57 protein-coding genes (2 of these 57 running past the window's edge) are annotated in these 57,671 nt (G+C 32.5%); 35 read left to right on the forward strand and 22 right to left on the reverse strand.

Going from position 1 to position 57,671, the window contains the following annotated elements; genetic code table 11:
- Window positions 1-292, reverse strand: the 5' portion of a protein-coding gene (locus JM658_RS05625; protein WP_236958266.1) for an ABC transporter ATP-binding protein. 371 nt of this gene lie to the left of the window's left edge; the window shows 292 of its 663 coding nt (coding positions 1-292); the start codon lies at window positions 290-292; its stop codon lies beyond the left edge, outside the window.
- Window positions 293-462: 170 nt separating this feature from the next.
- On the opposite strand from JM658_RS05625, the gene folE reads away from it, so the two are divergent.
- Both folE and JM658_RS05635 read left to right on the forward strand, forming a co-directional pair.
- A complete protein-coding gene (folE, locus tag JM658_RS05630; protein ID WP_236958267.1) occupies window positions 463-1,059 on the forward strand; it encodes a GTP cyclohydrolase I FolE in 597 nt (198 codons plus the stop codon).
- A gap of 44 nt (window positions 1,060-1,103) precedes the next feature.
- Entirely contained in the window at window positions 1,104-1,406 is a 303-nt protein-coding gene (locus tag JM658_RS05635; RefSeq protein ID WP_236958268.1) for a hypothetical protein, read from the forward strand.
- A 109-nt stretch (window positions 1,407-1,515) separates the two neighbouring features.
- Here the strand turns inward: JM658_RS05635 and JM658_RS05640 are convergent, their stop codons facing one another.
- Window positions 1,516-3,825, reverse strand: coding sequence for a TonB-dependent receptor (locus JM658_RS05640; RefSeq protein WP_236958269.1), 2,310 nt, complete (start codon window positions 3,823-3,825; stop codon window positions 1,516-1,518).
- Window positions 3,826-4,330: 505 nt separating this feature from the next.
- Complete coding sequence (locus JM658_RS05645; protein WP_236958270.1) at window positions 4,331-4,627, reverse strand: DUF6787 family protein; 297 nt, start codon at window positions 4,625-4,627, stop codon at window positions 4,331-4,333.
- Window positions 4,628-4,773: 146 nt separating this feature from the next.
- On the opposite strand from JM658_RS05645, the gene JM658_RS05650 reads away from it, so the two are divergent.
- On the forward strand, window positions 4,774-5,994 hold the full coding sequence (locus JM658_RS05650; protein WP_236958271.1) for a sulfite oxidase: 1,221 nt from the start codon (window positions 4,774-4,776) through the stop codon (window positions 5,992-5,994).
- Between the two features lies 1 nt (window position 5,995).
- Entirely contained in the window at window positions 5,996-6,493 is a 498-nt protein-coding gene (locus tag JM658_RS05655; protein ID WP_236958272.1) for a monoheme cytochrome C, read from the forward strand.
- Window positions 6,494-6,503: 10 nt separating this feature from the next.
- Here JM658_RS05655 and JM658_RS05660 read toward each other — a convergent pair whose 3' ends face one another.
- The 5 genes from JM658_RS05660 to JM658_RS05680 all read right to left on the reverse strand — a co-directional run bounded on the left by JM658_RS05660 (window position 6,504) and on the right by JM658_RS05680 (window position 11,275).
- Window positions 6,504-6,980: a DUF6146 family protein gene (locus JM658_RS05660; protein ID WP_236958273.1), complete on the reverse strand. Its 477-nt coding sequence runs from the start codon at window positions 6,978-6,980 to the stop codon at window positions 6,504-6,506.
- A gap of 156 nt (window positions 6,981-7,136) precedes the next feature.
- Window positions 7,137-7,769: a DUF937 domain-containing protein gene (locus JM658_RS05665; RefSeq protein WP_236958274.1), complete on the reverse strand. Its 633-nt coding sequence runs from the start codon at window positions 7,767-7,769 to the stop codon at window positions 7,137-7,139.
- Window positions 7,770-7,868: 99 nt separating this feature from the next.
- Window positions 7,869-8,819 (reverse strand): D-2-hydroxyacid dehydrogenase, encoded by a 951-nt coding sequence (locus JM658_RS05670; protein WP_236958275.1) that lies wholly within the window; start codon window positions 8,817-8,819, stop codon window positions 7,869-7,871.
- Window positions 8,820-8,883: 64 nt separating this feature from the next.
- On the reverse strand, window positions 8,884-9,948 hold the full coding sequence (gene serC / locus JM658_RS05675; RefSeq protein ID WP_236958276.1) for a 3-phosphoserine/phosphohydroxythreonine transaminase: 1,065 nt from the start codon (window positions 9,946-9,948) through the stop codon (window positions 8,884-8,886).
- A gap of 265 nt (window positions 9,949-10,213) precedes the next feature.
- On the reverse strand, window positions 10,214-11,275 hold the full coding sequence (locus JM658_RS05680) for an acyl-CoA reductase (RefSeq protein WP_236958277.1): 1,062 nt from the start codon (window positions 11,273-11,275) through the stop codon (window positions 10,214-10,216).
- A gap of 183 nt (window positions 11,276-11,458) precedes the next feature.
- Here JM658_RS05680 and JM658_RS05685 point away from each other — a divergent pair, with 183 nt between their 5' ends.
- Window positions 11,459-11,812, forward strand: a complete 354-nt coding sequence (locus JM658_RS05685) for a 4Fe-4S dicluster domain-containing protein (protein ID WP_236958278.1) — start codon at window positions 11,459-11,461, stop codon at window positions 11,810-11,812.
- Between the two features lie 77 nt (window positions 11,813-11,889).
- Here JM658_RS05685 and JM658_RS05690 read toward each other — a convergent pair whose 3' ends face one another.
- A complete protein-coding gene (locus JM658_RS05690; protein ID WP_236958279.1) occupies window positions 11,890-12,408 on the reverse strand; it encodes a hypothetical protein in 519 nt (172 codons plus the stop codon).
- Window positions 12,409-12,617: 209 nt separating this feature from the next.
- Between JM658_RS05690 and dnaK the strand changes: the two genes are divergently transcribed.
- On the forward strand, window positions 12,618-14,534 hold the full coding sequence (dnaK, locus tag JM658_RS05695; protein WP_236958280.1) for a molecular chaperone DnaK: 1,917 nt from the start codon (window positions 12,618-12,620) through the stop codon (window positions 14,532-14,534).
- A 477-nt stretch (window positions 14,535-15,011) separates the two neighbouring features.
- Here the strand turns inward: dnaK and recQ are convergent, their stop codons facing one another.
- Both recQ and JM658_RS05705 read right to left on the reverse strand, forming a co-directional pair.
- Window positions 15,012-17,123 (reverse strand): DNA helicase RecQ, encoded by a 2,112-nt coding sequence (gene recQ / locus JM658_RS05700; RefSeq protein WP_236958281.1) that lies wholly within the window; start codon window positions 17,121-17,123, stop codon window positions 15,012-15,014.
- A gap of 51 nt (window positions 17,124-17,174) precedes the next feature.
- On the reverse strand, window positions 17,175-17,729 hold the full coding sequence (locus JM658_RS05705) for a GNAT family N-acetyltransferase (RefSeq protein WP_236958282.1): 555 nt from the start codon (window positions 17,727-17,729) through the stop codon (window positions 17,175-17,177).
- Between the two features lie 37 nt (window positions 17,730-17,766).
- Here JM658_RS05705 and JM658_RS05710 point away from each other — a divergent pair, with 37 nt between their 5' ends.
- The 14 genes from JM658_RS05710 to JM658_RS05775 all read left to right on the forward strand — a co-directional run bounded on the left by JM658_RS05710 (window position 17,767) and on the right by JM658_RS05775 (window position 32,396).
- Window positions 17,767-18,192 (forward strand): PaaI family thioesterase, encoded by a 426-nt coding sequence (locus JM658_RS05710; protein WP_317207855.1) that lies wholly within the window; start codon window positions 17,767-17,769, stop codon window positions 18,190-18,192.
- A gap of 4 nt (window positions 18,193-18,196) precedes the next feature.
- Window positions 18,197-19,270 carry a chorismate-binding protein gene (locus JM658_RS05715; protein ID WP_236958283.1) on the forward strand — a complete coding sequence of 358 codons (1,074 nt, stop codon included), beginning with the start codon at window positions 18,197-18,199 and terminating at the stop codon, window positions 19,268-19,270.
- Between the two features lie 171 nt (window positions 19,271-19,441).
- A complete protein-coding gene (gene menD / locus JM658_RS05720) occupies window positions 19,442-21,214 on the forward strand; it encodes a 2-succinyl-5-enolpyruvyl-6-hydroxy-3-cyclohexene-1-carboxylate synthase (protein WP_236958284.1) in 1,773 nt (590 codons plus the stop codon).
- A gap of 37 nt (window positions 21,215-21,251) precedes the next feature.
- Window positions 21,252-21,590: a DUF2853 family protein gene (locus tag JM658_RS05725; RefSeq protein ID WP_236958285.1), complete on the forward strand. Its 339-nt coding sequence runs from the start codon at window positions 21,252-21,254 to the stop codon at window positions 21,588-21,590.
- Between the two features lie 224 nt (window positions 21,591-21,814).
- The gene (locus JM658_RS05730; RefSeq protein ID WP_236958286.1) at window positions 21,815-22,645 is read left to right on the forward strand and encodes a CvfB family protein; all 831 of its coding nucleotides are present in this window, start codon (window positions 21,815-21,817) and stop codon (window positions 22,643-22,645) included.
- A 132-nt stretch (window positions 22,646-22,777) separates the two neighbouring features.
- On the forward strand, window positions 22,778-23,620 hold the full coding sequence (locus JM658_RS05735) for a 1,4-dihydroxy-2-naphthoyl-CoA synthase (RefSeq protein ID WP_236958287.1): 843 nt from the start codon (window positions 22,778-22,780) through the stop codon (window positions 23,618-23,620).
- A gap of 35 nt (window positions 23,621-23,655) precedes the next feature.
- Window positions 23,656-24,267, forward strand: coding sequence for an SPOR domain-containing protein (locus JM658_RS05740; protein WP_236958288.1), 612 nt, complete (start codon window positions 23,656-23,658; stop codon window positions 24,265-24,267).
- A 9-nt stretch (window positions 24,268-24,276) separates the two neighbouring features.
- Window positions 24,277-25,185 (forward strand): 1,4-dihydroxy-2-naphthoate polyprenyltransferase, encoded by a 909-nt coding sequence (locus JM658_RS05745; RefSeq protein ID WP_236958289.1) that lies wholly within the window; start codon window positions 24,277-24,279, stop codon window positions 25,183-25,185.
- A 30-nt stretch (window positions 25,186-25,215) separates the two neighbouring features.
- Window positions 25,216-25,977 carry a LytR/AlgR family response regulator transcription factor gene (locus tag JM658_RS05750; protein WP_236958290.1) on the forward strand — a complete coding sequence of 254 codons (762 nt, stop codon included), beginning with the start codon at window positions 25,216-25,218 and terminating at the stop codon, window positions 25,975-25,977.
- Between the two features lie 480 nt (window positions 25,978-26,457).
- Window positions 26,458-28,422, forward strand: a complete 1,965-nt coding sequence (locus tag JM658_RS05755) for a sensor histidine kinase (protein WP_236958291.1) — start codon at window positions 26,458-26,460, stop codon at window positions 28,420-28,422.
- A gap of 139 nt (window positions 28,423-28,561) precedes the next feature.
- Complete coding sequence (locus JM658_RS05760; protein ID WP_236958292.1) at window positions 28,562-29,239, forward strand: metal-dependent hydrolase; 678 nt, start codon at window positions 28,562-28,564, stop codon at window positions 29,237-29,239.
- A complete protein-coding gene (locus JM658_RS05765) occupies window positions 29,240-30,283 on the forward strand; it encodes an o-succinylbenzoate synthase (protein ID WP_236958293.1) in 1,044 nt (347 codons plus the stop codon).
- Window positions 30,284-30,287: 4 nt separating this feature from the next.
- The gene (locus JM658_RS05770) at window positions 30,288-31,199 is read left to right on the forward strand and encodes a CPBP family intramembrane glutamic endopeptidase (protein WP_236958294.1); all 912 of its coding nucleotides are present in this window, start codon (window positions 30,288-30,290) and stop codon (window positions 31,197-31,199) included.
- Between the two features lie 99 nt (window positions 31,200-31,298).
- Window positions 31,299-32,396 (forward strand): AMP-binding protein, encoded by a 1,098-nt coding sequence (locus tag JM658_RS05775; protein WP_236958295.1) that lies wholly within the window; start codon window positions 31,299-31,301, stop codon window positions 32,394-32,396.
- Window positions 32,397-32,435: 39 nt separating this feature from the next.
- Here the strand turns inward: JM658_RS05775 and JM658_RS05780 are convergent, their stop codons facing one another.
- Entirely contained in the window at window positions 32,436-33,452 is a 1,017-nt protein-coding gene (locus JM658_RS05780) for a 2-hydroxyacid dehydrogenase (protein WP_236958296.1), read from the reverse strand.
- 28 nt (window positions 33,453-33,480) lie between these two features.
- Window positions 33,481-35,109, reverse strand: coding sequence for an acyl-CoA carboxylase subunit beta (locus JM658_RS05785; protein ID WP_236958297.1), 1,629 nt, complete (start codon window positions 35,107-35,109; stop codon window positions 33,481-33,483).
- A 208-nt stretch (window positions 35,110-35,317) separates the two neighbouring features.
- Here JM658_RS05785 and JM658_RS05790 point away from each other — a divergent pair, with 208 nt between their 5' ends.
- The 9 genes from JM658_RS05790 to JM658_RS05830 all read left to right on the forward strand — a co-directional run bounded on the left by JM658_RS05790 (window position 35,318) and on the right by JM658_RS05830 (window position 45,168).
- Window positions 35,318-35,494 carry a CAL67264 family membrane protein gene (locus JM658_RS05790; protein WP_236958298.1) on the forward strand — a complete coding sequence of 59 codons (177 nt, stop codon included), beginning with the start codon at window positions 35,318-35,320 and terminating at the stop codon, window positions 35,492-35,494.
- A 77-nt stretch (window positions 35,495-35,571) separates the two neighbouring features.
- The gene (gene ettA, locus JM658_RS05795; RefSeq protein WP_236958299.1) at window positions 35,572-37,266 is read left to right on the forward strand and encodes an energy-dependent translational throttle protein EttA; all 1,695 of its coding nucleotides are present in this window, start codon (window positions 35,572-35,574) and stop codon (window positions 37,264-37,266) included.
- Between the two features lie 341 nt (window positions 37,267-37,607).
- Complete coding sequence (locus JM658_RS05800) at window positions 37,608-38,948, forward strand: DEAD/DEAH box helicase (protein ID WP_236958300.1); 1,341 nt, start codon at window positions 37,608-37,610, stop codon at window positions 38,946-38,948.
- Between the two features lie 95 nt (window positions 38,949-39,043).
- On the forward strand, window positions 39,044-40,354 hold the full coding sequence (locus JM658_RS05805; protein WP_236958301.1) for a DEAD/DEAH box helicase: 1,311 nt from the start codon (window positions 39,044-39,046) through the stop codon (window positions 40,352-40,354).
- 121 nt (window positions 40,355-40,475) lie between these two features.
- Complete coding sequence (locus JM658_RS05810) at window positions 40,476-41,837, forward strand: DEAD/DEAH box helicase (RefSeq protein WP_236958302.1); 1,362 nt, start codon at window positions 40,476-40,478, stop codon at window positions 41,835-41,837.
- A gap of 8 nt (window positions 41,838-41,845) precedes the next feature.
- Window positions 41,846-42,793 (forward strand): EamA family transporter, encoded by a 948-nt coding sequence (locus JM658_RS05815; protein WP_236958303.1) that lies wholly within the window; start codon window positions 41,846-41,848, stop codon window positions 42,791-42,793.
- A gap of 72 nt (window positions 42,794-42,865) precedes the next feature.
- On the forward strand, window positions 42,866-43,174 hold the full coding sequence (locus JM658_RS05820) for an EF-hand domain-containing protein (RefSeq protein ID WP_236958304.1): 309 nt from the start codon (window positions 42,866-42,868) through the stop codon (window positions 43,172-43,174).
- A 66-nt stretch (window positions 43,175-43,240) separates the two neighbouring features.
- Window positions 43,241-44,140, forward strand: a complete 900-nt coding sequence (locus JM658_RS05825) for a LysR family transcriptional regulator (RefSeq protein WP_262911744.1) — start codon at window positions 43,241-43,243, stop codon at window positions 44,138-44,140.
- 71 nt (window positions 44,141-44,211) lie between these two features.
- On the forward strand, window positions 44,212-45,168 hold the full coding sequence (locus JM658_RS05830; RefSeq protein WP_236958306.1) for a YeiH family protein: 957 nt from the start codon (window positions 44,212-44,214) through the stop codon (window positions 45,166-45,168).
- Between the two features lie 191 nt (window positions 45,169-45,359).
- Here JM658_RS05830 and JM658_RS05835 read toward each other — a convergent pair whose 3' ends face one another.
- The 3 genes from JM658_RS05835 to uvrA all read right to left on the reverse strand — a co-directional run bounded on the left by JM658_RS05835 (window position 45,360) and on the right by uvrA (window position 49,382).
- Window positions 45,360-46,007: a peroxiredoxin-like family protein gene (locus tag JM658_RS05835; protein ID WP_236958307.1), complete on the reverse strand. Its 648-nt coding sequence runs from the start codon at window positions 46,005-46,007 to the stop codon at window positions 45,360-45,362.
- A 72-nt stretch (window positions 46,008-46,079) separates the two neighbouring features.
- Window positions 46,080-46,541 (reverse strand): copper resistance protein NlpE, encoded by a 462-nt coding sequence (locus JM658_RS05840; RefSeq protein WP_236958308.1) that lies wholly within the window; start codon window positions 46,539-46,541, stop codon window positions 46,080-46,082.
- A 63-nt stretch (window positions 46,542-46,604) separates the two neighbouring features.
- Complete coding sequence (uvrA, locus tag JM658_RS05845) at window positions 46,605-49,382, reverse strand: excinuclease ABC subunit UvrA (RefSeq protein ID WP_236958309.1); 2,778 nt, start codon at window positions 49,380-49,382, stop codon at window positions 46,605-46,607.
- 411 nt (window positions 49,383-49,793) lie between these two features.
- Here uvrA and JM658_RS05850 point away from each other — a divergent pair, with 411 nt between their 5' ends.
- Together JM658_RS05850 and JM658_RS05855 are read left to right on the forward strand one after the other, a co-directional pair.
- Window positions 49,794-50,375 (forward strand): RNA polymerase sigma factor, encoded by a 582-nt coding sequence (locus JM658_RS05850; RefSeq protein WP_236958310.1) that lies wholly within the window; start codon window positions 49,794-49,796, stop codon window positions 50,373-50,375.
- Between the two features lie 55 nt (window positions 50,376-50,430).
- Window positions 50,431-50,574, forward strand: coding sequence for a hypothetical protein (locus JM658_RS05855; protein WP_236958311.1), 144 nt, complete (start codon window positions 50,431-50,433; stop codon window positions 50,572-50,574).
- Between the two features lie 61 nt (window positions 50,575-50,635).
- On the opposite strand, the gene JM658_RS05860 is transcribed toward JM658_RS05855, so the two are convergent.
- The gene (locus tag JM658_RS05860) at window positions 50,636-51,289 is read right to left on the reverse strand and encodes an endonuclease III domain-containing protein (protein ID WP_236958312.1); all 654 of its coding nucleotides are present in this window, start codon (window positions 51,287-51,289) and stop codon (window positions 50,636-50,638) included.
- Between the two features lie 56 nt (window positions 51,290-51,345).
- On the opposite strand from JM658_RS05860, the gene bcp reads away from it, so the two are divergent.
- On the forward strand, window positions 51,346-51,801 hold the full coding sequence (gene bcp / locus JM658_RS05865) for a thioredoxin-dependent thiol peroxidase (RefSeq protein WP_236958313.1): 456 nt from the start codon (window positions 51,346-51,348) through the stop codon (window positions 51,799-51,801).
- Between the two features lie 65 nt (window positions 51,802-51,866).
- Here bcp and JM658_RS05870 read toward each other — a convergent pair whose 3' ends face one another.
- Window positions 51,867-53,327 carry a TonB-dependent receptor gene (locus JM658_RS05870; protein ID WP_236958314.1) on the reverse strand — a complete coding sequence of 487 codons (1,461 nt, stop codon included), beginning with the start codon at window positions 53,325-53,327 and terminating at the stop codon, window positions 51,867-51,869.
- A gap of 86 nt (window positions 53,328-53,413) precedes the next feature.
- On the opposite strand from JM658_RS05870, the gene JM658_RS05875 reads away from it, so the two are divergent.
- The 3 genes from JM658_RS05875 to JM658_RS05885 are packed head-to-tail and all read left to right on the forward strand — an operon-like array spanning window position 53,414 to window position 55,648.
- A complete protein-coding gene (locus tag JM658_RS05875) occupies window positions 53,414-54,178 on the forward strand; it encodes an MBL fold metallo-hydrolase (protein ID WP_236958315.1) in 765 nt (254 codons plus the stop codon).
- Window positions 54,179-54,197: 19 nt separating this feature from the next.
- Complete coding sequence (locus JM658_RS05880) at window positions 54,198-54,692, forward strand: hydrolase (RefSeq protein ID WP_236958316.1); 495 nt, start codon at window positions 54,198-54,200, stop codon at window positions 54,690-54,692.
- A 5-nt stretch (window positions 54,693-54,697) separates the two neighbouring features.
- A complete protein-coding gene (locus JM658_RS05885; protein ID WP_236958317.1) occupies window positions 54,698-55,648 on the forward strand; it encodes a TerC family protein in 951 nt (316 codons plus the stop codon).
- A 31-nt stretch (window positions 55,649-55,679) separates the two neighbouring features.
- Here JM658_RS05885 and JM658_RS05890 read toward each other — a convergent pair whose 3' ends face one another.
- From JM658_RS05890 to JM658_RS05905, 4 genes are all read right to left on the reverse strand, one after another.
- The gene (locus JM658_RS05890; RefSeq protein ID WP_236958318.1) at window positions 55,680-56,336 is read right to left on the reverse strand and encodes an SdpI family protein; all 657 of its coding nucleotides are present in this window, start codon (window positions 56,334-56,336) and stop codon (window positions 55,680-55,682) included.
- A gap of 4 nt (window positions 56,337-56,340) precedes the next feature.
- Window positions 56,341-56,595 (reverse strand): autorepressor SdpR family transcription factor, encoded by a 255-nt coding sequence (locus tag JM658_RS05895; RefSeq protein ID WP_236958319.1) that lies wholly within the window; start codon window positions 56,593-56,595, stop codon window positions 56,341-56,343.
- Between the two features lie 147 nt (window positions 56,596-56,742).
- The gene (locus JM658_RS05900) at window positions 56,743-57,510 is read right to left on the reverse strand and encodes an MBL fold metallo-hydrolase (protein WP_236958320.1); all 768 of its coding nucleotides are present in this window, start codon (window positions 57,508-57,510) and stop codon (window positions 56,743-56,745) included.
- Window positions 57,511-57,576: 66 nt separating this feature from the next.
- A protein-coding gene (locus tag JM658_RS05905) for a Crp/Fnr family transcriptional regulator (protein WP_236958321.1) crosses the window boundary here: on the reverse strand, window positions 57,577-57,671 show its 3' portion. The gene runs 481 nt beyond the window's last position; the window shows 95 of its 576 coding nt (coding positions 482-576); its start codon lies off the right edge, out of view; the stop codon is at window positions 57,577-57,579.

The raw sequence follows: 57,671 nt of genomic DNA on the forward strand, positions 1-57,671 counted from the left end.
TAAATTCTGGTAACAACTGATGAAACTGAAAGATAAACCCGATATGTTCATTTCTAAATTTCGCTAAATCTTTATCATTTAGTTTGCTAACTTCTGTATCATTAATATGAAGTTTTAGCTCTTTATTTTTATCAGGCTTATCTAGGGTTCCTAAAATCTGTAGTAAGGTAGTTTTCCCTGCACCAGAAGCACCAACAATAGAGATAACTTCCCCTTTATTTATTTCAACATCAACTCCTTTTAATACTTCAAGAGAACCGAATGTTTTGCGAATGTTTGTAGCTTTTATCATAAAAGATTGTAAAGTGCTAAGTTACTTATTCAGCAATTAAAACAAAAGCATATGCTAATTCTATTTTTGAGGTATAAATTCTGCTCTATGTACTTATTTTTTCTGTTAATAGCGAAGAGAATGATAAATTTTAAGTATATTTTTGAATTGAAATCAAATTTATAGACAGAATGAGTTACCATAATTTTGAAGAATATAATATAAAAGTAACCGATAAGATTCGAAACCAATATAGTAATATAATTAACGAAGTTGGAGAAGATGCTGCTAGGGAAGGTCTTGTGAAAACTCCAGAGCGAGCTGCAAAAGCTATGCAGTTTTTAACACAAGGTTATCAGCAAGATGCTGCAGAAATATTAAAGGGAGCTATGTTTAAAGAGAATTACAGTGAAATGGTAATCGTTAAAAATATAGAATTATACTCGTTATGTGAGCACCATATGTTACCTTTTTTCGGGAAGGCACATATTGCATATATTCCAAACGGACATATTGTAGGATTGAGTAAATTACCACGTGTAGTAGATGTATTTGCTAGAAGACTGCAAGTGCAAGAGCGACTTACGCACAATATTTTGGAGTGTATTAATAACACTTTAAAGCCTCAAGGTGTGGCCGTTGTTATAGAAGCTTCACATATGTGTATGATGATGCGAGGTGTTCAAAAGCAAAACTCTGTTACAACAACTTCTGGTTTTAGAGGTCAGTTTGAAAAAATAGAGACTAGAAATGAATTCCTAAAGTTAATTAGTTCTGATTTAGGATAATATTTTGGCATCCTTCTTGTTTTATAGTTATTAAAAACTACTTTATGATTCAAACAAATGATAGTAAATACAAGAAACTATTTTTAGGGTTGCTTTTTGATGCCTTAGGAATGGTCTCTTATGCTATTCCGGGAATTGGAGAGTTTTCTGATATCATCTGGGCACCAATTTCTGGCTGGTTAATGACGCGCATGTACAAAGGAAGAATAGGGCAAGGAGCTGGTGCAATCTCTTTTATCGAAGAGTTGATTCCAGGAATGGATATTATTCCCACATTTACCTTGACATGGATTTATACGTATGTTATAAAGAAAGAAAAAGCTTCTGAAACAATTACGATTTCATAGGCTGAACATATTATTTAAGATTTTAAAAGGCTAATAAAATAGTAATACATAAAAAACCCTCGAGAAGAATTCTCGAGGGTTTTTGGTTTTATATAATTATTGGAACTAATTAAAAAGGAACGGAAACCCCAATATTTATGTTTCTTCCGATGTTATAAATTCCATCCGTTTTCAATCTTGATAAATGAGAAACATACTCTTTATCAAACACATTGTTAGCAGATAGTTTAATATCAAATGGTTGGTTACCAGCATTAATAGTAGCTCCAAGACCTAAGTTTACTAAAGAATAGCCACCTGTGCGTGTTTCAAAATCACCTACATTATTTTTATCAAATATATTCTGAAGTGTAACAAAAGCATACTTTTTCGATACGTGCTCTCCTTCAAATTCTACTCTAAAAGTATTTGAAAGTTTGTTTGCAGGAATAAGTGGAAGATATAGATCTGAGTCATCTAATTTACCAGTAACCGTTTCAAAACTACCTTCAAAATGTAACCAATCTAATGGATGTGGATGTAAATGAAAACCAACTTCACCACCATATAAATTACTATCGTCTTGAACGTATTGATATACTGGGTCTTCATCAATAAAATCGCCTGTAGGTTGCAAATAAATATAATCGCTAACGCTATTATAAAAACCATTTACAAAGAATTCAATATGTTCATTTCCATATTCTAAAGAAAGATCAGTTTGAAAATTTTGTTCATTTTCTAGGTTTTCATTTCCTATTTCATATCTGTTAGCGCCACTATGCCCGCCATTAGATGTAAGTTCTGCTAAATTAGGAGCTCTAAATCCTGTTGCAAGATTTATACGTGCTATAATTCTCTTAGCAATTGTAGCTCTGTATCCTGCAGAAACATTGAAACTATTAAAATTTCTATCTAAAGCTGCTATATAAGATTCGCTATTTGGTTCGCCTGTTTCTTTAGCTTCAATATCTCTAGTGTCATATCGTAAACCGAATTGGATATCGCTATTTTCCATATGATAATGAGTTGTAACCATAGCACCAAAATCTACAGTTGTAGCATCTGGAATCAGCACTTCTTCCCCCGAGTTTTCATTGGTTTGATGCATTCCTTGAACTCCAAAAATTGTTTCGAATCCACCTAATTTTGGCATATGGTATTGGATGTTATAACTCAATGTATGGAGTTTCATATTTAATGCAGCTTCTTCACCATGCTCATGTTCATCATGTTCGTGCTCTTCATCGTCATGATGATCTTCATCTTCATGCTCTTCGTGATCATCATGATCTTCTTCTTCTCCGTGGTGATGTTCGTCTTCAAACTCTTTACGGTTGTTGGCAACATACCCCAAAGTAATATCAAGGCTACTTTTATCAAAAAAGAGAGTGTTTTTAGAGCTTATAATATAATTATCAATTTCTTGGTACGGAAGTAAAGGGTCACGATCTCTATTTTGTTCTCCAATTTCTTCTGGAATTCCTAAGTTTGACCTATTAAAATTATATCGTAATTCTGTTTTGAAATTAGTGTCTTGGTATCCAAAACCAGATTTTAAGTCGTATTCATTAAATCTGGAGTTGGTAGTATAAGTACCATTTCCATCTTCATAATCTGCATGAGAACCATAGGCACCGCGCACTAAAAATTTAACTTTATCACCTGAAGTTTTAAAACCACCATTAGCAGTAAACCCTTCGGTGTTTGTAAAGTAATTCATATTTACATCGCCTTCAGTACTATTTTGTGCCGCAAATTTCTCAGGATTTAAATATAAAACACCTCCAAGGGCATCAGAACCATAGAGTAAGGAAGCAGGGCCTTTTATAACCTCTACACTTTCTATACCAGCATCGTTAACACCAAGACCGTGTTCACCACCAAACTGCTGGTTTTCTAATCGAACTCCTTGTGTGTAAACCAAAACCCTATTTGAACTTAGTCCACGGATTACAGGTTTTCCAATTCCAACACCAGTACTAACACTTTCCACTCCACTTATTTCTGTGATTCCATCGGAGAGCGTCATTGCACCTTTCGTTTTTAATTCTTCGATGCTTTGACGTTCTACTTTCATTACATTCTCACTTTGCAACTTATGGAATGGAGTAGAAACGATAACTTCTTCCATCTCTATTGCAGAAGGTGTTATTTGTATATCAAGGCGTGTGTTTTCTTTGATATAAATGTCTTTTGAAAAAGTTTTAAAGCCAACATTAGAGACCACTATTTTATAAGTTCCTTGCGGAAGATCTTCTAGTAGATAAGTCCCGTTTTCCGTTGTACTTGTACCTTTTTCTAATTGAGGGAAATATATAGTTGCAAAAGGGATAACTTCATTTGAATTTGTATCGGTTACAGTTCCGTTGATACTGTTTTGTGCGCTTATAATGGACGTTATACTCACTAAGAGTATAAGCAAGATGCTATTTTTCATAAATATAATTTATTCTATAGTAGCTCCTTTTTTTACTGAATATTCTTCAGCAGAAAAAGAAACTATTCGCTATTTTTTAAAGTAAGTTTAAATTGAATGTAATTACTACCCAGTACTAGTGTATGCTTAAAAGCAACGCAATGGCATATGAAAATAAGGTAGTTAGCTGAAAATAAATTATACGATAGGAGGACCCCGAAGCGAGAAGTGTAAAGCTTGATATTCGCTTAAGAAATTATAGTAATTGAAATTTTGTACCGAAGGAAGGGTAATAATATTAAATGTAACTTCTTCAGGAGTAAAATTTATCTGATATGTGTGATGAAATTTAAAAAGTTGACACTCAAAATCGGATTCATGGAAGTGTGTTTTTAAATGTTCGTTACATTCAACATGACCATCTTCAATAAAAAAATGAGAAAACTTTAGCGCAGAAGGAATCAGTATTGCTGAAATAAGCAAAAATGAAAAGAAGCCAATAAGAAGATTCTTTATGGATACCACACTACTTAATTTTTATTCCCATTCTGTTGAGCATCTTTTTTTCAAATTCCCAGAAAAATTTAAATTGCCCAAATAGCCAGCCAAAGAAAACCAATAACACCTGATAAATAGGGAAGATTAACAAAATTCTAACAATCCAATATAAAACAGGATGTAGAGAATCTGGATGTAAACCAATATATTCCGTAATAGGTCCTGCAATCTTTGCTGCTGTAGATCCAGTGATCGCAAACACAATAAAGATTATAGTTAATTGAAAGTTCGAATTTATTCCCCAGCGTTTTTTTAGTTTTTCCATCTGCACGTATTATTTACAAATATAAATTAAATTTTTAGGTTGCGTAAATTGTTGAGGGTTACTTTCTCGACAGGGTATTTAAAATGGTTAAACATAAAATGTACCTTTAAAATTTTTATATTTGTTTTACTTAACGATCCAATACTATGCAAAGACGAGATTTTATCAATAAAACAATCCTAGCTTCTGCAACTTTGGCAGCAGGAACTTCTATTGTTTACGGAAAGTATTTACCAAAGGACTATACGCCATTAATTTTACAAGATCCAGATCCATTTACTAAGTTTGGTAAGGATAAGGATATGATTGTTTTAAATGATAAACCTTGGAATATAGAATCTAAGGCACATTTATTAAATGATAAAATCACTCCTAATAAAGCCATGTTTATTCGTAATAATGGCTTGCTTCCAGAAAATATAGATGTAGATAATTGGACACTTACTATTGATGGAGAGTCTGTTAAAGCATCAAAAACATATAGTTTAAGCGAATTAAAAAGTAAGTTTAAGCATTATACATACCAACTAACATTAGAATGTGGTGGTAATGGGCGTAAAGAATTTAATCCGCCTGCAAAGGGAAATCAATGGGGACTTGGAGCTGTACATTGTGCAGAATGGACTGGTGTACGTTTAAGAGATGTTTTAGAGGACGTAGGTATAAATAGCGATGCTGTGTATATTGGATATCATGCAGCAGATATTCACCTAAGTAGAAGTCCAGATAAAGAGCCTATTTCTCGTGGGTGTCCAATGGATAAAGCACTTCAAGATGAAACGCTTATAGCTTTTAAAATGAATGGCGAAGACATACCAATTGCTCACGGATATCCATTGCGTTTGATTGCTGGTGGATGGCCAGCATCGGTATCTGGAAAATGGCTTCAAACAATTAGTATTCGTAATATAGTCCATGATGGTCCAAAAATGACAGGCCAAGCCTATCGTGTACCATGTAAACCTGTTGCTCCTGGAGAAAAGGTAAAAGATGAAGATATGTGTATTATTGAATCTATGCCTGTAAAATCTCTAATTACCTATCCTAAGACCGGTGCAACTCTTAAGTTAGGAGAAAAGCTTTCTTTTAATGGGCATGCTTGGGCAGGAGATTTGGAAGTTAAGAAGATGGAATACTCTATAGATTTTGGAGCTACATGGCATGAATGTAAGTTGGAGGCTCCAAAGAATAAATTAGCTTGGCAACATTTTTCTGGCTCTACAGACTTTCCTGAAGTTGGGTATTATGAAGTGTGGGCTAGAGCAACGGATAGTAATGGCAAAGCACAACCTATGGTGCTTCCAGGGTGGAATCCAAAGGGATATTTAAATAATGCATGTCATAGAATTGCGATTAAGGTAAGCTAAGATGGATAAAAAAGAGCATTTTTTAAAAGCAGTAAATGTATTTTCTCAGAGCCTAGCTTTATTTTGCGCCTGTATATTTATTTTAGGAGGTTTTTTATTGTATTTGACATTTAATCCTGATTCTGAATTATTCAAAAAATCTTTTGAAGTTGCAGAGGAGCAAAGTGCAGAAGTTGTAAAGGATAAAGTTCCTGAAGAAGCAGAAGTAACTGGAATTAAAGATGGAATCCATGTGGAAACTGGATTTGTAGAAGGGAAAGGGCTTCAAGCTGTGATAAATAATTGTACCAATTGCCATTCTTCAAAATTGGTTACTCAAAACCATATGACTAAAGAAGGTTGGCTTACTACTATACGTTGGATGCAAGAAACTCAAAATCTTTGGGATCTTGGAGATCAAGAAGAAATTATTTTAGATTATTTAGCAACTAATTATGCTCCAAAGAATAAAGGGAGACGTGAAAATTTGGTTGTTGATGAATGGTATGAGTTGAATTAACCAAAATATTTTAGTTCAATCTAGGGTAGAAAGGTCCTAAACGTTGATTGTATTTGCGTTGAAAGTATAAGAAGTAATTGTAAAGTTTATAATTAACTTTATAACCGTAATCTATATTTGGACTGTAATCTATCTGCATTTCATATAAATTTGGGTCATACAACATAGGATTCATTGCCCGCTGATTCCAGTTTATAACATAGATATTATTTCTATTCTCTAAATATTCTTGAGAGTAATATCCTTCAGGATGCGCTATACTATTTAGCCAACTATAATATCCTGGATCGATAATTATTATTTCATATTCTGTTTTGTCATCTGCTATCCTAACGGTGTCTTGTGTGCCTTTTGCATTAAAAGCGTTTTTTTCTTCTTCAGAAATGTTTAAGTCCATTTCCTCTTGATCATAAGAACTTGTTTTTTGTGTTGAAGAGCAAGACAAAAATAATAGGAGTAAGGTAGTTAATGTGATTATATATTTCATAATATCAATAGCTTTAGGTTTACTGCTTAAAAATGAGATCATAATTTAATAATTACTCATTATGTTACTTATAAGATATAAAAAAATCCCCAATATATATTATGGGGATTTCTGTCTTTAATATTGAATTATTATGTTCTATATTTAATTTTTGGTTTAGCTATTTAAAAAGTTACCTAATAAACCTCCTAGGCCTCCTTTTTTCTTATTAGAACCTACAACCATGTCGGCAACATCGTCTAAAACACTTCCGTCACCGTCACTATCTATTAAAGAAGTAATTAAACTTTGGTTGTCTTGAGACTGACCTCCAAGCATACTTCCTAGTAGACTACTCATATCATTAGAACCACTTACATTATTTTGTTTGGTTTCTTTTCCAAGATATCCCAATATTAATGGAGCAGCCATTTTTAGGATCTGACTAACAGTACCTGCGTCTATTCCTGTTTTACTACTAAGAGTATTTTCAACTGAAGCCTCTTTTCCTCCGAGAAGGTGACCGAGAATTCCAGCTCCATCACTTATTACAGAATCATCTACGCCACCATCAAAGAATCCTCCTAAGTTATCAAGAATACTTCCGTCATGTTTAGTATTTATAGCATTCATAAGTCCTTCTGCTCCTTCGGGAGTAGATGCGTTCTTTTTCATGGCTCCAGTAAGAAGGGGTAAAGCCATACTCAATAAGTTTGAAGTTTGACTTTCTGAAGTTCCAGATTGACTACTAATTCCTCCAATTATTTGACGACCCATTTCGCTATCTAATAAACTTGCTAATCCTGACATTTTTTATATTTGTTTTAAAGTTATAATTTCTTACAAGTTACAAAAAAAAGTTCTTCATTTCTGAAGAACTTTTTTAAATGTATAGAAAATATAATCTTATTACTTAAGCAATGCTGCAATTTGATCAGCTAATTCTACACCGATTCTATCTTGTGCTTCACTAGTTGCTGCACCAATATGCGGTGTAAGAGAAACGTTTGGATGCATAAGTACTTTTATTGCTGGAGTTGGTTCGTTTTCGAAAACATCGATTCCAGCAAATGCTACTTTTTTACTATCCAAAGCGTTTATAAGTGCTACTTCATCAATAACACCACCACGGGCAGCATTAACAATACCAACACCATCTTTCAATAATTCGAATTCTTTCTTACCAAGAACGTATTCTTTTTGTGCAGGAACGTGTAGCGTTATAAAGTCAGCTTGTTTAAGAAGCTCTTCTTTAGATATAGTTTTGATTTTGAAGTCTACTTTCTGACCATCAAAGAAATTAAGTCCAATAGTTACTTCATCCATAAAAGGATCAAAAACAACTACTTTCATACCTACACCTAAGGCTATTTTGGCAGTTTCCTGACCAATTCTCCCGATTCCGATAATTCCTAGTGTTTTACCTCTTAATTCTACTCCAGAAGCATATGCTTTTTTAAGTTGACCAAATTTACTTTCTCCTTCTAAAGGCATATTTCTGTTAGAGTCATATAAAAAACGAACTCCACCGTATAAATGAGCAAAAACTAACTCTGCAACAGAAGCAGAAGATGCAGCAGGAGTATTGATAACATGCAGTCCTTTTTCTTTTGCATAGGCAACATCGATATTATCCATACCAACACCACCACGACCAATAAGTTTTAGGGATGGACACGCATCAATTAATTCTTTACGTACTTTAGTGGCACTACGTACTAAAATAGCATCTATTTGGTTCTCGTTTATATAACTTTCAAGTTGTTCTTGAGCAACTTTTGTAGTGATGATATCAAAACCTTTGCTTTTTAAAGCGTCAATTCCACTTTGAGAAATACCATCGTTTGCTAATACTTTCATCTTATTTTATTTTTCAATTTGTGATAGATTCTAATCTATTATTCAATAGAAACCTATCTACTTTTTATACTTTTTTCTCTAATGCTTGCATAGTATCTACAAGTACTTGTACGCTTTCAATAGGAAGCGCATTGTACATAGAAGCTCTATATCCACCAACGCTACGGTGTCCGTTTATACCATTAAGACCAGCTTCTTTTGCTAATGCATCAAAAGTTTCTTTATGTGCTTCGTCAACCAAATTAAAAGTAGCATTCATTGTAGAACGATCTTCTTCTTTAGCAAAACCTTTAAACAACGGATTACGATCAATCTCGCCGTAGATTAATGCTGCCTTCGCATTATTACGCTTTTCGATTTCAGCAACACCACCTAAATCTTTTAACCATTGTAGCGTCAACATAGATACATAAACAGCAAAAACAGGAGGTGTGTTAAACATACTATCTTTTTCTGCATGTACACGGTAATCTAACATAGAAGGAATAGCTCTTTCTACATTTCCTAAAACAGACTCCTTAACAACAACCAATGTAGTTCCTGCTGGACCCATATTTTTCTGTGCACCCGCATAAATAATGTCGAATTTAGAAAAATCTAATACACGAGAGAAGATATCTGAGCTCATATCGCAAACCAATGGAGCTTTTACTTCTGGGAATTCTTTTATTTGCGTTCCAAAAATAGTATTGTTGGATGTACAATGGAAATAATCAATATCCGAAGGAATCTCATATCCTTTTGGAATATAATTAAAGTTAGCGTCTTTTGAAGAAGCAACTTCTACAACTTCTCCGAACAATTTAGCTTCTTTTATTGCTTTAGAAGACCATGTTCCTGTGTTTAAGTATGCTGCTTTTTTATTTAATAGGTTGTAAGCTACGTTTAAAAATTGTGAGCTTGCTCCACCTTGTAAAAATAACGCTTTGTAGCCTTTATTTTGAAGTCCTAAATGCTCTAACGCTAATTCTTGCGCTTGATCCATTACAGCAATAAAATCTTTGCTACGATGAGAAATTTCTATTAGTGATAAATCTAAACCGTTAAAGTTAACAACGGCTTCTGAAGCTTTTTTTAATACCTCTTGAGGTAAAATGCAGGGACCTGCACTAAAATTATGCTTTTTCATAAAAATAGTTAGTTGTGTTTTATGTTTACAAATTTCCAAATTTCTTATAGAAATACTGTTATCAAAAGTATAATAATTTTGTTGAAATGCTAACAAAAACAAAGGAGTTGTTAAATACTCATTGTTGTATTTGTTAAATACTTACCAAGTTGACACGTGTTTAGAAATAAACATATATTTATTTTGCTTTTAGATATGGAAAAAAAGCAAAATATTAAGAAGATTATATATTGATAATATTATTTAGATCACTACAAATAGGGAGTTAAAGCTTTAATAAAAACTTAATCGTATCTACTCCATCTGCATAATCCCAAAGTTGAGGATACTGTGTTTGTCCAAAATCAACTTCATTATCAAAAAGTCCGTCGGCAACTATACATTGAATTTTTTCTTCTTCAGCATTTAGCTTTTTCTTTAAAGCATCTGTAGTTTCATATTTTTCATAAAATACGGTAGCAATAGGAGAAGCATAATTTTCGTCTTCCTTCAGCATTAAAAAACCATTATCTAAAAGCTTATAGAGGCTCATTAGGTAAACAGCTTTGTTATAATCGTAATTGTTTGCATATTTATGTTCGTGGATAATATCTCCATAGCTAAAAATAGCATTGAAAAAATCATCAAAATTATAATCTTGAGGAACATAAAGTTTAGAAACACTTCTGCAACCAAGTCCATAATAGGTAAAAATATCTTTTCCGAGTGATTTTAATTGTTCTGGAGATTCATTTCCAGTTAGAACAGCAACAGAATTTCTATTTTTACGGATTATATTAGGTTTGCTTCCAAAGTAATATTCAAAATAACGAGCAGTGTTATCGCTTCCTGTCGCTATTACAGCATCAAAACCTTCCATTTTTTCATCAGTAAAGGTTATTTTCCCTTTAAAACTAGGTTCTATATGTTCTAGATATTTTGATAAATAGGGGAGTAGATGCTTATCATTTTTAGACTGTTTTATTAACACATGGTGTCCTGTAATTAATACAGATATAAAATCATGAAAACCCACTAATGGAATATTACCAGCCATTATAATAGCTACTTTTTTTGGAGACACTTCATCTATAAGATAACCTGAAAGCCATTTTTTTATGTTAGAAGTAGTCAAAGCATCAGCCCAACTTTGTAGTGAAAACTGTAGATTCTCTTTTGTAAACCAATTATTATGTTCTTGTGCTAGTTTCATTTGATGTTTAAATCCGTCGATAAATTCGGATTCTATCTCATTAGCTTTAACTTCATTCTCTTCATTAGAGGTAAATTGAGCTATAAAAGCACCAAGTTTAACAAAAGCAGTAATTCTGTTGTGAATGTCACTCATTATATTTGGTTAAGATTTTGTTTGTCTTTATTTTTGACATGGCAAATTTACACAATAGAACTGAGGAGTAGTTTTATTCTTTCTAAATTTATTTAAAATGAAAGGAAAAATATATAAATACGACCTCATAGAAAGTGCTTAACTTTGCAACTAGTGCAATTTTAATAATGAAAAAGAAGAGTTATGGCTATTATAATTACTGATGAATGTATTAATTGTGGCGCTTGTGAGCCAGAATGTCCAAATACAGCAATATATGAAGGAGCAGACGATTGGAGATATAGTGATGGTACTTCGCTTAATGGAGATGTAGTTCTTCCTGATGGAAAAGCTGTGAATGCAGATGATGCTCAAGATCCAGTAAGTGACGAAATATATTATATCGTTCCAGATAAATGTACTGAGTGTAAAGGTTTCCATGAGGAACCTCAATGTGCTGCGGTATGTCCTGTTGATTGTTGTGTACCAGATGACGATCATGTAGAAAGCGAAGAAGTATTATTAGGGAAGCAAAAATTTATGCATCCAGAAGACTAACAAAACGGTTAGTTTAAACAATAAAAAAAGGGATTCAATAAAATTGAATCCCTTTCTGTTTATAAATAGGTTCTTAATTATTGTTTTGTATAAACACGCTTAATAATTTTATTTTCGTCTTTATTAAAGTATTCAATTACAAAATCTCCATTCTTGTCAAAATATCCAACACCGTTTCCGTTGTTTGTAGTTACTTTATATTGATCATCTGCCGTGTTAGAAATAACAGCTGTTAGATTTTCATCATCAGAATTTATTGTAAATCCATCTGTTTCTGGAGAAAATTCACAAGTAGTGCCATTACACATATAAGTACTTACCGAATCTAATGTAACATCTCCACTAACTACAGTTTCCTTTTTTGTAACCTTCATTGGAGATGCGGCTCTACTTTGATCAATTTTATTTTGATCTTCTTCACTTAATTCAATATTCTGTTCTTGTCTAACTTGAACTTGTTCTTTTAGCTCTTGTTCTCCTTTATTAGTTTTTACTTTAGTGGTCTTAGTAATTGTTTCTTCTAATACTTCTTTATTTTGAGCAAAAGCAAATGTAGTTGTCAAAATAAACGCTGATAACATTATTAATTTTTTCATGTCTTTTTTTGTTTTGATTATACATTAATATACGTCTTAATGCTTGCTCAGGATGTTAACAGACTACTAAGAAGTAATAAGAAACTGTTAATGATTCAGTTTTTTCGTTCATATATGACACTTTGTCATTTTTATTTTCATGGCATAATGATTGACTTTTACAAAGCGAATAAAAAAATTGATTTTTCAAACACTATAAAAACATAAACATGAGTAAAATTATTGGAATTGACTTAGGTACTACCAACTCTTGTGTTTCCGTAATGGAAGGGAACGAGCCAGTTGTAATACCTAATGCTGAAGGAAAAAGAACAACCCCTTCTGTAATTGCTTTTGTTGAAGGCGGTGAAATTAAAGTAGGGGATCCTGCCAAGCGTCAAGCAGTAACAAACCCAAATAAAACGATTTATTCTATTAAGCGTTTTATGGGGAATAAATTTTCTGAGTCTGAAAAAGAAGCAGGAAGAGTACCATATAAAGTAGTAAAAGGCGATAACGATACACCAAGAGTAGATATTGATGGTCGTTTATATACACCTCAAGAATTATCAGCTATGATTCTTCAGAAAATGAAGAAAACTGCTGAAGATTATTTAGGACAAGATGTAACTAGAGCGGTAATTACTGTTCCTGCTTACTTCAACGATTCTCAGCGTCAAGCTACAAAAGAAGCTGGTGAGATTTCTGGATTAAAAGTAGAAAGAATTATCAATGAGCCTACTGCAGCAGCATTAGCATATGGATTAGATAAAAAAGGAGAAGATCAAAAAATCGTTGTTTTTGACTTTGGAGGAGGAACACATGATGTTTCTATCTTAGAGTTAGGAGATGGAGTTTTTGAAGTATTGGCTACAGATGGAGATACACATTTAGGTGGTGATGATGTTGATGAAAAAATAATCGACTGGTTAGCTGATGAGTTTAAAGCAGATGAAGACATCGATTTAAGAAAAGATTCTATCGCTCTTCAACGTTTAAAAGAAGCTGCAGAGAAAGCTAAGATTGAATTATCTTCTGCAAATCAAACAGAAATCAACTTACCATATGTTACCGCTACAGCAAGTGGACCTAAGCACTTGGTAAAAACACTTTCTAAATCTAAATTTGAGCAATTAATTGCAGATTTAGTAGAGCGTACAATCAAGCCTTGTGAAAAAGCATTGAAAGGTGCAGGTCTTTCTAAGAGCGATATTGACGAAGTAATTTTAGTTGGAGGATCTACAAGAATCCCTGCAGTACAAGAAGCTGTTGAGAAATTCTTTGGTAAGAAACCATCTAAAGGAGTTAACCCAGACGAGGTAGTTGCTGTTGGAGCTGCAATTCAAGGTGGAGTACTTACAGGAGATGTAAAAGATGTATTATTATTAGACGTTACACCACTTTCTTTAGGTATTGAAACTATGGGTGGCGTAATGACAAAATTAATTGAAGCGAATACAACGATTCCTTCTAAGAAGTCACAAGTATTTTCTACAGCTGCAGATAATCAGCCTTCAGTAGAAATCCATGTTCTTCAAGGGGAAAGACCAATGGCTGTTGATAATAAGACAATCGGACGTTTTCACTTAGATGGAATTCCACCAGCACAGAGAGGTGTTCCACAAATTGAAGTTACTTTTGATATTGATGCAAACGGGATTATAAACGTTTCAGCAAAAGATAAAGGAACTAATAAAGAGCAGAACATTCGTATTGAAGCTTCTTCAGGATTAACAGATGAGGAAATCCAAAAAATGAAGCAAGAAGCAGAGGCAAATGCTGATGCTGATAATAAAGCCAAAGAAAAAGTAGATAAGCTTAATGAAGCTGATGGAATGATTTTCCAGACAGAAAAGCAATTGAAAGAATTTGGTGAGAAGTTACCTGCTGAAAAGAAACAGCCTATTGAAGATGCTTTAGAAGAATTGAAAAAAGCATACGAAACTAAAGAAGTTGAAACAATTCAACCAGCTTTAGATAAAATCAATGAGGCTTGGAAAGTTGCTTCTGAAGAGATGTATAAAGCGCAAGCTGAAGCTCAACAAGGAGGAGCACCTGGAGGTGATGCACAAGATAGTGCAAATGCTGAAGGTCAAGCAAAAGAAGGTGATGATGTACAAGATGTAGATTTCGAAGAAGTTAAATAATTCGGAATATCACTATAACCAAAAAAGCCCCAAGATTTAAATCTTGGGGCTTTTTTATTGGTAAAATTTTACTTTGAGACTGTTTTGTAGATTTCGATAAATAAAAATATAATAAAACCTAAAATTGCAGAGTAATAACCAATCATGATTAACAAATCATCCATAACTCAGTACATTTATATTCTAAAACGAAATTATGTAAAGCATATTATGTAATTGTTAATTATAATACACTAATTTATTGTATTGTAGTAACGTGTTATTGTGTAATTATAGATTTTTATTATGCTTCAAAATATAAACACCAATTTCTTTAATTAGTAAAATTATAATTCCTAAAACAGCTGCTAACTTACCTATCTGTATTAATAAAATGTCAGATTCCATATCTATTCTTTGTTTTAACATTGCAATTATATGATGATAGATACGTGGAAAGGTTGCCTCTTAGATTTGGTTTTAAATTAACTTTAACAATTATACTTTTTCTTTATTTTCTAAGATGTTGAGACATAGTCGGATAGTCCAATAGTCGATTGCCTCTTCAAAATATTCAAAGTATGTTTTTAACTGAGCTGGGTCGTCTAAAGTAACTTTTGCTTTTTTTACAGCCTCTAGGTCGCTTGCGTTTACGAAATCCATTAAGTCTACATCTTTCCCGTCATCATTTAGTTTTACCAAATGAGAATATATAGTTGTAAGACTGAGTTTTCTTTTTTCAGCAATCTCAGCTACAGATAGACCTTCTTTATATAAAGAGTATGTTTCTAAATGAGTTTTTCCTTTTTTAGCTCCTTTTTTTGAAGCTTTATCTTTGTTAAAAGCAATAATTTTTTTTATGAATTGATATCCATAATTTTCCATTTTTCTCCTTCCAACACCATTTATTCTCATAAAATCATCATCAGTAACAGGACGTTCTATTTCGATTTCTTTTAAGGTAGCGTCATTAAAGATTAAATATGCAGGGATGTCTTCTTCTCTAGAGATTTCTAAACGTAATTGTCTTAAACGCTCAAAGAGACTGTCTTTTACTTTTTTCTGCTTTGTAGCAGCAGTCTTCTCTGGAGTTATATTTTCTTGTGGTTTTGTAAGTGCTACTTTTTTATGATTAAATAACACTTCTTTAGCTTGTTGCGTAAGCTTTAAAACATTTTTCTGATGAAATGCTATTTCTAAGTACCCTAAATTTATCATCTGCACCAAATAATACTGCCAATCTTTCCAAGACACATCAGTAGCAATACCATAGGTTTTCAGGTTTTGATATCCATTTTCTATTACATGTTGATTATGAGATCCTCTTAAAACATCGATAATTACACCAATATTTTCTTGCTCTTTTAATCGCGCTACACAAGACAGTGCTTTCTGTGCTAAAATAGTTCCATCAAAAAACTGAGGAGGGTTTTTACAGACATCACAATTCCCACAATCCTTTTCTATATATTCTCCAAAATAGCTAAGGAGTATTTTTCTTCTACAGGATAGCGCATCCGCATATTGCTTCATGCGCTCCAGTTTTGCTAATTGAACCTCACTATTACCTGCGCCATCAGCAAATTTTTGTAGTTGTACAACATCGGCATAACTATGAAATAATATTGTATTAGATGGCAATCCATCTCTTCCTGCTCGCCCAATTTCTTGATAATAGCCTTCAATATTTTTTGGTAAGTTATAATGGATTACCCAACGTACATTAGATTTATCTATTCCCATTCCAAAAGCAATTGTAGCACATACAATTTGGATTCTATCATTGATAAAATCCTCCTGAATCTTAGATCGATCTTCATGGTTTTTTCCTGCGTGGTATGCTTCAGCATTAAATCCAGCTTGTTGTAATTTTTCTGAAATAGATTCCGTTGTTTTTCTACTTAAACAGTAGATAATACCACTTTCTTCAGGGCGTTTCTTCAGAAATTGAATAATTTGTTTTATTCGTTCATTTCCTGGACGTACTTCAAGACTTAGATTTTTTCGATCAAAAGAAGCAACAAATTTCTTAGCATTCGGAATATTTAGCTGTGTAGCAATATCCTCTCTTGTTGCTTTATCTGCAGTTGCAGTAAGTGCAATGAGTGGTGTTTTAGGAAATCTATTTTTAAGATATCCTAATTGTGTGTATGCAGGTCGGAAATCATGACCCCAAGAGGAAATACAATGCGCTTCATCTACAGCAATTAAACTAATCTCGACTGTGCTAAAAATGTTTTCGAGATAAGAAAGGCTTTCAGGAGCAACATAAAGAAGCTTTACTTTTCCACTTTCAATATCTTTAAAAATTGTTTGCTGTTCTTCTGCAGTCTGACTACTGTTAAGAAAGCAAGCAGGAATACCATTTACATTAAGTCCGTCAACCTGATCTTTCATTAAGGCTATAAGCGGAGAAATAACAACGGTAAGTCCCTCTTGTAATAATGCAGGTAACTGATAACAAATAGATTTACCGCCACCGGTAGGCATAATAACCAAGCAGTCATCTCCATTGAGAACAGTATCTATAATCTCCTTTTGAAGGGGTCTAAACGTATCGTAACCAAAATATTCTTTTAGTGTACTAAAAATGGTAGTTTCTTTAATCATGATTTGCAAAGTAACAGAATACAAATCACTGTTGAAATTTAATTGTATTTTTTATTTATGAAATCGGCTCCATTCTTCTTTTAATATCCCGTAGCAGCAGGTATTTCTTTTAAAACCATCAGATAAGTATATATTTTTTCTAAGCGTCCCCTCTAATCGGGCTCCAAGTTTCTCTACAGCTCTTCGCGACTTTAAATTTCTTTCATCGATTCTAAATTCTACTTTTTCAAAACCCATTTTATAAAATGCATAATCGAGCATTAGGTATTTCATGGCAGTGTTTAGTCCGGTTCCTTGAAACTCATTACCAATCCAAGTAGCACCAATATGTAACACTTTATTATCCCAATCAATGTTCATATAGCGAGTAGTGCCAGCATATCTTTCTGATCTTTTATCAAAAACTATAAATGGAATTGCATTATTTTCTTCCGCATTTTTAAGTGCAGTTTTTACATATGCTGTAAGTGTTTGTAGTGTAGAAATATTTGAGGGTGAATACTGTACTAAATTTTTTTCAGATGAAATCGCGTATAGATTCTTGAAATTATCAAGGCTAAGCGGCATCAATTTTACAATTTCATTTTCTAAGGTCGGGATATTCATCGTTGTTGTTGTATTTTTACACCTCAAATGTAGAGATATGAATCCTGATAAAGAAAAAATATTATCAATTATCCACGAGCGATGTAAAAATACGCTTATGGAAACCTTGAATATAGAATATACGGAGATTGGAGATGATTATTTAATAGCTAAAATGCCTGTTACTCCGAGAGTGCATCAGCCAGATGGAGTTCTTCATGGAGGAGCAATGGTCGCTTTAGCAGAAAGTGTTGGAAGTGCAGCTTCTTATATATTTTTAAATACGGAAGATTTTTTTATCCGTGGTATTGAAATTTCTGCTAATCATTTAAAAAGTATAAAAGAAGGAGATGTTTTTGCAAAAGCTACTTTTATTCACAAAGGAAAAACAACTCAATTATGGGAAATTAAAATTACAGATGTAGAAGGTAATTTAATATCCTTATCTAAGTTAACAACAATTGCGTTACCAAAATCTAAATAAGTAGATGGAGTGCTCTTCAGAATCTTTTTTTAGTGAAGTATTGAATCACTATAAAGAGAGAAAACCATTTGTAATATACCGTAAACCTGAGGCTAGTAAAATTAGTGGTTTATTGCAAATGAACGATATAGTTTTTTACAGCAAAGAATATAAAGAATCGGGCTTTATTTTTTCTCCTTTTGATTCTAGAAAAGAAGGTGTTTTAATCCCATTTAATAACTCAAAGAGGTTAGAATGTTCAGCAGAAATTAGTTCAGATAAAGTACAGTCGGCATCTATTTTTGAAGATGATTTAGCTCAAAACAAGCATATAAAACTTGTAGAAAAAGGAATAAAAAAAATTAAAACGTCTAGTCTAGAAAAAGTTGTACTTTCTAGAACAAAAGAGGTAGCTGTAGAAGATTTAGATTTTATTACTATCTATAAAAAATTAACTGATAAATATCCACAGGCATTCTGTTATGTTTGGTTTCATCCTAAAATTGGATTCTGGATGGGAGCAACGCCAGAAACATTGCTTACCATTTATAATGAATCTTTTAAAACCATGGCATTAGCAGGAACTCAAAAGTTTGAAGGGACTACAGATGTAATATGGGGAGAAAAAGAAATTATAGAACAAGAATTGGTGACTAAGTCTATATTAGTAAGTTTAAATGAGATCGCTTCAACTGTTTCTGTATCTGATGTTAAAACTGTAAAAGCTGGGTCTTTACTTCATTTAAGAACAGATATTAAAGGTGAAATAGCTAATACTTCTTCCGTAGCAAAATTTATAGAAAGCTTGCATCCAACACCTGCCGTATGTGGACTCCCGAAGATAATGGCAAAAGATTTCATATTAGAAAACGAAAACTACGATCGTGAGTTTTATACAGGATTTTTAGGGGAATTAAATAAAGAAGTAGAAGAGGACACCCGCACTGAATTGTATGTTAATTTACGATGCATGCAATATAAAGAGGATAGTTTATTATTGTATGTGGGTGGAGGAATTACAAATGCTTCAAATGCTGAATTAGAATGGCAGGAAACGGAAAATAAAACGCAAACTATGTTAGATGTACTTCTTAAATAAACATACTTTTAACGAGAAAGCACTCTTATTTATTTAATTTTGTACTGTTATTCATTTTGGCGTTATTCTAAGCGGAATAGCACAAAGACTAAAAATACTTTTTCGGAAACTTTTATTGTATTGATTACCGATTAGTTATCATTTAAAAGGATTAATAAGCACGTTATTTTAATGAAGTATTCAGATATTCCTTTAGCTCAAACTGTAGTGGCTTTATGTAAAGCCAAGGAAATAGAACATATTATAATATCTCCAGGAAGTAGAAATGCTCCGTTAACTATTACTTTTACAGAAGACCCATATTTTAAAACTTACAGTGTTGTAGACGAACGAAGCGCTGCTTTTTTTGCAATGGGAATTGCTCAGCAGTTAAAAAAGCCAACGGCTGTAGTGTGTACTTCTGGTTCTGCATTATTAAATTATTATCCAGCAATAGCAGAAGCTTTTTATAGTGATATCCCATTAATTGTACTTTCTGCGGATAGACCATCTTATAGAATAGATATTGGTGATGGGCAGACGATAAGGCAAGATGATGTTTATGCGCGTCATATTTTATATAATGCAAATCTAAAGCAAGATATAAGAGGGGGGGATTTAAAGGTGTTAGGAGATGGTAAAAATCCTGCTAAGCTTGATAAATACATAGATTCTATAAAGCTTCAGCAGGGAATACAAGAATTTAATGAACAGGAAATTAATGCTGCAATAAATACTTCTATTGAAGAGAATGGTCCTGTGCATATAAATATTCCTTTTGAAGAGCCATTGTATAATAAGGTGTCAGAACAGTTTGTAAGTCCAAGTGTAATAGCTCCAAATATTAAAAAGGAAACGTATGCAAAAGAAGATTTACAGCCTTATATTGATAGATGGAATAAAGCTGAAAAGAAAATGATTTTGGTAGGTGTAAACCCTCCGAATACGATTGATAATGAGCTTTTAGAACTCTTAGCTAAAGATGAATCTGTAGTGGTGTTTACTGAGACGACTTCCAATCTTAATAATTCGAGATTTTTCCCGAATATAGATAAAATAATAGCTCCGATAGAGAAGTTAGAAAATTCAGAAGAATATTTTAAAGAATTGCAGCCAACTATATTGTTGACTTTTGGAGGGATGGTAATTTCAAAAAAGATAAAAGCTTTTTTAAGATCACATCAGCCTAAAGAACACTGGCATATAGATTCTAAAAAAGCATACGACACTTTTTATTGTTTATCAAAACAATTTAAAACTACACCAACAGATTTCTTTAAGGTCTTTTTAAATGAAGTGTCGCCTAAGAAAAGTGATTTTCAACCGAGCTGGTTGTCTATTAAAGCACAACGAAGCAAGGCTCATAAGCAATATGTTATGCAAATTCCATTTTCTGACTTTAAAGCCTATGAACGTATATTAAAGACAATTCCAGATAATTACCAACTTCAGTTAAGCAACAGTTCTACAATTCGTTATGCACAATTATTTCAGCTGAACGATTCTTTAAAAGTATATTGTAATCGAGGTACAAGCGGTATAGATGGAAGTACTAGTACAGCGGTTGGAGCGTCTATAATCTCTAGTAGCCCTGTGTTATTTATTACGGGTGATCTTAGCTTCTTTTATGACTCTAATGCCTTGTGGAATAACTATATAAAGAATGATTTTAGAATTATAGTGATCAATAATGGAGGAGGAGGGATCTTTAGAATTCTTCCTGGAGATAAAGATTCTAAGAATTTTGATGATTATTTTGAAACAACACACCATCTTAACGCAAAGGGGATTTGCGAGACATATAATATTAATTATCAGTCTGTAGACTCAGAAGAGTCACTGGAATTAGTATTACACGAATTTTATAAAAGTAGTGGTAAGCCTTCATTATTAGAAGTATTTACGCCAAGAAAGCTAAATGATGAAATTTTACTCAATTATTTTAATTTTCTCAACAAAAATTAATAATTTTAAGACAACTTATTAAAATTAAAAAATAATTATGAGTAAAAGAGATGAATTAATAGAGAAATACGCTGCAGATCTTAAAGATAAATGCGGTGTTACTGCAGATAAAGATCTACTTACAAAAGTAGTAATTGGTTTAGGGCCATCCGTATACAATGCTGATGCTTCTACTGTATCTGGTACTGATGAAAAAGAGTTGGCTACCGTTAAGAATAATTTTTTAATTAAGAAGTTAGGTCTTTCAGAATCTGATGATTTAGATGGAGCTATTGATTCAGTAATTGAAAAATACGGAAAATCTAACCGTAACAAATACAGAGCTGTTGTTTACTATTTATTAGTGAAACATTTCAAGAAAGAATCTGCATATTAAGTCAATTCTTAAAACAATATCATAAAAAGGCATTCTAGGATGCCTTTTTTTTATGCAATCTATTTTGGAAGAAGTATATTTTTGCTATTATTAATGTGATAATGTAAGTAGAATGTATGCAAGCTATACATTGATAGTTTTAGAATTAAATTTGAATAGTTATTTTGAGATTAAATAACGTCCTTTGCAAATGCATTTCTGCAACATAGTTAATAGAATTTAAGATGATACAAATAGGAGAATACAATACATTAGAAATATTAAGAGAAACTTCAGTAGGGCTTTTTTTAGGAGATGAAGAGGATAATGATATTCTTTTGCCTAATAAATATGTTCCCCAAGAGTATGAAATTGGAGATACAGTAGCTGTATTTTGCTATTTAGATCATGAAGAAAGACCTATTGCTACTACGCTAACCCCTAAAGTAACCAGGAATAAGTTCGCTTTATTGCGCGTTGAAGAAGTGAATGATATTGGCGCTTTCTTGGATTGGGGATTAGAGAAACATCTTTTCGTTCCTTATAAAGAACAAGCCCGTAAGATGGAAAAGGGAAAACGTTATTTAGTTTATGCTTTTTTAGATGAGAAAACAGACCGAATGGTAGCCTCTAGTAAGACTAATCAATATCTTGATAATGAGATATTATCGGTAGGTGAGAATGAGGAAGTAGAGTTAATTGTATCTCGTTTTACGGAGTTAGGTGTAGAGATGATTATTAATGAAAAGCATAAGGGTTTAGTTTATAATGATGAAATTTATAGCGATCTTAAACTAGGTCAACGTCTTGTTGGTTATATTAAAAAGATTAGAGATGATCATAAAATAGATCTTAGTTTAGAACCAATAGGATTTAAAAAAATAGAGCCTTCTTCCAAGAAAATATTAGATGCGATTCAAGCAAATGATGGATTTCTAGGCTTACATGATAAAAGTGATCCCGATGATATTAGAGATATCTTGGGAATGAGTAAAAAGAGCTTTAAAAAGGCTATCGGATTGCTTTACAAGGAGAAGCAAATTATTATAAAAGAAGACGGAATTACACTCGTTTAGGGTGTTTTTTAGCTGAAAAACATTAATAAAATTACACATTATCCAATTTTTAAACGGAAGCCTTTAAAAAAGCTTCATATTGTTTAATAATAAAAGGATATCTTTTTACTTTTGAATAAAATACATAAAACAATGAACTCACCTCAGTGGAAAACTGCCAAGGAATTTGAAGATATTACCTATAAAAAAGCAAATGGAGTTGCTAGAATTGCTTTTAATCGTCCGAATGTAAGAAATGCATTCCGCCCAAAAACTACAAGCGAATTATATCAAGCATTTTATGATGCTCAAGAAGATACAAGCATAGGTGTAGTTTTATTATCAGCAGAAGGACCATCTACCAAAGATGGAGTGTATTCTTTTTGTAGTGGAGGAGATCAAAAGGCACGTGGAGAAAAAGGGTATGTTGGAGAAGATGGTATGCACCGATTAAATATTTTGGAAGTTCAGCGTTTAATTCGCTTTATGCCAAAAGTAGTTATTGCTGTTGTGCCAGGTTGGGCTGTAGGTGGCGGTCATAGTTTACATGTTGTTTGTGATATGACATTAGCTAGTAAAGAACATGCTATTTTTAAACAAACAGATGCCGATGTTACAAGTTTCGACGGAGGTTATGGTTCTGCATATCTTGCCAAAATGGTAGGACAGAAAAAAGCTAGAGAGATATTTTTCCTCGGAAGAAATTATTCAGCTCAAGAAGCTTTTGAGATGGGAATGGTAAATGCTGTTATCCCACATGAAGAATTAGAAGATACTGCCTATCAATGGGCACAAGAAATTTTAGAAAAATCGCCAACTTCTATTAAGATGTTGAAATTTGCAATGAATTTAACTGATGATGGAATGGTTGGACAACAAGTTTTTGCAGGAGAAGCAACACGTTTAGCTTATATGACGGAAGAAGCTAAGGAGGGAAGGAATGCTTTTCTAGAGAAGAGGAAACCTAATTTTAAAGATATTAAATGGATTCCTTAGCAAAAGCATATATGTGTAATTAAAAAATATATAATATGCCTTATATCGATGAAAATCATTTAGTTGGTTTACATAAAACAATAGAATCTAAGGAGATATCTGAAGCTCGTCTTTTAAAAGAGCTACAGAAATATAGAACAGAAAAAGAACAAATTTCAAAGCGTAAAAACATTTTTAAATGGACTTCACTATCATTAGTGCTTGTCTTAATGGTGGGTGTTGCGCTATATTTTGTAAAACCTTCTGTTTTTGTAAATGATGATTATTTGCAGTCTGAAAATAAACTTTTAATAGATAAGAGTGAACTTCTAAATTATGAAGACCAAGTTTCGTTATTACGTACAAAAATAGAGTCGCTTTCTTCAGAAGAAATGGAAGATATCGATTTAGTAGATTTAAATTCTAAGGTTATTTATGCAGTTCAGATTGCAGCTTTAGAGAACAGAGATTTATCATTATACTCAGAAGACTTAGAAAACATCAATCAATACAAGGAAAAGGCTTTTAATAAATATTCGTTAGGTAATTTTACATCTTTAGATGATGCAAAGAGTTTTAGAAAAGAGCTTGTAGCATTAGGGTTTCAAGATGCATTTGTAGCATCTTACAAAGGAGGAAAACGATTAAAAATAGAAGAGGCCTTTTAATTTTCTTATATGACAAAAGCTAAAACGTTACTTTCGGCGGCCCGCCTAAGGACATTACCATTATCGATTTCTGGAATTATTGTAGGTACGGCGATCGCTTCTTCAGAAGGAAAATTTAATATTTATATTTTAATATTTGCGCTTATCACTACAGTTGGTTTACAGGTGCTTTCCAACTTTGCTAACGATTATGGAGATGGTGTTAAAGGTACAGATAACTTAGAGAGAGTAGGGCCGATGCGAGCTATACAAAGTGGAGTTATTTCTGACAAGGAAATGCTAAAAGCAATAATAGTAACCACTATATTAACTTTAATAGCAGCAGTTTTACTTATATATATATCTTTTGGAAAGGATAATATTTTATATTCACTGTTTTTCTTCTTTCTAGGAATTGCTGCAGTTATAGCAGCTATAAAATATACAGTTGGAAAGTCTGCATATGGTTACAACGGACTAGGAGACGTATTTGTTTTTATTTTCTTTGGATTGGTAAGTGTAATTGGTACGTATTTTTTATATAGTAAAGAATTTAATATAGAAATTCTTTTACCAGCAATTACAGTTGGATTATTAAGTGTTGGAGTTTTAAACCTTAATAATATGAGAGATGTAAATAGTGATAAAAAATCCAATAAAAATACATTAGTAGTCAAAATCGGTATTGTAAAAGCTAAACGATATCATATTTCAATTTTAATAACAGCAATGGTTTCTACTGTTTTATATGCATTGCTAAATTATCAATCTCCATTAAATTTTCTCTTTCTAATTTCATATATTCCAATTATACTTCACATAAAAAGAGTGATTCACAATAATAACTCATCTGAGTTGGACCCTGAATTAAAAAAATTAGCCTTAAGTAGTTTTCTATTTGCGCTCTTGTTTTTGCTTAGTTATAATAATTTTTCGTAGATTTAAATCTGATTTTAACTAGTAATAATTTTGGACCAACTTATAAAGATTCTTATTGTCGAAGATAATGTGATTATTGCAGATGATATGCAGTCAATGCTTGAAGATATTGGATACAATATCGTAGCCAATGTAGTTGATTATGAAGGAGCTGCAAACGCATTAGCTACTTTAGATATCGACTTAGCTCTTGTAGATATTGTCTTAGCCTCAAAGAAAAGCGGAATAGATTTAGGAAGACACATTAGGGAAAACTATAATATTCCTTTTATTTTTGTCACTTCCAATTCAGATAAAGCAACTGTGGAGAATGCAAAGAGTGTGAAGCCTAACGGATATCTTGTAAAACCTTTTGAACAGCAAGACCTTTTTACTTCCATAGAAATAGCGTTATCTAACTTTAATGCTGAGACTGTAACGCTCACTAAAGAGGTAGAGGAGGATAAGAATGATGAAGGGAAACTTGTTTCTAATTCTGTATTAAGGAATTCAATTTTTGTAAAAAAGAATCAGCATTACTATAGAATCCCATTTGATGATATTAAATATGTGAAGGCAGATAATGTATACTTAGAGGTATACACTGTAGATAGGACTTTCTTAGTGCGTTCTGCTTTAAAGGATTATTTAGAGAAATTACCTTCTGAGCAGTTTTATAGAGCTCATAAATCATATATCGTGAATATAGATCAGATAGAAGCTATAAACACAAAAGATATTCTTGTTAACGGAAAGAACATTCCAATATCTAAAGAATTTAGAGAGTTTATATTATCTAATATGAATTCATAATATAAAAAACCACAAGCCTGGTAGTTTTTACATCAATAAGTTAAGTGTTTACAACATATGTTTTTTTTGATGAGTAAAGCATTGTAAGTTTGATCTGTTGCTTATAAATGGTTGATATAGCCCCAAATATTAATCGCAGTAACAACCCCAAATTTATAATGTCCTACTACTATTGCTACCAACTTAAAATGGTATTTAAAAAGAGTTTTAAAGTAATTTAAAACTCTTTTTTCTTTTCTGAATTTTTTAAACACAAAATGCTTAGATCATAATTCATTTTTCACCATACTTACCACATAAAATAACTGTTATACAACAAAAATTTAGTTATTCAGCTTGTATACGGTAAGTTTACCTCGCTGTTAAGATGTTAATTGTATAATAATGCTTATTGGAAAATAAATTATTATATTTTTACCTAAAGCCTAAGCGTTATGTTTAGGCTTTTTTATCAGAATAATTTATGAATATATAACTGTGTTGCAATTATTAGAAAAAATCAAGTTTAGGATTATTGTATGTCTCGCGATACTGTTTTCTACAGTATTGTATTCTTCAATTCAGCATACTGCTTCATTTGGAAAGGATCCTTTGTATGAATTTACAACCATGTCTTCTGCACAGGAGCGTTTTGACTTTTTTTTTAATACTCCAAATAGATATAAAGTAAGCTCTGTTTATAAGTGGTTAGAAGCAATAAACACTCCGTTAAAAAAAGCAGCTGAAGAAGAAGATTCTGAAAGTGTTTTTAGGTATAAAACAATATTAATGCGTTTATATTATGATATTGGAAATTATGATAAAGGTGCATTAATAGGAGAGTTATTGTATTCTGATGAGAAGAAGCTAGACCAAAATGTAAAGATTAAGATTCTAGAAACACAAGATCTTATATATAAAGAGTTACAGTTGTATGATAAGCAATTGGAAGTTCGTAGGGAGCAGAAAAGTTTAGGTTTAGATGTTTCTTTGTATGATATTTATGCAGAACTAGGCTTGTATAGACAAGCGATGATGGAATATGTTATCTCTAATAAACCAGAGTTAGAAAAAGGAGATGATAAATTATATGCTGCAGAATACTATAATAATCTAGGAAGTTATTTGCTTAAAGATGGCTCTGTTTATACTGCTTATAAAGATATAAGAATAGCTAAAAGTAATATTGATCAGTATTTAAAAAATAGTGATAAAGCTTCTGTAGCAGAGTTCAATAAGGCAGTTTTTCTAAAAGGGAAAATAGAGAGTAATCTTGGAAAATGTAAAATGTTCCAAAGTAAATATGCAGAAGCAATTCCATATCTAGAATCAGGGATTTCCGCTAGTAAAGCTTTTGATAAAGGTAGGTATTCGAAAACAACGGTAGATTTATGGGGAAGCATTGCAGAATGTTACCTAGAGATAGGGAATTTAGATATTGCTGGGAAGTATCTTGACAGTATTGTAGATGATCAAAAAACGGTTAAAGCAAATGTTGTAAACTACAATAGATTGAGAGCAGATTTTTACTTGAGAGATAGTAATCCTGAAGCTGCATCATTGTTTTTTAAAAAATATGTGAAACTTAAAGATTCTATAGATTATAGCAGTAGAAAAAAACAGCTTTTAAGTTTACTTGTTCAGTTTGATCTTAGTAATCAAAAGGAAACAATAGAACGTCAGCGTTTAAATATTGAGAAGAGTAAAACTGAAATCTTAGAGCGTGAAAAAACCATTTACCTTAGTGTTTCTGCACTAATATTATGTTTTATATCGGTATTAGGGCTAATAATTGCCTATTTAAGAAGTACAAAAAATAAGCGTCTAATTGAGAATCAGAAGAGGATAATAGAAAACTCTTTGGTGGAAAAAGATTCGTTACTTAAAGAAATTCATCACCGTGTAAAAAACAATCTTCAAGTAGTTTCTAGTCTATTAAGTATACAAACTAAAAACACCAAAAGTAAAGATGCTGTAAATGCATTAGAAGAAGGTAAGAGTAGGGTAAAGGCGATGGCTTTGATTCATCAGAAATTATATCAAAATGAAGATCTTTCAGTAATTAAAATGCAAGAATATATTGAGTCTTTATCTGCAAGTATTCAATCTGTATATAAGAAAAAAGGATTTAAAATAGATTTGCATATAAATGCAGCTACAACAGAATTGGATGTTGATAGAGCGATTCCTATTGGATTAATTCTGAATGAATTGATATCAAACTCTTTTAAGTATGCTTTTGATGACCATAAAGACGGAAATATCTATATAAATCTTATAAAAGAAGAGGAACAGGTTCTTTTTGAATATATAGATGATGGCGTTGGACTCCCTGAAGATTTTGATGTGAATGTTTCTGGATCTATGGGGATGAATCTTATTAGACGTTTAGCAAATCAACTTCGTTCAAGCTTGAATATAGATCAGGATTTACAAGGAGTTCGTTTTTGGTTTTACTTCAGCTAAAAAGTTAGCAAAATGTAATATTTATTGTTGCCCTCATACTTTTATAAATTAAATTTATGGCAATCAATATAATTTAACTCTTAATACTTAAATTTGAGAGTTAGAGAAATAGATTATTGTAAAATAAAAAAATAAAAAGATGAAAATTACATTTTACGGTCACGCTACTTTAGGAATTCAAGTTGAGGATGTACATATTTTGGTAGATCCTTTTATTTCAGCAAACGAAAAAGCTTCACATATAGATATTGATGCGATTAAAGCAGATTATATATTAGTAACGCACGCACACCAAGATCATGTTTTGGATGTAGAACGAATAGCTAAAAATACTGGTGCAGTAGTGGTTTCTAATGCAGAGATAGCAGGTCATTATAGTAAAATGGATATTGAAACGCATCCTATGAATCATGGTGGAAGCTGGGATTTTGAATTCGGATTAGTAAAATATGTAAATGCAATCCATTCTTCTTCTTTTGCGGATGGTTCTTATGGAGGTAATCCTGGTGGATTTGTGATTGAAGGTGAGCATAAAAATATTTATATCGCAGGTGATACAGCACTTACAATGGACATGAAGTTTATTCCACTTCGTACAAAGTTAGACCTAGCAATTCTACCAATTGGAGATAATTTCACAATGGGAATAGAGGATGCTATTCTGGCATCGGATTTTGTGGAGTGTGATAAAGTGTTAGGTTATCATTTCGACACCTTTGGGTATATCGAGATAGATCACGAAGAAGCAAAAAAACAATTTTATAACTCCGGAAAAGATTTAATGCTACTTGAAATCGGAGAAAGTATAGAACTGTAAATGGAGGCACATTATCAAAAATACATGCTTGAGTTTAAACGCCCTAGCGGAACCTCAAGAGGTGTATTAACAACTAAAGAAACGTGGTTTATATTTATTAAGGAAGGCGCTAACTTCGGGATTGGGGAATGTGGAATTCTTAGATCTTTAAGTATTGACGATAGAGCTGACTATGAAGAAAAACTAAAATGGGCATGTGCCAATATTAGTTTAGGAGTTGAGACCCTTTGGGAAGCATTAATTGAGTTTCCTTCCATACAGTTTGGTTTAGAACAAGCCTTTTTATCTTTAAAAAGTGAGAATCCTTTCAAACTTTTTGATTCAGTATTCATAGATGGAAATGCTGAAATTCCTATCAATGGATTAATTTGGATGGGAGCAGAGGAGTTCATGAAAGAACAGATTACAGAAAAAATGAATGCTGGCTTCAATTGTATTAAAATGAAAATTGGAGCTATACAATTTGATAATGAATTTAAGTTGTTAAGTTCTATTAGAGGTAAGTTTACAGAAGAGAAAATAGAATTGCGTGTAGATGCTAATGGTGCATTTTCAGCTGAAGAAGCTATGGGGAAATTAGAAAAATTAGCTACACTAAAGTTACACTCTATAGAACAGCCAATAAAGCAAGGTAATTGGGATGAAATGGCCTTACTTTGTAAACAAACTCCATTGCCAATAGCTTTGGATGAAGAATTAATTGGTGTTTTTTCTGTAACAAAAAAGAGGGAATTGCTACAAACAATACAACCGCAATATATTATTCTGAAACCTAGTTTGGTAGGTGGGTTTCGTGGTTCTCAGGAATGGATTTCACTTTGCGAAGAATTAAATATAGGTTGGTGGGTTACAAGTGCTTTAGAGAGTAATATAGGTCTCAACGCGATTGCTCAATGGACAGCAACATTAAATAACCCGATGCCGCAAGGTCTTGGAACTGGAAGTTTATATACCAATAATATTGAAAGTCCTTTAGAAGTTGATGGTGGAGCATTACATTATAGAAATACTATAAATTGGGACTTAAGTCCTTTAAAATTATAATAATTTGAAATATATAGAACAAGGGTACAAAGGGGAATTAGGTTTATGGAAATATATAATAATTCCATTTTGCTTTATTGGTTTAATGGCTCTCAATTATTTAGCAGTTGTTTTGTTGAATATAGATGTCGAAAAGCTTATGGCTCTAGAGATAGAGAGAAAAGGTGAACTGAGAGTGTTTATAGATTTAATGTGGCCAATGGGGATTGCTTTAGTTGTATTGCTGGTTTGGGTCAAGTATATTCATAAACAAAGCATTGTTTCATTGACAACGAGTAGGGATAAAATTGATTGGAAGAGGGTATTTTTCTCATTTTCACTTTGGGCTATAATTACATCAACTTTAATTTTTGTTGATTATAAGCTTAATCCTGAAGATTATCAATGGAATTTTGAGCTTTCTTCTTTTTTAGGTTTGTTAGTAGCTGCGCTTATATTAGTGCCTCTACAAACGAGTTTTGAAGAATACCTTTTTCGAGGGTATTTAATGCAAGGTGTCGGTATAGCTACAAAAAGTAGTTTAGCAGCTCTTTTATTTACGTCCTTTCTTTTTGGAATTATGCATATTGCTAATCCAGAAGTAGAAAAGATTGGTTATGGTATTATGGTCTATTATATTGGTACAGGTTTATTTTTAGGGATTACAGCTTTAATGGATGATGGAATAGAATTATGTTTAGGTTTTCATGCAGCAAATAATTTGGTTACAGCTTTATTAGTAACTTCAACATGGACAGCTTTACAAACTCCTTCCGTATTAAAAGATACTTCAACACCAGGATTAGGTTGGGATGTATTTGTACCTGTTTTAGTAGTTTTTCCAATATTACTATTTATATTTTCTAAAATTTATAAATGGACTGATTGGAAGGAAAAATTAACAGGGAAAATAGAGAAACCTGTTACAATTCAGTAAAAATCAGAAACTATTTACTCAGAAACTTTTTTATCAGAAGAAACCGTTTTAATTTTATATCAGATTGTTTCTTAAATTGAAAACATATTAAAATTAGCTATGGAAAATACTCCAACTTTTGATAAAGTACATTTAAAATTTAAACTCAACGGAACCTATTATAATAGGGAAGACCTAAAAGAGGTAGCTTATAGCTTTGTAAAAGAGGGCGAGCCTTTTGAGCAATCTATGGGAGATTTTTTAATGGATTGGTTGAATGATAAAGACCATTTATATGTAAGAACTTCTGGGTCTACTGGAACTCCAAAGCATATTCGTATTCAGAAGCAATTTATGGTAAATTCATCTATCGCTTCTGGAGATTTTTTCAATATTTCTGTAGGTCAAACTGCATTACATTGTTTACCGGCAGCATATATTGCAGGTAAAATGATGATGGTGCGTGCTTTAATACTTGGGTTAGAGATCGATTTGGTTGCTCCAAACTCAAATCCAATGGAGAAAATAACGAAGAGTTATGATTTCTCTGCTATGATTCCGCTTCAAGTGTCTAATTCATTGTCTAAGCTGAATCAAATAAAACAGCTTATTGTTGGAGGTGCAGTTATGAAGCCTGAGTTAATAGAGCAACTCAAGGATAAAGACACTTTTATATATGAGACTTATGGAATGACCGAAACGGTTACCCATATTGCAGCGAAACAAGTTAATAATTTTAAATTGGAGGCAGAGCAAGCGTCTGCTCACTTTACAACCTTGCCGAATGTTACTATTTCTGTAGATGATCGTAGCTGTTTGGTTATAGATGCTCCATATATTGCTGAAGATACTATTGTTACAAATGATATTGTTGAGTTAGTATCGGAAAATGAATTTGAATGGAAAGGTAGATATGACACCGTTATAAATTCAGGAGGTGTTAAACTTATTCCAGAACAGATTGAAAAGAAACTAGCAAAACAAATTGAAAAACGATTTTTTGTTCATGGAGTTGAGGATAATGAATTAGGAGAAAAACTTGTTTTGGTTATTGAAGGAGATAAGATTCCTAATTTAGAAGAAATATTGAAAAAGAATACTAAACTTGAAAAGTTTGAGGTTCCTAAAGAAATATATTATACGAAAGATTTTTTAGAAACTGAAAATGGTAAAATAATAAGAGAATCTAGTTTGCAAAAAGCTATTAAAGATTCATAGTTTTACTACAATATATTTAAATAAATGCTTCTAGGGGAATTAATCTTTAGAAGCATTTATTTTTGAATAAAGGACTTCATTTTCCGTAGTCACATTATTTGAATAGTCTTTTATATTGTTGAGAGTAACCATTGTAATTTGTTCAAGTGCTTCTTTAGTAAAAAAGCCCTGATGCGCAGTAATCAATACGTTAGGGAAGGAGATTAATCTTGAAATAAGATCATCTTTAATGATACTTTCTGAAAGGTCATTAAAAAACAATTTCTCTTCTTGCTCATAAACATCAATACCTAAATATCCTACTTTACCATCTTTTAAAGCTTCGATAGTGTCTGCGGTATCAATTAAAGCACCTCTACTTGTATTTATCAACATTACTCCGGTTTTTAAGCCTGCAATAGTGTTTTTATTGATGATATGTCTTGTACTATCCGTTAGCGGGCAATGTAAAGAAATAATATCACTTTCTTTTAAAAGCTCCTCTAAAGGAAGATATGTAACACCTTTTTCTTTTAAAGCTTCGTTTTCATAGGTGTCAAAAGCAATTACTTTACAGCCGAAGCCGAGCATGATATTACAAAATGCTGTTCCTATTTTTCCAGTTCCAATAACACCAACCGTTTTTTTATAAAGATTGAACCCTCTTAAGCGTTCTAAAGAAAAATTACCTTCTCTTACTCTGTTATAGGCTTTGTGTGTTTTTCTGTTTAAAGCTAATATAAGAGCAACAGCATGTTCTGCAACTGCTTCAGGAGAATAGGCAGGGACACGGTAAATCTTAATACCTAATTCTTCTGCAACTTCAAGATTGATATTATTAAAGCCAGCGCAACGAAGTAGGATTAATTTGATTCCATTGTCTTTTAAAATCCTAAGGGTATCTTCTCCTAACTTATCATTAACAAAAACACAAACTCCGTCAAAGCCACTAGTCAGGTTTGCACTTTCTGCTTTTAATGCGACTTCAAAATATTTTAGAGTCAACTCAGCATCATTGTTATAGGAGTCAAAAAACTCTTTATCGTATGCTTTGGTGCTAAAAACAGCTATTTTCATAACATCATTTTTTATAATTAATAAGATCTTAGGTTTGAATAACTCCCATATTAAATTGCTTTTCTATTGGAGCATGGTTAGCTGCTTCAATCCCCATACTGATCCATTTACGTGTGTCTAATGGATCTATAACGGCATCTGTCCATAAGCGGGCAGCAGCATAATATGGTGACGTTTGCTCGTCGTATCTTGATTTAATTTTGTTAAATAACTCGTCCTCTTTTTCCTTGGTAATTTCTTCTCCTTTTTTCTTTAGAGAAGCCGTTTCTATTTGGAGGAGTACTTTTGCAGCTTGTGAGCCACCCATTACAGCTAGCGCAGCACTTGGCCAAGCAAAAATAAGTCTAGGGTCGTAAGCTTTTCCACACATAGCGTAGTTTCCAGCTCCATAAGAATTACCAATAACTACCGTAAATTTAGGAACAACGGAATTACTAACAGCGTTTACCATTTTGGCTCCGTCTTTAATAATGCCACCATGTTCAGATTTACTTCCTACCATAAAACCAGTAACATCTTGTAAGAAAACTAATGGGATTTTCTTTTGATTACAATTAGCAATAAAACGGGTTGCTTTATCTGCAGAATCAGAGTAAATAACTCCTCCAAATTGCAATTCTCCTTTTTTAGTTTTTACAACTTTACGTTGGTTTGCAACAATACCAACAGCCCATCCATCTATTCTAGCATATCCAGTAATAATAGTTTTTCCAAATCCTTCTTTATATTCTTCAAAAGAATTAGCATCTACTAATCGTGCAATAATAGCATTCATATCGTATTGCTCTGTTCTACTTTTTGGAAGTATTCCGTAGATATCTTTTTCGTTTTCTAAAGGCTTAATTGATTTTTTACGACTGAATCCCGCCTTATCAAAATCTCCAATTTTATCCACTATATTTTTAATGGTATCTAAAGCGTCTTTGTCATCTTTAGCTTTATAATCGGTAACACCACTAATTTCAGAGTGTGTAGTTGCGCCTCCTAGCGTTTCATTATCTATGTTTTCTCCGATTGCAGCTTTCACCAGGTAACTCCCAGCAAGAAAGATACTTCCTGTTTTATCTACAATAATGGCTTCGTCACTCATTATAGGAAGGTAGGCACCGCCGGCAACACAGCTTCCCATAACAGCAGCTATTTGAGTTATGCCCATGCTACTCATGATTGCATTATTTCTGAAGATGCGTCCGAAATGCTCTTTATCAGGGAAAATCTCATCTTGCATCGGCAGGTATACACCAGCGCTATCTACTAAATAGATAATTGGAAGTCTATTCTCTATTGCTATTTCTTGAGCTCTTAAATTCTTTTTTCCTGTAATAGGAAACCAAGCACCAGCTTTAACGGTAGCATCATTTGCAACGACAATACATTGTTTTCCGCGAATGTAGCCAATCTTAACAACCACTCCGCCCGAAGGGCAACCTCCGTGCTCTTCGTACATGCCATCGCCAGCAAAAGCACCTATTTCAATACTGTTTGTATCTTTATCTAGAATGTAATCAATACGCTCTCTTGCAGTCATTTTTCCTTGACTATGGAGTTTCTCAATACGTTTTTCACCACCTCCAAGCGCTACCTTAGCAAATTTTCTTTTCAAATCTGCTACAGAAAGCTTATTAAAATCTTCGTTCTGATTGAATTTTAAATCCATCTATTGTGTTTATTTCAAATGATTTTTGAGTCTATAAATAATTGAATTGTTCAGAAAATAAGTAATTCAATCATAAACTCCTAACGATACAGCTAAAATACAAAATCAACCGTTACATAATTCTTTAATAATTTCTTAAATTGCACCAGATTTACTGAGTGTTTAGTAGATTACCCTAAAACCTAAATTAAAGTTACACAAAATGGGAATGAATAAGAATACAGTTTTAGCATGGGCCACATGGATAATGATAGTGGTAGGGCTTGGATTAATTGCCTTAGGAGCCTTCCGATATAATGAAGTTGCTGGCTATGGTTTTGCTTCTGTTGGAGTAGGATTTTTTGCTATCGCTTGGGTTTTTAATGCTCTTAAAGGAAGAGTGTAATACTTAGAATGCTAGTTCCACTAAACATGTGAGTTAGGATTAATAATCGATTATTAAATTTCAATAAAAAATAATATATGTCTGATGATAAGAAAGTGATATTTTCCATGTCGGGAGTATCAAAAACGTACCAAAGCTCAAATAAGCAGGTGCTTAAAGATATTTATTTAAGTTTCTTCTATGGTGCAAAAATTGGAATCTTAGGTTTAAATGGATCTGGTAAATCTACTTTACTGAAGATTATAGCTGGTGAGGAAAAGAATTATCAGGGTGATATTTCTTTCTCTTCAGGATATTCTGTTGGGTATTTAGAGCAAGAACCAAAATTAGATGAGTCTAAAACTGTTATTGAAATAGTAAAAGAGGGAGTAGCAGAAACAGTTGCCGTTTTAGATGAGTACAATAAGATAAACGATATGTTTGGGTTGCCAGAGGTTTATGAAGATGCAGATAAGATGCAGAAACTGATGGATAGGCAAGCTGAGCTTCAAGATAAAATTGATGCTACTAATGCTTGGGAGCTAGATACAAAACTAGAAATTGCAATGGATGCCTTACGTACTCCAGAGCCAGATACGCCTATTAATGTGTTGTCTGGAGGTGAGCGTCGTAGAGTTGCATTGTGTAGATTGCTATTAAAGCAACCAGATATTTTATTATTAGATGAGCCTACTAACCACTTGGATGCAGAATCTGTATTATGGTTAGAGCAACATTTACAGCAATATGCGGGTACTGTAATAGCTGTTACTCACGACCGTTATTTCTTAGATAATGTTGCTGGGTGGATTTTAGAATTAGATCGTGGAGAAGGGATTCCTTGGAAAGGAAACTACTCTTCTTGGTTGGATCAGAAGTCGAAACGTTTGGCACAAGAGCAAAAACATGCTTCTAAGCGTCAGAAAACATTAGAACGAGAGTTAGAGTGGGTTCGTATGGCTCCTAAAGGAAGACAGGCGAAGCAGAAAGCGCGTTTAAGTAATTATGATAAACTATTAAGTGAAGATCAAGCGAAGTTAGACGAGAAGTTAGAGATTTATATCCCTAACGGGCCGCGTTTAGGAACAAATGTTATAGATGCTAAAGGTGTATCTAAAGCTTTTGGAGATAAATTACTTTATGAAGATTTAAACTTTAAACTTCCACAGGCAGGAATTGTAGGTATTATAGGTCCGAATGGAGCTGGTAAAACAACAATTTTTAAAATGATAATGGGAGAGCAAACTCCAGATAATGGTTCTTTTGAGGTTGGTGATACTGCAAAAATTGCATATGTAGATCAGTCGCATTCTAATATAGATCCAGATAAATCTATTTATGAAAACTTCTCCGATGGTCAGGAATTAGTAATGATGGGAGGGAAGCAAGTAAATTCTAGAGCTTATTTAAGTAGATTTAATTTTGCTGGTAGTGAGCAGAACAAAAAGGTGTCTGCTTTATCTGGTGGAGAACGTAACAGACTTCATTTAGCGATGACGCTTAAGGAAGAAGGGAATGTTCTTTTATTAGATGAGCCTACGAATGATTTGGATGTAAATACATTAAGAGCTTTAGAGGAAGGTTTAGAGAACTTTGCAGGTTGTGCCGTAGTTATTTCTCACGACCGTTGGTTCTTGGATCGTATATGTACACATATTTTAGCTTTCGAAGGGAACTCTGAAGTTTATTTCTTTGAAGGAGGCTTTTCAGATTATGAGGAAAACAAACGTAAGCGTTTAGGTGCAGATGTAACTCCAAAACGTATTAAATATAAGAAGCTAATAAGAGATTAGTTCTATTATAAGTATGGAAATACATATTTGATATTTTCATAAAACTGTAAAAAAGTCGTCTTGAATTTAATTTTAAGACGACTTTTTCATTGAAGTAACGTCATGCAATTGATTAATTTATTAGATTAAGTAATGTTGTTTAAATTGCATTATGTTAGTTAGTTATTGTTATGTTTTTACTGAAGTAAGAAAGATGGTTTTACTTATAAAGAGCGTGACATCTAATGGATTATCTTTCAAGTGTGAAACGTAATAATTTAATTAATTAGCTTCAGTTGAGATATACATAATTAAATAGCTTCTTTTCATATAGATACAATATCTTTGCCGAAATTATAATCATGTCCACACAGTTCTCAAAACTAGGGGTTATAGAACCTCTTCAGCATAGTTTATTCGATCTAGATATAAACACTCCCACTGAAATTCAAGAAAAAGCGATTCCTATTATTCTTAATAAAAAGGATGATTTTGTTGGACTCGCAAAAACGGGTACTGGGAAAACTGCAGCCTTTGGTTTGCCAATATTGCAACTTATAGATGTAGAAAAAACTAATATACAGGCTGTTATTGTTGCTCCAACGCGAGAATTAGGTCAGCAGATATATAATAACTTGGTTTCTTACGCTAGTAATCTACCTGCTATTTCTATTGCTTCCATTTGTGGAGGAATCCCAATTAAACCACAAATAGAGAGACTTAAAGAGAATACGCATATTGTAGTAGCAACGCCAGGTAGGTTAATAGATTTAATAAAAAGAAAATCTATAAATATTAAGGAAGCTAACTATTTGGTGTTGGATGAAGCAGATGAAATGGTGACTTCTCTTAAAGAAGGGTTGGATGAGATTGTTGCTGAACTTCCTAAGAATAGAAGAACCTTGTTATTTACAGCTACTCTTCCTGGAGCTATAAAACAGCTGATTCAAAACTATATGTCCAAGCATGTAATCCAGGTAGCTGTAGATATGGATACTGCTGGTCATCAAGGGATAGATCATAGTTATGTTGTAGTAGAGCCTATCGAGAAATTAGATGTTCTGATGCATTTTTTAAATAGTAAAAATGGAGAACAAGGTATAATTTTCTGTAAGACAAAAGCTGCGGTTAATAAATTAGCTAAGAATCTGGCTATAAATAAGTTTTCTTCCGGAGCTCTGCATGGAAGTCTTACACAGGGAATTCGAGATAGAATTATGGGGCAATTCCGCGAAGGACATATAAATATTCTGGTAGCTACAGATTTGGCTGCAAGAGGGATTGATGTAAAAGATATAGCTTACGTAATTAACTATCATCTTCCAGATACTTTTGAGGCTTATGTGCACAGAAGTGGGCGTACAGCTAGAGCAGGAGCTAAAGGGTTGGCATTAACCGTTCTTCAAGAGGAAGAAGTGAAAGAGCTTGCTGAGTTCGAAGATGAATTAGGAATTACTTTTAAGAAGTTTCAAAAAGCAGATGCTAAAAGTATAGAGGAAAATAATGCATTGTTATGGGCTAGAAAGATATTTAAAACAAAGCCTAATCATAATGTTTCTGCTGAATTTAAAGAAAAGATACATACTGTTTTTCATCATTTAACGAAAGAAGAGCTTATAGAGAAATTATTTGCAGATTATGTAAATAAGCAGACTACTCCAGTGGCAGAGGTTAATGTGAAGAAACGAAAAAGAAATAATTAAGGGCATTTTTAAAAGCATTAAAGGTTTTTTAATAATTAATGTTTTGATCTTTATTATAACATCAATAGACTCATTCAGTGAGTAAAAAGTAGCAGATGGCAAATACAATAAAAGAACAACAAGAGATTCTTGAGAAGTTGAATATCTTTCAACTAAATGAAATGCAAGAAGAATCTTTATCAGTAATAGAAAAAACAACTAATACTGTAATCCTTTCTCCAACGGGAACAGGAAAAACACTAGCTTTTTTACTTCCTTTAATAGAGCGTCTAGATCCAAATTGCGAAGATGTTCAGGCTTTAATTTTGGTTCCGTCAAGAGAGCTTGCTATTCAAATCGAGCAGGTTATTAGAAATATGGGAACTGGTTACAAGGTGAATGCTGTTTATGGAGGTAGAGCGATGTCGAAAGATAAAATTGAATTAAAGCATACTCCCGCTATTTTAATAGGAACTCCAGGTAGAATGTCGGATCATTTTTTGCAAGAAAGGTTTTCTACTGAAAATATAAAGACATTAGTTTTAGATGAATTTGATAAGTCTCTTGAAGTAGGCTTTGAAGAAGAGATGAAAGATATAATTCTTGAACTTAATAATTTAAATAGGCGTATTTTAACTTCTGCAACACAGAGTGTTAAAGTACCTAAATTTGTTAGATTGGAAAATCCTGTGGTTATTAATTATTTAAATGAAGGTGGAAATAAACTGAGTATAAAAACGGTGGTTTCTCCTTCTGAAAATAAATTAAATACGCTTTTCGAATTATTGGAATATATAGGAAACGAGCCAGGAATTATTTTTTGTAATTTAAAAGATAGTATTCAAGACGTTAGTGATTTCCTAACAAGAAAAAATATTTCTCATGGAGCTTTTCATGGTGGAATGGAGCAAAAGGACCGTGAGCGATCTCTTATAAAGTTCAGAAATGGTACGTATAACGTATTATTGGCAACAGATTTAGCTGCTCGTGGAATTGATATTCCAGAGATGAAATACATAATCCATTATCAATTGCCGTATAAAGGGGCAGAGTTTACGCATAGAAATGGGAGGACGGCACGAGTAAATTCTAAAGGAACTGCTTATGTGCTTAAATGGGAGAAAGAAAGCTTACCAGATTTTATAACTGATGCTAAGGTTGTAAATATCTCTAAAAAGACTGTTTTAAAACCTAATCACTGGAAAACTTTGTTTGTTTCTGGTGGGCGTAAAGATAAAATTTCCAAAGGAGATATTGCTGGTTTGTTTTTTAAGCAAGGAAAACTCAATAAAGATCAATTGGGGGTTATTGAATTAAAACAAGATTGTACTTTTGTGGCTGTTCCAGCTACAGAAGCTAATAAATTAGTTTCTTTACTGAATAACAGTAGGTTAAAAAAGAATAAGGTACGTATAAGTATCATTTAATAGTATATCTATAGATGTGTTTGTAGTGATAGCATCGGTAAATAAGAATGTTTTAAGTCGTTAATAGCGCGGTAGTAATTTAGTCCTAAAGAAAAGGAATAGTAGTAAAATATAAGTAAACATGAAGTCTTTCGAAGAATTTAATATATCTAATCAGTTACGTTTTGCAATAGAAGATTTAGGTTTTGTAAATCCAACGCCAATCCAAGAGAAGGCATTTCCGGTTGTAATGTCTGGAAAAGATGTGATTGGTATCGCTCAAACGGGAACAGGAAAGACTTTTGCTTATATGCTTCCTATTTTACAAGGGTTAAAATTTTCTAAGCAAGTTAACCCACGGGTGCTAATTATGGTGCCTACAAGAGAATTAGTGGTGCAAGTGGTAGATGAGATTGCGAAGTTTAGTAAATACATGAATATCCGTGTGGAAGGTGTTTATGGAGGTACTAATATTAATCGTCAGAAGCAAGCCTTGGCGCAAGGAACAGATATTATTGTTGCGACTCCTGGAAGATTGTACGATTTAGTTATCAGTAGAGCTGTTCAGTTAAAAGAAGTTAGAAAACTGGTTATAGATGAAGTTGATGTGATGTTAGATCTTGGTTTTCGCTTTCAGTTGAATAATATTTTTGAATTGCTGCAAGAGCGAAGACAGAATATTATGTTTTCTGCAACGATGACAGATGAAATTGAAACACTTATAAACGATTTCTTTAGAGGTACAGAGAAAGTTTCTGTTGCAGTAAGTGGTACACCTTTAGAGAATATTGAGCAGACATCGTATAGTGTTCCAAATTTTTACACAAAAATCAATCTCTTACATCATATTCTAAAAGACAAAAATATTTATAAGAAGGTTTTAGTGTTTGTTTCTAATAAAAAAAGCGCCGATTTATTGTTTAGCGTTCTTACAGAGAACTTTAAAGACGACGTTTGTGTAATCCATTCAAATAAGACACAGAACTACAGATTGCGTTCTATTGAAGAGTTTGAACAAGGCATACATAGAATACTGGTCACTACAGATGTTATGGCGCGTGGATTGGACCTTAATAAGATTTCTCATGTATTTAATTTTGATACCCCAGGCTTCCCAGAGAATTATATGCACCGTATTGGTAGAACTGGTAGAGCAGAAGAAAAGGGGAGTTCTGTTTTATTTTTTACTGAAAAAGAAGAAGAAAATAAGATTGCTATTGAAGAATTGATGAAGATGGAGATTCCACTTTTACCAATCCCTGAAGAAGTGGAGATTTCTACACGACTTACTTCGGAAGAGCAACCTAGAATAATAGAACCAGATAATCCACATAAGAAGTCTGAAGATGACGTTCCTGGACCTAGTTTTCATGAAAAGAAAGAGAAGAATAAAAAAACAAATCAAGGGGGATCTTATAAACGTACTATAAAGCTTAAATACAAGAAGCCTAAAACCCGTGGTGATAAGAATTATAATAAGCGTAATAAGAATAAAAAGAGGTAGTTAGGGATATGATAAAATCTTCCAATGCAGTACTTATAGTTCTTGCTTTTATTGCTATTTACGTTATTTGGGGATCTACATATTTCCTAAATAAAATTGCTGTATCAGAGCTGCCACCTTTTATGCTTGCTGCTACAAGGTTTATAACAGCAGGTATCCTAGCATTCATAATTGCTAAAATTGCAGGTTTGGATATTAAAATTTCAAAAAAGCAATTTAAAAATGTTTCGATAGCTGGTTTTTTGTTCCTAACCTTAGGAAACGGATTTGTTGTTTGGGCATTAAAGTATGTAGATAGTGGGTTTGCAGCTCTAGAAATCTCGGCGCAACCATTGGTGGTTTTACTCTTATTACGAATATTAGAAGGTAAGAAAATCAAGTTAATGTCTTTTATAGGTGTTTTTCTAGGTATTGTAGGTATTTACCTTTTAGTAAGTCAGCAATCATTAATGGATCAAGGAAATAGTGCTTTAGGAATTGGAGTTATCTTTTTATGTATGACAAGTTGGGCTTACGCAAGTATCTTTGTTTCTAAAGCCGAACTCCCTAAGAATTTCTTTGTTAATTCGGCATATCAAATGCTAATGGGCGGTGTTTTTCTGCTGATATTTAGTTTATTTGCTGGAGAGGAATGGGTTGTTCCTACGCAATGGAGTGGTCAAGTTCAAATTGCTATGTTAGCTTTAATTCTCTTCGGAAGTATAGTAGCATTCACTTCTTTTAATTATTTACTCCGAGTAGTTTCTCCAGAGAAAGTTGCTACTTCCACTTATGTAAATCCGATTATAGCTTTGTTTTTAGGTTGGTTTTTATTGGATGAATATGTGTCAATGCAATCTATTATTGCAGCGATGATATTATTAACAGGAGTCTACTTTATAAACACGAAAAAAACAATTATGATATTTTCTAGATTTACCAATAAGATAGATAAGAAATATCATGATAAGTTATAATTCTTTATTTTTTAACAGAATTAAACCTTTTTTATTCTACGTGGTCTAAATGCTATTAAAATAATTATAGCCATGACTGAAAAAAATATCAGAACTATTGCTTTTATAGCTATTACGATGATTTCTATAAATTCTTTTGCGCAAGATAGACAGCGTGGAGGTGGAGAAAGAAGACAACGTCTTTCACCAGAAGAGATGTTTGAAAAATTAGATGCCGATGAAAATGAATTGGTAACTAAAGAAGAGCTTTCAGAAAATAAAATGGGAGAGCGATTGCTTGAAAATTTTGATGCTATCGATACAGATGAAAGCGGAGATATCAAATTAGAAGAATTAAATGCTTTTATTGAAAAACGTAAAGCTGAGAGAAGAAAATCTTAATATTCTTCATTAAAAAAACTATAAAGCTAGCATTATATTCAACAGATACTATTACTTTTGTTTATAATGTTAGCTTATAAACTTCACATTTTCAACACGGTTGCTATGCGCTTGAGTTTCTCAAAAGCCGCAGAAGAGCTTCATATTACGCAACCAGCAGTTACAAGACATATAAAACAATTAGAAAGTCACTTTAAGCAAAAGCTATTTGAGCGTAAAGGGAATAGTATTGAACTGACCAAGGCGGGCAATCTGTTATTGGTTCATGTTAAGGAGCTTTTAAAGTTGCACAGAGCTCTTGAATTTGACATGAATGCTTTGAATGACAATACAGAAGGGCGTTTACAGATTGGGGCAAGTACCACAATTGCACAATATGTGCTGCCAGAGGTATTAGCGGGTTTTCATAAGATGTATCCTAAGACAAAAGTCACGCTTATAAATGGTAATACAGAAGCTATTGAGCAGAAAGTATTAGATCAAACAGTGGAGATTGGTTGTATTGAAGGTCATTCTAAAAACAGACAACTGTCATATCATTCATTTTTAAAAGATGAAATCGTTTTTGTAGTCGCAAAAGGACATTCGTTGTATAATAAGTCAGAAATAACTTTAAATGAAGTAAAAACACAACCTTTAATTATACGAGAGCGTGGTTCTGGTACTTTGGAGTTTATATTGAAAGCGCTAGAGGAAAAAGGAGTTTTTGAAAAAGATCTAACTATAGAAATGCAATTGGGGAGTCCAGAAAGCATTAAGTCTTACATTAAAGACAAAAGAAGTGTTGCATTTATGAGCGTGAATACTATTTTGGATGAATTGAGTAATGGGAGTTTAAGAATTATCGATATCCGTGATTTTTATATTAAACGAAACTTTAGTTACATCGTAAAACAAGGGAATCAATCTTCATTATCACAACTCTTCATTAACTATCTTGAAAACCATTATAACATTTTGTTATAGTAGATACATATTTATCATTTGACTTCGCTTACTAATGGCAGTACTTTTACATCAGTTAAAAATGAAAACTGATGATAGAAAGAGTATTATTATTTATTGAAGAACACCCAGTTATTAATAAGTTTATATTCATAGCCTTAGCTTTGTTGTGTATATCACCTATTGTAACTCCAACAATAGCTTTAGCTTTGGGGATAGTTTTAGCACAATTAATTAAAAATCCGTTTGAAGAGGTAAGTAGTAAAGGAACGCAATGGATGTTGAAAGCTTCTGTTGTAGGTTTAGGATTCGGAATGAATGTGAATAGTGCATTATCCGCAGGGAAAGAAGGATTTTTATTAACAGTAGCTTCTATAGGTCTTACACTTACCTTAGGATTGTTGCTAACAAAATTTCTTGGAATTGATAAAAAAATAGGAAAGCTCATTAGTTCTGGTACTGCTATTTGTGGAGGAAGTGCTATTGCAGCAGTTTCACCGATTATAAAGGCGAATTCAAAGCAAATTTCGATAGCTATTGGAATTGTTTTCTTGTTAAATTCTATCGCCTTATTTATTTTTCCAAGTATAGGGCATTATTTTAATCTTACACAGCATCAATTTGGGATGTGGAGTGCTGTTGCAATTCATGATACTAGTTCTGTTGTAGGTGCAGCAGACATCTATGGAGACGAAGCTTTAAAAGTGGCAACAACAGTAAAATTAGCTAGATCATTGTGGATTCTTCCTCTCTCTGTAGTATTTGCAGCAATAGGAAAACGAGGAGCAGGAAAAGTAAAGATCCCTTATTTTATAGGACTCTTTATACTTGCTATTATTGTAAACACCTATATTCCTGCTTCAGAAATTATAGCTCCGTATATGGTAATCATTTCTAAGTTGCTGCTAACATTAGTGCTATTTTTAATAGGAACTACTTTAAATTTCAGTTCATTGAAGCAAGTGGGAGCAAAGCCATTACTATTAGCTATCAGTATCTGGGCGTTTGTATCAGTATTTTCGTTATTTATAATATTGCATTCTGCTTAAATAGAGTTGTTAGGATTATCGTAAAAAAAAGAAAACCCCACTGTTTGAATAAACAAACGATGTGGAGTTTTCTCAACTAACCAACCAAAAAAAAATTCAACTATGAAATTTAATGTCCACATTTTCAGTGGTATTAAACTATATTATAGTATTCAAACAGCGTGCCAAAACCCACTGATTGAGTATTTTAACTATTTATTTGCTTTTAGCGCATTAAGAATTTCTTCTGTATCTGCTCTTTTTGTATAATCTTCATTTACAAATCTGTAAATAACTTTACCTTCTTCATTAATTACAAATGTTGCAGGCACTGGTAATTCATAATCATAGTTATTATTATGCTTTTTAATATCAAGTCCAAATTGTGAATAAATAGCTTTAATAGACTCTGGAAGTTGAAAAACTAAACCTATTTTTTTAGCAAATGCATTGTCAATATCGCTTAATACTTCAAAAGACAAATTGTTCTTTTCTGAAGTAGATAATGAATTATCAGGTGTTTCAGGTGTAATAGCTATCAATTCAGCACCATTTGCTTTAAATTCAGTAATTGAATTTTGTAATGCTTTTAATTCAAGGTTACAATAAGGACACCATCCGCCTCTATAAAAAGATACGATGAGTTTCTTACCATTATTAAAATCTTTCAGGTTTACTTCCTTTCCTTTAATATTTAAAAGAGTAGCATCTGGAAATGAATCTCCAACTTTTAGAGTTTTATCAGCAAAATGATCTTTCTTTAAGTCCGAAGTAGCTTTGTCCATTACTTCAAGAACTTCATTTGGAATTTGCTCTCTATTTTTATCGTTTAATGTTTTTAAATCTGTAGTCAATGACATAATAAATACTTTTTATGCTCATTAAGTCGTAACTAATATGAATATCTTACAAGGAGTAAATTAAAGAGATTATCAATCTAAATAAGTAGCTTTTTCGTAAACCAATCCTGGTCCATCACAAGCGTTCCAACCACTTTTTAGCTGAGAAGATTCGTTAAAAAAGAGTGTTTCACTATTATTAGAAGTGCACGAGCCTATAATTTTATTATTATCATTGTAATTAAGTTGAAGGTAAGCTTCGTTGTTATTTTCAACATACAAATAGGTTCCTGAACCTTCTAGCGTTGATTTACTAGCTTTAAGGTATCTAGTCTTTGTAAATGTACTGTCCTGATTAAAAGTATAAGTTTCTTGCCACTCCATATCCTGACCAGTAGTAGTTGTGTTTGGAGCGCTTCCGCGCATTTCAACTAAATACCAATTATCTACAATAGTTAAAAGAGTAGGATTGCTATCACTAGCTTCAAGATTATCATCATCGCTACTACAAGCGAAAACAAAAAAGAGTCCTATTAAAATAATAAAGTGCTTCATAAACAGGGTTTTATTGCTACTTATCTATAAGATTCAAAACCTTTGAAAAGGTTGCTTAGAATCTTATAATTTTTCTTTTAAGTAGTTACCTGTAAAGCTCTCTTTTACTTTACTTACTTGTTCTGGAGTTCCTGTAGCTACAATATTTCCGCCTTTTTCACCTCCATAGGGACCTAAATCTATAATATGATCAGCACATTTAATGAGATCTAAATTATGCTCGACAACAATAATAGAATGTCCTATTTCTAATAAAGCATCAAAAGATTTTAGAAGCTTTTTGATATCGTGAAAATGAAGTCCTGTTGTAGGTTCATCAAATATAAAGAGTGTCTTATTTTTTGTTTGTCCTTTTACAAGGAAAGAAGCTAGTTTTATACGTTGCGCCTCTCCACCAGATAAGGTTGAAGAAGATTGGCCTAAATTAACATACCCCAATCCTACATCTTGTAATGGTTGTAGCTTATTAGCGATTTTAGTTTCATTATGCTCTCTAAAAAAAGCTACAGCATCATCAATAGTCATTGTTAAAATATCATCGATATTCTTATCGTTGAATTTAACTTCTAGAACTTCCTTTTTAAAGCGTTTCCCGTTACATGTTTCACATTCTAAATGCACATCTGCCATAAACTGCATTTCGATAGTTACTTCCCCTTCTCCTTTACATGTTTCACAACGACCAGCGTCTACATTAAAAGAAAAATGTTTAGGTTGATACCCTCGAAGTTTAGATATTTTTTGTTTAGAAAACAAAGATCTTATATCGTCGTAAGCTTTGATATACGTTACAGGATTCGACCTAGAAGAACGGCCAATAGGATTCTGATCTACATATTCTACCGAAGTTAAAGAGCTGTATTTGCCTTCAATTCCAGAGAATTGTCCTACCTTTTCTCCATATCCACCAGTTTCTTTTAATATCGCAGGATATAATATTCGCTTTACAAGTGTACTTTTTCCGCTTCCAGAAACACCAGTAATCACGGTGAGTGAATTTAAAGGGAAAGTAGCATCAACATTTTTTAAATTATTTTCTCGCGCTCCCTTTACTTCAATATAGTTTTTACTAGTTCTTCGTTTTTTAGGAACAGCAATCTCTAGCTCACCATTTAAGTAATTTGCTGTAAGCGTATCAGCCTTTAAAATTTCTTTAAAAGTACCTGTTGCAGTAACAGTCCCTCCCAAAGTACCAGCTTCAGGGCCAATATCTATAATTTCATCGGCAGCCTTCATTATATCCTCATCATGTTCTACTACAATGACAGTATTACCAAGGTTTCTAAGTGATTTTAATACTTCTATAAGCTTCTCCGTATCCTTTGGGTGTAAACCAATGCTAGGCTCGTCTAAAATATACATAGATCCAACTAAGCTACTCCCAAGAGAAGTTGCAAGATTTATTCGTTGAGATTCCCCACCAGAAAGTGAATTTGATTTTCTATTTAACGTAAGATAATCCAAGCCAACGTTACTTAAAAACTCTAATCTACTATTAATTTCTTTCAATAGTCGGTTAGAGATCTCTTGATCACTTTCATTAAGTTTTAATTCATTAAAATGAACTTGCAATTTATGTAATGGCATTTCCACCAACTCTGTGATCGTTTTATCATCAACCTTTACGTAGTTAGCTTCTTTTCGTAATCTTTTACCTTTACAGAGGTCACATTTTGTTTTTCCGCGGTAGCGAGAAAGCATTACACGATTTTGGATTTTATAGCTCTTTTCTTCCAATTCTCCGAAGAAAGTAGTTAATCCAGTAAAGTATTTATTTCCTTTCCAAACAAGTTCCTTTTGTTCCTCTGTTAATTCAAACCAAGGTTTATGAATGGGGAAGTCAAATTTATATGCATTATTAACCAATTGATCTCGGTACCAACTCATACTATCACCCCGCCAAGCAAATATCGCATTGTCGTATATCGATAAACCAGTATTAGGAACAATCAAGTCTTCGTCTAAGCCAATAACATCTCCATAACCTTCACAGCGAGGACAAGCTCCGTATGGATTATTAAAGCTGAAGAGATGTACATTAGGCTCTAAAAAAGACATCCCGTCCAATTCAAATTTATTGCTAAAGTGTGTCTGTTTATTGGTACTTAAATCTTCAATGATACATTCACCTTTACCTTCAAAGAAAGCCGAGTCTATAGCATCTGCCAATCGGTTATAAAAGTCTTCATTATCGCTAACAATTATACGGTCTACAACTAAGAAAAAGTCATTTTCTATATCCTCTTCAATCTCTTCAATTCTTAGAACTTCATCTTTATATTTTATACGTGCAAATCCTTGCTGAGCCAATATTTTCAGCGTTTTCATAACGCTTCTGTCTTCAGAAATATGAACTGGAGCTAATAATAAAAGTTTACTGCGCTCTTCATGTGTTTTTACAAAATTGATAACATCTGTAACGGTATTCTTTTTTACTTCATTACCAGAAACAGGGGAGTAGGTTTTTCCGATTCTCGCATATAGTAACTTTAAATAATCGTAAATCTCTGTAGTTGTACCTACTGTAGATCTAGGATTTGTAGAGTTTACCTTTTGCTCGATGGCTATTGCAGGAGCAATCCCTTTAATATAGTCTACTTTTGGTTTGTTTAATCTTCCTAAAAATTGTCTAGCATAGGAAGATAAGCTTTCTACATAGCGGCGTTGTCCTTCAGCATAAAGTGTGTCGAAGGCTAATGAGGATTTTCCACTTCCAGATAAACCTGTTAAAACCACTAATTTATTTCGTGGGATAACAACGTCTATGTTTTTAAGGTTGTGGAGTTTAGCTCCTTTTATAATTATATTTTCTTTCGGATTAACTGTCGTAATATCTGTCATAGCAATAAAACAAAACACAAAGATAAGAATCTCTACCTAGCTTTTAGAGGTGGCTATCGATAAGAATTCGTCTTATTTTTAAAATTCATATATGTAATTGATTTATAGAGAGATGATATTCGTTTGATAAAGTCTTTTTTCTATACGTTTATATTCTCAAGATTTGATTTTCAGCATATTAATCACTGTGTTATTGTTTGATTTAGCTTCTTTTTATTGCATAATTCTAATCTATTATAGATAAATTGTTGAGAATTGTTTTTAAAATTTGTTTTTTAACAAAGAATTATCCTATATTTGAATCCGAATCAATAAAAGAGAACGCCTATTTCATAAAATTACTTTTAAACTAATGTATTAACTAACAGCTGCCTATTTAATAGGTATAGCTAGCATTTAAAAAGTAATTGTATGGAGCAAACTCTTCAAGACTCTGCCTTAGTGGCACAGTATATAAAAGGCGATGAAAAATCTCTCGAAATATTAATCAATAGACATTCACAACGTATTTTTAGTTTTATCATTTCTAAAGTTTATGATAAAGATGTTGCTGAAGATATCTTTCAAGATACTTTTATTAAAGTGATAAAAACGCTTAAGAAAGGGAATTATAATGAAGAGGGGAAGTTTCTTCCATGGGTAATGAGAATCTCTCATAACCTAGTAATAGACCATTTCAGAAGAAATTCTAGAATGCCTAAATTTGAAGGGAGTGAAGACTTTAATATCTTTTCTGTTTTAGGGGATCCTGCTTTAAATGCAGAACGACAGATTATAAAAGATCAAGTAGAGAATGATGTAAAAAAGCTTATTGAAGGACTTCCTGATGATCAAAAGGAAGTTTTATTGATGAGATTGTATAAAGACATGAGTTTTAAAGAAATTTCTGAACAAACTAATGTAAGTATAAATACAGCTTTGGGTAGAATGCGATATGCAATTATTAATTTGCGGAAAATGGTAGAAAAGAATAATATTGTTTTAACTAATTAGCACAATATAAATACAATAGCTCCGTTATTTTTATATTAATATTAAAAATTGGGGCATGGCAAAAATTTACACTTTTCAAAAATCAAAATCAGATCCATTAAAACCCAAAGAATCAACTATTGAATATTTGCTTAGTTATTCTAAGGCTTTAAGTGTTATGAAGTACAAAGAGTTAACTTTTGAATCTATTTTAAATTAAACTCTTTCTGAAAAGACCTGTTGATATTCAACGGGTCTTTTTTGTTTCTGTTCAATAGAAGTTATTTCTTAGCGTTGTAGTCCTTAATCACAGACTTTCTTCCAATAGTTTTTGTGATAATATCCTTATCTAAATCCCATCCTCGAGCAGGAGAATATTCTCGGGCATAATAGATTATCTGCAAATGTAATTTATTCCATAATTCCTTTTTAAAAAGTCGTTTCGCATCTTTTTCAGTCTGAACAACATTCTTTCCATTAGATAAACCCCATCTATACATGAGTCTATGAATATGAGTATCTACGGGGAAAGCTGGAATACCAAAAGCTTGAGACATTACAACACTTGCTGTTTTATGCCCTACGGCTGGCAGTGACTCTAATGCTTCAAAATCTGCAGGAACCTCTCCATTATATTTGTCTATTAATATTTCTGACAATCCATGAATTCCTTTTGACTTCATTGGTGACAGTCCTACAGGTCTAATAATATCTCGAATTTCCTCCACAGTTAGTTTTACCATTTGATACGGGTTTATAGCTCTATCAAATAGTAATGGAGTAATTTGGTTCACTCTTGCATCTGTGCTTTGAGCAGATAATAATACCGCAATTAATAATGTATATGGATCTATGTGATCTAACGGAATTGGAACGGTTGGATAAATCTCTTCCAAAGTATCTACAACAAAATCAACTTTTTCTGCTTTGGTCATTTTTATGTAATTTTAAACAAAAATAGTCGAACAAAGTTCAAATAAAAAAAATGTTTATGAATACACTAAAAGTAGGAGATAAAGTACCAGATTTTACGGTTCCAGATCAAGATGGAAATAATGTTTCTTTAGCTGATTATAAAGGGAAGAAATTAATTGTTTTCTTTTATCCTAAAGCAAGCACACCCGGTTGTACAGCGGAAGCGTGTAATTTAAGAGATAATTATGAGGTTTTACAGGAGCAGGGGTATAGTTTGCTGGGTGTAAGTGCCGATTCTCAAAAAAGACAAACTAATTTTAAAAATAAAAATGAATTTCCTTTTCCTCTTTTGGCAGATGAAAACAAAGAAGTAATTAATGCTTTTGGCGTTTGGGGATTAAAGAAATTTATGGGTAAAGAATATGATGGGATTCACCGTAAAACTTTTATTGTTGATGGCGACGGAATTGTTACCCGAGTTATCGATAAGGTAAAAACTAAAGATCATGCTGCCCAGCTGCTTGAATCTTAAGCATAAAAAAGAGGCTGTTATTAAATAGCCTCTTTTTTTATATTTTTTTCTTCAGAAAGTAATTCTTACGATTGTTTTTCTCCTATCGCTTTTTGTGAGTTATAATCAAACAGTCCTTTTTCTTTAATCAGTTCTGCAATTCCTTTAGGGAGCATTTCTTCCCATCCTTCATCACCTTCTGCAATCTTTTTAAGAACTTCTCTAGAGAAAATATCTAGGATAGAATCATCATAATCAAATATATCAATCACTTTTCCATTGTATTTAAAGAACTTATAAAGCTCTTTCATACGAGGATGTACTTTTAGATTATTACTAGTTGTGGTTAATCCAGTTTCATGATCTATCATTGGGTATAGATAAACTTTTAAGTCTTTGTAGAATAACTTTCCAAAAGCTTCTAGAATACCTCCACTTAAATGGCGGTAATATTTCTCATCAAATATATCTACAAGATTGTTAACACCCATTGTAAGGGCCATACGCTCTTTAGTATATTCAGAGAAATATTCTACTAATTTATAGTATTCCTGGAAGTTTGAAATCATTACAGTCTGCCCAAGAGAACATAAAAGGCGAGCTCTATCCATAAAGTCTTCTTCATCAATCTCCCCTTCGGCACGTAAATTTGATAATGTTATTTCAAAAACAACAACTGTATTATCAACATCTACCTTATTCTCCCTAATAAATATATCATAAGATTTTTTATACATATCCATATTCACCATGGTAACAGGTCTGAAGCTACCACGAAGTGCCAAGATATTTTTCTTATATAAAATAGAAGCAGGAAGGATATTATTTCCGTCAGGACCAAACATAATGGCGTCGGTCATGTTGTTTTTAACAAGCTGTAAGCTCATCAAACGGTTATCCACATTTTCGAAACGAGGACCAGTGAAATTAATAGTATCAATTTCTATGGTATCGTTATCGATATGATCATAAAGATATTTTAATAGTTTTTTAGGCTTATGGTGTTTGTAGAAAGCACCATAAATAAGGTTTACACCAACAATCCCTAATGTTTCTTGTTGTAAACGCGCTTCTGTTTGCTTGAAACGAATGTGAAGGTTTATTTCATTATAATCTTCATTTCCATCCAATTGAAAACGAATTCCTAACCAACCATGTCCTTTAAATTTCTTAGCAAAATCTATAGTAGCTACTGTATTGGCATAAGAGAAAAATATCTTATTTGGATTCTCGCTTCTAGGAATACGCTCTTCCATGAGACGCATTTCATGAGATAACATTTTCTTTAAACGCGCTTCGGTAACATACCTCCCGTCGTCTTCAACACCGTAAATGGCATCACTGAAACTCTTATCATAGGCACTCATAGCCTTTGCAATTGTTCCAGAAGCTCCACCGGCTCTAAAAAAATGCCTTACCGTTTCTTGTCCAGCGCCAATTTCAGCAAATGTTCCGTATATATCCTCATTCAGATTTATTCGTAACGCTTTGGATTTTAGCGAAGGAACATTCTCAAAGCCTTTATCACCTTTTAAAACTAATGTCATTACAATTTTATTATTTACCGCAAAGTTAAAAAGTTTACTGAAGCTATTCGGAATATAAATGATAAATTTGATAAAAAATTACAGTTTTGAAGATTACATTCCTCGGTACAGGAACATCTCAAGGGATTCCTATTATAGGTAGCGACGATCCAGTATCTAAAAGTACAGATCCAAAAGACAAACGTCTTCGGGTTTCTGTAATGATAAACTGGGGGTCTTATTGCTATATTATAGACTGTGGCCCAGATTTTAGACAGCAGATGTTAAGGCATGATGTTAAAAAAATAGATGGGATTCTATTTACTCATGAACATGCAGATCATATCATGGGACTAGATGATATTCGACCTTATTTTTTTAGGCAAGGTGATATTCCTATTTATGCCCATCAGAGGGTTTTGAAGTCCCTAAAAATTAAGTTTGATTATATTTTTGCTACTGAAAATAGATATCCAGGAGCCCCAGCCGTAAAAGAAGAAGAGATTGTAAATAACCTTCCTATTTCTTTAGGAGATAAAAAAGTAATTCCAATCAATGCTTTTCACAATAGATTGCAAGTTTTTGGATTTAGATTTGATAAATTTGCATACCTAACGGATATAAAAAGTATTGATAAGGAAGAAACTGATAAGCTGAAAGGAGTAGAGGTGCTAGTTGTAAATGCACTTAGAAAGGAGAAACATCATTCTCATTTTAATATTGAAGAAGCTCTTAGCTTTATAGAAGAAGTAAAACCTAAAAAGGCATATCTTACACATATCAGTCCGATGTTAGGCTTTCATGAAGAAGCTCAAAAGGAATTGCCTCCTCATGTTTTTATCGCTTATGATAATTTAACTATTGAAATATAAAATTTAGTAAAACCCCACTATGAGACGTAATATTTTTTTATACCTATTCTTATTCACAGCCCTTTTCGTTATTTATCAATACGTAAGTGCTAAGAAATATTTTGAAAAAGAAAATATCAGAATAGAGCGTTTAACCGCAGAGAATGAAAAGTTAACGGATTCCATAAAAACATTGACTCTAAATAATCTTGATCTTCAGTATTTTTCTTTGGATAATAATGATGATGCTCTTGCTTATTATGACGATTTAGATATAAAAAATCCTGCTCGTTATATTGCTGATAAATTATTGGAAACAAATGAGCAAAAAGGAAATAATCCCTTGGTTCCTTATGATGGAATGTCTGGAGGGCCGATGAAGATTAATAAAATAAAAGTTTTAAATCATAAATGGATAATCGCCGATTTCTCTGATGGTAAATATTGGGGAGAACTTTTTATAAAATATGAATTAAAAGAAGATATGGGAGTAGACTTCACATTATTAGATCATTTATTATACACTAGAAGTTAATTAGTATGACAGTTTGGATATCATTTATTGTTCTGATAACAATTTTCTTAGCGTTAGATCTTGGGGTTTTTAATAAAAATCCTCACGAGATTACCAATAAAGAAGCTAGTAAGTGGACTGCAATATGGGTTAGTATTGCATTGTTATTCTCCATAGTTGTATTTTTCATATTTAAACACGGTTGGGTAGAGAATGTAGATAATCTATCGCCTACCAATGCTTTTATGAAATATATTACGGGGTATTTAATCGAGTTATCGCTTAGTGTAGATAATATCTTTGTAATCGCTGTCATTTTTACTTCTTTTAAGATTCCTAAAATCTATCAACATAGAGTTTTATTTTGGGGAATTATTGGAGCTATTGTATTCCGTGCATTGATGATATTCTTTGGAGTATTTCTAATTAAAAAGTTCGACTGGATAATCTATGTTTTTGGGGTTTTCCTTATTTATACAGCTATTAAATTGGCAATGGAAAAGGATGACGATTCTTATGATCCCAAGCAGTCTTTTGTTTATAAAGCAATAAGAAAGGTGATTCCTGTGACTCCAGTTATAGAAAGTGAACATTTTTTCGTTAGAAAAAAACATCTTTTAGTAGCTACACCATTGTTTATAGCACTTATTGTAATAGAATTTACAGATATTCTTTTTGCCTTAGATAGTATTCCGGCAATATTAGCGATTACATCAGATCCATTTTTGGTTTTTAGTTCCAATATAATGGCAATCTTAGGACTCCGATCTATGTATTTCTTTTTGGCAAATATGATAGAGCGCTTTGGATATTTAAAATACAGTCTTGTTGTAATACTTACTTTTGTTGGGATTAAAATGATACTTTCTCATCATGTGGAAATACCAGAATGGCTATCGTTAGCCGTTATTGGAGTTTCTTTGGCTGCAGGTGTATGGTTTTCATTGCATAAAGAGAAGAAGGCTGAAATTAACTAGCATAGTAATATAAAGTGCCGTCATTTATAAATTAAGCACCTTGTTCTATTTGTTTTTCTTTGTTGAAAATTACATATGAATATATAATAGGGATGACTGTGATTAGTATGGTAACGCCTAAGAATATTCTGAAATTAGTAGCTTTGTCTGAGATTAAACTAGATAATACAACAATAATTCCTCCGATAAACCATAGTATACCGCCTAATTTATGAGTTTTCTTCCATACATTATCATTTTCTAGTGTCCACGGAGTTCTTATTCCAATAAAGTAATTTGCTTTTATTGTCTTGAAGTAATTCCCGAATATAATGTAGAGAGCACCTATTAACAATACTATATAATTAGGGTTTGAGAGCGATTTATTTTTTATGGAATAAATTATATATAAAGCCAATATCGACATCAATATAGTTAGTAATGTCTTTAACGACTGAAGCTTATTCCTCATCTTAGTTAGGTTCTTTTTAGGGCCGATTATAGGAATAATTAAAAACGTTATGTAAATAAGTAGCGGTAATAATATGGGTATCATTATAATTTCAATTCTATCGCCATACCTATCTATCTCACCTTTATAATTCCAGTGCATTGGGACTTTTGCTGGTAATTCAGACCAGATATAGGCTAAATAAATAAAGGGTAATAATACAATTCCAATTAACGGTAGTTCTTTTTTTAGTTTCATTTGGTTAATTTTTTAAGTTAACAATCCAATTTATTAAGTCTTCTAATATTGTAGTATTTAAAGAGTATTCTACAAACTGCCCCTTTTTCTCACTCGTTATTAAGTCTGCTCTCTTTAAGATATCCAAGTGGTGAGAAATACTAGGCTTTGAAATATTAAAACGCTCTGCAATTTCTCCAGCATTCATATCTTTTTCTTTCAATAACTCTACAATTTTCCTGCGAGTTTCGTCATTAAGAGCTTTAAATAGCGAGTTCATTCATTAGATTTAGTTATTTAGATAAATATCTAAATATTCTTTATAAAATCCTAATAAACAAATAATTATTATAATTTTAATTGAACTGTACAGTAGGAGGTAGGACTATTATCAATAGTTTGATAAATAGAAAACAATGAAAACAGACTAAAAGCTTATCACTTCACCATCTTCAGGAATGCATACTTTACTAATTAATCCTTTTTCAGTAAATATATTTTTTAATTCCGTTCTTGTAGTAGGGCAGTGGTTAACAGCTTCTAGGTGATTCACAATAACTTTGTTAGGTGCGTTTTCTGCAAACTTTATAATATCCTCTTTTGTCATTAAAAGTGGCTTTAATAAATCCAATTGCGCTGTTCCACCCGCAACTACACTAATAGTAGGATTGTATTCTGCAAGAACCTTATGCACATCTTCTGTATAAATGGTATCTGAACTTAGATATATAGAGTCTCCGTTAGATAGTTTAATATAATAACCCATCACATTTCCCATGGGTTTGGCTACTAATCCATAACCATGTCTTGCAGGAATTCCCTCTATAGTTCCATTTAGAAAAGGGGTTTGCTTCCAGTATTCTATAGAGTTGACTACATTAAGTCCTCTCTTTTTAAGGTCATTAACATCTTTATAACTACAAGTAACAGGGATATTATTCTTAATTAGAAATTCTTCTCCCTTTTTATCCAAATGATCTGGATGCAAATGTGTAATAACGCAGTGTGTAACTTTATTTAGTATTTCTAGACAACTTTGCGGTAATTCTACAATCGGGTTTTTCTGTGCTTTAAATCTAAAGAAAGTAAAAGTTGGTTGTGTTCCTTTAGCGCCTAGCATTGGGTCTACAAGGATAACCTCATTTTCTGTTTCTATAACCATTGTAGCATTTCTGAAGTGATGTATTGTTGTCATTGTTACTAAATTTTAAGTTACTGATGCAAAATTAATGCAGCAATGATTGCTATACATTGATTGAAATCAAGAAATTCTTTTCCGAATTCTGCTTAGGGTTTCGGGAGTGATATTTAAGTAAGAGGCAATATGATATTGTGGGATATTTTGTAACCAGTGTG

Origin of the sequence: Joostella atrarenae (genome assembly GCF_021764745.1) — a bacterium.
Lineage (GTDB): Bacteria > Bacteroidota > Bacteroidia > Flavobacteriales > Flavobacteriaceae > Galbibacter > Galbibacter atrarenae.

What these genes read in the sequence shown, in the direction of transcription:
- JM658_RS05855 (WP_236958311.1), top strand. Translation starts at nt 50,431, where the DNA reads ATGGCAAAAATTTACACTTTTCAAAAATCAAAATCAGATCCATTAAAA.
- JM658_RS05895 (WP_236958319.1), bottom strand. Translation starts at nt 56,595, where the DNA reads ATGAACTCGCTATTTAAAGCTCTTAATGACGAAACTCGCAGGAAAATT.
- JM658_RS05710 (WP_317207855.1), top strand. Translation starts at nt 17,767, where the DNA reads ATGAATCCTGATAAAGAAAAAATATTATCAATTATCCACGAGCGATGT.
- bcp (WP_236958313.1), top strand. Translation starts at nt 51,346, where the DNA reads ATGAATACACTAAAAGTAGGAGATAAAGTACCAGATTTTACGGTTCCA.
- JM658_RS05805 (WP_236958301.1), top strand. Translation starts at nt 39,044, where the DNA reads ATGGCAAATACAATAAAAGAACAACAAGAGATTCTTGAGAAGTTGAAT.
- JM658_RS05830 (WP_236958306.1), top strand. Translation starts at nt 44,212, where the DNA reads ATGATAGAAAGAGTATTATTATTTATTGAAGAACACCCAGTTATTAAT.
- JM658_RS05660 (WP_236958273.1), bottom strand. Translation starts at nt 6,980, where the DNA reads ATGAAATATATAATCACATTAACTACCTTACTCCTATTATTTTTGTCT.
- JM658_RS05745 (WP_236958289.1), top strand. Translation starts at nt 24,277, where the DNA reads ATGACAAAAGCTAAAACGTTACTTTCGGCGGCCCGCCTAAGGACATTA.
- JM658_RS05740 (WP_236958288.1), top strand. Translation starts at nt 23,656, where the DNA reads ATGCCTTATATCGATGAAAATCATTTAGTTGGTTTACATAAAACAATA.
- uvrA (WP_236958309.1), bottom strand. Translation starts at nt 49,382, where the DNA reads ATGACAGATATTACGACAGTTAATCCGAAAGAAAATATAATTATAAAA.
- ettA (WP_236958299.1), top strand. Translation starts at nt 35,572, where the DNA reads ATGTCTGATGATAAGAAAGTGATATTTTCCATGTCGGGAGTATCAAAA.
- JM658_RS05640 (WP_236958269.1), bottom strand. Translation starts at nt 3,825, where the DNA reads ATGAAAAATAGCATCTTGCTTATACTCTTAGTGAGTATAACGTCCATT.
- JM658_RS05825 (WP_262911744.1), top strand. Translation starts at nt 43,241, where the DNA reads ATGTTAGCTTATAAACTTCACATTTTCAACACGGTTGCTATGCGCTTG.
- JM658_RS05635 (WP_236958268.1), top strand. Translation starts at nt 1,104, where the DNA reads ATGATTCAAACAAATGATAGTAAATACAAGAAACTATTTTTAGGGTTG.
- JM658_RS05780 (WP_236958296.1), bottom strand. Translation starts at nt 33,452, where the DNA reads ATGAAAATAGCTGTTTTTAGCACCAAAGCATACGATAAAGAGTTTTTT.
- JM658_RS05760 (WP_236958292.1), top strand. Translation starts at nt 28,562, where the DNA reads ATGAAAATTACATTTTACGGTCACGCTACTTTAGGAATTCAAGTTGAG.
- JM658_RS05860 (WP_236958312.1), bottom strand. Translation starts at nt 51,289, where the DNA reads ATGACCAAAGCAGAAAAAGTTGATTTTGTTGTAGATACTTTGGAAGAG.
- JM658_RS05670 (WP_236958275.1), bottom strand. Translation starts at nt 8,819, where the DNA reads ATGAAAGTATTAGCAAACGATGGTATTTCTCAAAGTGGAATTGACGCT.
- JM658_RS05870 (WP_236958314.1), bottom strand. Translation starts at nt 53,327, where the DNA reads ATGACATTAGTTTTAAAAGGTGATAAAGGCTTTGAGAATGTTCCTTCG.
- folE (WP_236958267.1), top strand. Translation starts at nt 463, where the DNA reads ATGAGTTACCATAATTTTGAAGAATATAATATAAAAGTAACCGATAAG.
- JM658_RS05885 (WP_236958317.1), top strand. Translation starts at nt 54,698, where the DNA reads ATGACAGTTTGGATATCATTTATTGTTCTGATAACAATTTTCTTAGCG.
- JM658_RS05850 (WP_236958310.1), top strand. Translation starts at nt 49,794, where the DNA reads ATGGAGCAAACTCTTCAAGACTCTGCCTTAGTGGCACAGTATATAAAA.
- JM658_RS05800 (WP_236958300.1), top strand. Translation starts at nt 37,608, where the DNA reads ATGTCCACACAGTTCTCAAAACTAGGGGTTATAGAACCTCTTCAGCAT.
- JM658_RS05815 (WP_236958303.1), top strand. Translation starts at nt 41,846, where the DNA reads ATGATAAAATCTTCCAATGCAGTACTTATAGTTCTTGCTTTTATTGCT.
- JM658_RS05765 (WP_236958293.1), top strand. Translation starts at nt 29,240, where the DNA reads ATGGAGGCACATTATCAAAAATACATGCTTGAGTTTAAACGCCCTAGC.
- JM658_RS05690 (WP_236958279.1), bottom strand. Translation starts at nt 12,408, where the DNA reads ATGAAAAAATTAATAATGTTATCAGCGTTTATTTTGACAACTACATTT.
- JM658_RS05705 (WP_236958282.1), bottom strand. Translation starts at nt 17,729, where the DNA reads ATGAATATCCCGACCTTAGAAAATGAAATTGTAAAATTGATGCCGCTT.
- JM658_RS05665 (WP_236958274.1), bottom strand. Translation starts at nt 7,769, where the DNA reads ATGTCAGGATTAGCAAGTTTATTAGATAGCGAAATGGGTCGTCAAATA.
- dnaK (WP_236958280.1), top strand. Translation starts at nt 12,618, where the DNA reads ATGAGTAAAATTATTGGAATTGACTTAGGTACTACCAACTCTTGTGTT.
- JM658_RS05715 (WP_236958283.1), top strand. Translation starts at nt 18,197, where the DNA reads ATGGAGTGCTCTTCAGAATCTTTTTTTAGTGAAGTATTGAATCACTAT.
- JM658_RS05835 (WP_236958307.1), bottom strand. Translation starts at nt 46,007, where the DNA reads ATGTCATTGACTACAGATTTAAAAACATTAAACGATAAAAATAGAGAG.
- JM658_RS05680 (WP_236958277.1), bottom strand. Translation starts at nt 11,275, where the DNA reads ATGAGTGACATTCACAACAGAATTACTGCTTTTGTTAAACTTGGTGCT.
- JM658_RS05880 (WP_236958316.1), top strand. Translation starts at nt 54,198, where the DNA reads ATGAGACGTAATATTTTTTTATACCTATTCTTATTCACAGCCCTTTTC.
- JM658_RS05650 (WP_236958271.1), top strand. Translation starts at nt 4,774, where the DNA reads ATGCAAAGACGAGATTTTATCAATAAAACAATCCTAGCTTCTGCAACT.
- JM658_RS05890 (WP_236958318.1), bottom strand. Translation starts at nt 56,336, where the DNA reads ATGAAACTAAAAAAAGAACTACCGTTAATTGGAATTGTATTATTACCC.
- JM658_RS05775 (WP_236958295.1), top strand. Translation starts at nt 31,299, where the DNA reads ATGGAAAATACTCCAACTTTTGATAAAGTACATTTAAAATTTAAACTC.
- JM658_RS05730 (WP_236958286.1), top strand. Translation starts at nt 21,815, where the DNA reads ATGATACAAATAGGAGAATACAATACATTAGAAATATTAAGAGAAACT.
- JM658_RS05840 (WP_236958308.1), bottom strand. Translation starts at nt 46,541, where the DNA reads ATGAAGCACTTTATTATTTTAATAGGACTCTTTTTTGTTTTCGCTTGT.
- menD (WP_236958284.1), top strand. Translation starts at nt 19,442, where the DNA reads ATGAAGTATTCAGATATTCCTTTAGCTCAAACTGTAGTGGCTTTATGT.
- JM658_RS05645 (WP_236958270.1), bottom strand. Translation starts at nt 4,627, where the DNA reads ATGGAAAAACTAAAAAAACGCTGGGGAATAAATTCGAACTTTCAATTA.
- serC (WP_236958276.1), bottom strand. Translation starts at nt 9,948, where the DNA reads ATGAAAAAGCATAATTTTAGTGCAGGTCCCTGCATTTTACCTCAAGAG.
- recQ (WP_236958281.1), bottom strand. Translation starts at nt 17,123, where the DNA reads ATGATTAAAGAAACTACCATTTTTAGTACACTAAAAGAATATTTTGGT.
- JM658_RS05900 (WP_236958320.1), bottom strand. Translation starts at nt 57,510, where the DNA reads ATGACAACAATACATCACTTCAGAAATGCTACAATGGTTATAGAAACA.
- JM658_RS05735 (WP_236958287.1), top strand. Translation starts at nt 22,778, where the DNA reads ATGAACTCACCTCAGTGGAAAACTGCCAAGGAATTTGAAGATATTACC.
- JM658_RS05685 (WP_236958278.1), top strand. Translation starts at nt 11,459, where the DNA reads ATGGCTATTATAATTACTGATGAATGTATTAATTGTGGCGCTTGTGAG.
- JM658_RS05810 (WP_236958302.1), top strand. Translation starts at nt 40,476, where the DNA reads ATGAAGTCTTTCGAAGAATTTAATATATCTAATCAGTTACGTTTTGCA.
- JM658_RS05655 (WP_236958272.1), top strand. Translation starts at nt 5,996, where the DNA reads ATGGATAAAAAAGAGCATTTTTTAAAAGCAGTAAATGTATTTTCTCAG.
- JM658_RS05725 (WP_236958285.1), top strand. Translation starts at nt 21,252, where the DNA reads ATGAGTAAAAGAGATGAATTAATAGAGAAATACGCTGCAGATCTTAAA.
- JM658_RS05785 (WP_236958297.1), bottom strand. Translation starts at nt 35,109, where the DNA reads ATGGATTTAAAATTCAATCAGAACGAAGATTTTAATAAGCTTTCTGTA.
- JM658_RS05790 (WP_236958298.1), top strand. Translation starts at nt 35,318, where the DNA reads ATGAATAAGAATACAGTTTTAGCATGGGCCACATGGATAATGATAGTG.
- JM658_RS05820 (WP_236958304.1), top strand. Translation starts at nt 42,866, where the DNA reads ATGACTGAAAAAAATATCAGAACTATTGCTTTTATAGCTATTACGATG.